The organism is Sorangium sp. So ce1504 (assembly GCF_051521635.1).
Taxonomy (GTDB): Bacteria; Myxococcota_A; Polyangia; order Polyangiales; family Polyangiaceae; genus Sorangium; species Sorangium cellulosum_B.
Genome location: NZ_CP150365.1, coordinates 7,920,099 through 7,977,769, shown reverse-complemented (window position 1 = coordinate 7,977,769; position 57,671 = coordinate 7,920,099). Strand labels below are relative to the sequence as shown.

The 57,671-nt window shown below is 70.1% G+C and carries 34 protein-coding genes (2 of these 34 cut by a window edge); 18 read left to right on the top strand and 16 right to left on the bottom strand.

Features of this window, described 5'->3' with window-relative positions:
• The 5 genes from WMF39_RS29910 to WMF39_RS29890 all read right to left on the bottom strand — a co-directional run.
• Positions 1 to 726: the start of an AAA family ATPase gene (locus tag WMF39_RS29910; protein ID WP_437739899.1), read on the bottom strand. Its footprint begins 5,316 nt before the window's first position; 726 of the gene's 6,042 nt are visible here — the first part of the coding sequence; the start codon lies at positions 724 to 726; the stop codon falls past the left edge of the window.
• Between the two features lie 214 nt (positions 727 to 940).
• Positions 941 to 6,967: an AAA family ATPase gene (locus tag WMF39_RS29905; RefSeq protein WP_437739898.1), complete on the bottom strand. Its 6,027-nt coding sequence runs from the start codon at positions 6,965 to 6,967 to the stop codon at positions 941 to 943.
• 146 nt (positions 6,968 to 7,113) lie between these two features.
• The gene (locus tag WMF39_RS29900; RefSeq protein WP_437739897.1) at positions 7,114 to 13,164 is read right to left on the bottom strand and encodes an AAA family ATPase; all 6,051 of its coding nucleotides are present in this window, start codon (positions 13,162 to 13,164) and stop codon (positions 7,114 to 7,116) included.
• A gap of 128 nt (positions 13,165 to 13,292) precedes the next feature.
• Positions 13,293 to 19,337 (bottom strand): AAA family ATPase, encoded by a 6,045-nt coding sequence (locus tag WMF39_RS29895; protein WP_437739896.1) that lies wholly within the window; start codon positions 19,335 to 19,337, stop codon positions 13,293 to 13,295.
• Positions 19,338 to 19,471: 134 nt separating this feature from the next.
• On the bottom strand, positions 19,472 to 20,557 hold the full coding sequence (locus tag WMF39_RS29890; RefSeq protein WP_437739895.1) for a P1 family peptidase: 1,086 nt from the start codon (positions 20,555 to 20,557) through the stop codon (positions 19,472 to 19,474).
• 451 nt (positions 20,558 to 21,008) lie between these two features.
• Here WMF39_RS29890 and WMF39_RS29885 point away from each other — a divergent pair, with 451 nt between their 5' ends.
• Both WMF39_RS29885 and WMF39_RS29880 read left to right on the top strand, forming a co-directional pair.
• Complete coding sequence (locus WMF39_RS29885) at positions 21,009 to 22,286, top strand: PAS domain-containing protein (RefSeq protein WP_437739894.1); 1,278 nt, start codon at positions 21,009 to 21,011, stop codon at positions 22,284 to 22,286.
• A 194-nt stretch (positions 22,287 to 22,480) separates the two neighbouring features.
• On the top strand, positions 22,481 to 23,476 hold the full coding sequence (locus WMF39_RS29880; protein WP_437739893.1) for a quinone oxidoreductase family protein: 996 nt from the start codon (positions 22,481 to 22,483) through the stop codon (positions 23,474 to 23,476).
• Positions 23,477 to 23,538: 62 nt separating this feature from the next.
• Here the strand turns inward: WMF39_RS29880 and WMF39_RS29875 are convergent, their stop codons facing one another.
• The 3 genes from WMF39_RS29875 to WMF39_RS29865 form a co-directional block, all read right to left on the bottom strand.
• Entirely contained in the window at positions 23,539 to 24,525 is a 987-nt protein-coding gene (locus tag WMF39_RS29875) for an HTTM domain-containing protein (RefSeq protein ID WP_437739892.1), read from the bottom strand.
• A gap of 4 nt (positions 24,526 to 24,529) precedes the next feature.
• Positions 24,530 to 25,318: a DUF5819 family protein gene (locus WMF39_RS29870; protein WP_437739891.1), complete on the bottom strand. Its 789-nt coding sequence runs from the start codon at positions 25,316 to 25,318 to the stop codon at positions 24,530 to 24,532.
• 233 nt (positions 25,319 to 25,551) lie between these two features.
• Positions 25,552 to 25,959 carry a hypothetical protein gene (locus WMF39_RS29865; RefSeq protein ID WP_437739890.1) on the bottom strand — a complete coding sequence of 136 codons (408 nt, stop codon included), beginning with the start codon at positions 25,957 to 25,959 and terminating at the stop codon, positions 25,552 to 25,554.
• A gap of 568 nt (positions 25,960 to 26,527) precedes the next feature.
• On the opposite strand from WMF39_RS29865, the gene WMF39_RS29860 reads away from it, so the two are divergent.
• Entirely contained in the window at positions 26,528 to 26,821 is a 294-nt protein-coding gene (locus tag WMF39_RS29860) for a hypothetical protein (RefSeq protein WP_437739889.1), read from the top strand.
• A 188-nt stretch (positions 26,822 to 27,009) separates the two neighbouring features.
• Here the strand turns inward: WMF39_RS29860 and WMF39_RS29855 are convergent, their stop codons facing one another.
• Together WMF39_RS29855 and WMF39_RS29850 are read right to left on the bottom strand one after the other, a co-directional pair.
• Positions 27,010 to 27,489, bottom strand: a complete 480-nt coding sequence (locus tag WMF39_RS29855) for a YbhB/YbcL family Raf kinase inhibitor-like protein (protein ID WP_437739888.1) — start codon at positions 27,487 to 27,489, stop codon at positions 27,010 to 27,012.
• A gap of 51 nt (positions 27,490 to 27,540) precedes the next feature.
• The gene (locus WMF39_RS29850) at positions 27,541 to 28,884 is read right to left on the bottom strand and encodes an erythromycin esterase family protein (RefSeq protein WP_437739887.1); all 1,344 of its coding nucleotides are present in this window, start codon (positions 28,882 to 28,884) and stop codon (positions 27,541 to 27,543) included.
• A 1,328-nt stretch (positions 28,885 to 30,212) separates the two neighbouring features.
• Here WMF39_RS29850 and WMF39_RS29845 point away from each other — a divergent pair.
• The 6 genes from WMF39_RS29845 to WMF39_RS29820 all read left to right on the top strand — a co-directional run bounded on the left by WMF39_RS29845 (position 30,213) and on the right by WMF39_RS29820 (position 35,544).
• Positions 30,213 to 31,301 carry a glucuronyl esterase domain-containing protein gene (locus tag WMF39_RS29845; RefSeq protein WP_437739886.1) on the top strand — a complete coding sequence of 363 codons (1,089 nt, stop codon included), beginning with the start codon at positions 30,213 to 30,215 and terminating at the stop codon, positions 31,299 to 31,301.
• Entirely contained in the window at positions 31,228 to 31,587 is a 360-nt protein-coding gene (locus WMF39_RS29840) for a glucuronyl esterase domain-containing protein (RefSeq protein ID WP_437739885.1), read from the top strand. Before WMF39_RS29845 ends, WMF39_RS29840 begins: the two co-directional genes overlap by 74 nt.
• A 256-nt stretch (positions 31,588 to 31,843) precedes the next feature.
• The gene (locus WMF39_RS29835; protein ID WP_437739884.1) at positions 31,844 to 32,650 is read left to right on the top strand and encodes a hypothetical protein; all 807 of its coding nucleotides are present in this window, start codon (positions 31,844 to 31,846) and stop codon (positions 32,648 to 32,650) included.
• 224 nt (positions 32,651 to 32,874) lie between these two features.
• On the top strand, positions 32,875 to 34,032 hold the full coding sequence (locus WMF39_RS29830) for a sensor histidine kinase (RefSeq protein WP_437739883.1): 1,158 nt from the start codon (positions 32,875 to 32,877) through the stop codon (positions 34,030 to 34,032).
• Positions 34,029 to 34,685: a response regulator gene (locus WMF39_RS29825; protein ID WP_437739882.1), complete on the top strand. Its 657-nt coding sequence runs from the start codon at positions 34,029 to 34,031 to the stop codon at positions 34,683 to 34,685. Before WMF39_RS29830 ends, WMF39_RS29825 begins: the two co-directional genes overlap by 4 nt.
• 130 nt (positions 34,686 to 34,815) lie before the next feature.
• Positions 34,816 to 35,544 (top strand): DUF2306 domain-containing protein, encoded by a 729-nt coding sequence (locus WMF39_RS29820; protein ID WP_437739881.1) that lies wholly within the window; start codon positions 34,816 to 34,818, stop codon positions 35,542 to 35,544.
• Here WMF39_RS29820 and xylA read toward each other — a convergent pair.
• Positions 35,525 to 36,856 carry a xylose isomerase gene (xylA, locus tag WMF39_RS29815; protein WP_437739880.1) on the bottom strand — a complete coding sequence of 444 codons (1,332 nt, stop codon included), beginning with the start codon at positions 36,854 to 36,856 and terminating at the stop codon, positions 35,525 to 35,527. The genes WMF39_RS29820 and xylA overlap by 20 nt on opposite strands.
• 1,016 nt (positions 36,857 to 37,872) lie before the next feature.
• Between xylA and WMF39_RS29810 the strand changes: the two genes are divergently transcribed.
• Both WMF39_RS29810 and WMF39_RS29805 read left to right on the top strand, forming a co-directional pair.
• Positions 37,873 to 39,402 (top strand): hypothetical protein, encoded by a 1,530-nt coding sequence (locus WMF39_RS29810; protein WP_437739879.1) that lies wholly within the window; start codon positions 37,873 to 37,875, stop codon positions 39,400 to 39,402.
• 176 nt (positions 39,403 to 39,578) lie between these two features.
• A complete protein-coding gene (locus WMF39_RS29805; RefSeq protein ID WP_437739878.1) occupies positions 39,579 to 42,002 on the top strand; it encodes a substrate-binding domain-containing protein in 2,424 nt (807 codons plus the stop codon).
• A gap of 191 nt (positions 42,003 to 42,193) precedes the next feature.
• Here the strand turns inward: WMF39_RS29805 and WMF39_RS29800 are convergent, their stop codons facing one another.
• Positions 42,194 to 42,637, bottom strand: a complete 444-nt coding sequence (locus tag WMF39_RS29800) for a DoxX family protein (protein WP_437739877.1) — start codon at positions 42,635 to 42,637, stop codon at positions 42,194 to 42,196.
• 172 nt (positions 42,638 to 42,809) lie between these two features.
• On the opposite strand from WMF39_RS29800, the gene WMF39_RS29795 reads away from it, so the two are divergent.
• Complete coding sequence (locus WMF39_RS29795; RefSeq protein ID WP_437739876.1) at positions 42,810 to 43,748, top strand: LysR family transcriptional regulator; 939 nt, start codon at positions 42,810 to 42,812, stop codon at positions 43,746 to 43,748.
• A gap of 195 nt (positions 43,749 to 43,943) precedes the next feature.
• Here WMF39_RS29795 and WMF39_RS29790 read toward each other — a convergent pair whose 3' ends face one another.
• On the bottom strand, positions 43,944 to 45,809 hold the full coding sequence (locus WMF39_RS29790; protein WP_437739875.1) for a vWA domain-containing protein: 1,866 nt from the start codon (positions 45,807 to 45,809) through the stop codon (positions 43,944 to 43,946).
• Positions 45,810 to 46,108: 299 nt separating this feature from the next.
• Here WMF39_RS29790 and WMF39_RS29785 point away from each other — a divergent pair, with 299 nt between their 5' ends.
• From WMF39_RS29785 to WMF39_RS29770, 4 genes are all read left to right on the top strand, one after another.
• The gene (locus WMF39_RS29785) at positions 46,109 to 47,344 is read left to right on the top strand and encodes a hypothetical protein (protein ID WP_437739874.1); all 1,236 of its coding nucleotides are present in this window, start codon (positions 46,109 to 46,111) and stop codon (positions 47,342 to 47,344) included.
• 83 nt (positions 47,345 to 47,427) lie between these two features.
• On the top strand, positions 47,428 to 49,122 hold the full coding sequence (locus WMF39_RS29780) for a DUF1592 domain-containing protein (RefSeq protein ID WP_437739873.1): 1,695 nt from the start codon (positions 47,428 to 47,430) through the stop codon (positions 49,120 to 49,122).
• Between the two features lie 189 nt (positions 49,123 to 49,311).
• Positions 49,312 to 51,006 carry a DUF1592 domain-containing protein gene (locus tag WMF39_RS29775; protein ID WP_437739872.1) on the top strand — a complete coding sequence of 565 codons (1,695 nt, stop codon included), beginning with the start codon at positions 49,312 to 49,314 and terminating at the stop codon, positions 51,004 to 51,006.
• A gap of 148 nt (positions 51,007 to 51,154) precedes the next feature.
• Positions 51,155 to 52,627, top strand: a complete 1,473-nt coding sequence (locus WMF39_RS29770) for a protein adenylyltransferase SelO (protein WP_437739871.1) — start codon at positions 51,155 to 51,157, stop codon at positions 52,625 to 52,627.
• Positions 52,628 to 53,968: 1,341 nt separating this feature from the next.
• Here the strand turns inward: WMF39_RS29770 and WMF39_RS29765 are convergent.
• Entirely contained in the window at positions 53,969 to 55,213 is a 1,245-nt protein-coding gene (locus tag WMF39_RS29765; RefSeq protein WP_437739870.1) for a hypothetical protein, read from the bottom strand.
• Positions 55,214 to 55,632: 419 nt separating this feature from the next.
• Between WMF39_RS29765 and WMF39_RS29760 the strand changes: the two genes are divergently transcribed.
• Together WMF39_RS29760 and WMF39_RS29755 are read left to right on the top strand one after the other, a co-directional pair.
• Entirely contained in the window at positions 55,633 to 56,478 is an 846-nt protein-coding gene (locus WMF39_RS29760; protein ID WP_437739869.1) for a helix-turn-helix domain-containing protein, read from the top strand.
• 209 nt (positions 56,479 to 56,687) lie between these two features.
• Positions 56,688 to 57,038 carry a DUF1428 domain-containing protein gene (locus tag WMF39_RS29755; protein WP_437739868.1) on the top strand — a complete coding sequence of 117 codons (351 nt, stop codon included), beginning with the start codon at positions 56,688 to 56,690 and terminating at the stop codon, positions 57,036 to 57,038.
• A 53-nt stretch (positions 57,039 to 57,091) separates the two neighbouring features.
• Here the strand turns inward: WMF39_RS29755 and WMF39_RS29750 are convergent, their stop codons facing one another.
• Together WMF39_RS29750 and WMF39_RS29745 are read right to left on the bottom strand one after the other, a co-directional pair.
• Entirely contained in the window at positions 57,092 to 57,589 is a 498-nt protein-coding gene (locus tag WMF39_RS29750; protein ID WP_437739867.1) for a hypothetical protein, read from the bottom strand.
• Positions 57,590 to 57,627: 38 nt separating this feature from the next.
• Positions 57,628 to 57,671, bottom strand: partial view of a hypothetical protein gene (locus tag WMF39_RS29745; RefSeq protein WP_437739866.1) — the 3' portion only. Its footprint extends 328 nt past the window's final position; only the last 44 of its 372 coding nucleotides appear in the window; its start codon lies beyond the right edge, outside the window — the gene reads right to left on this strand; it ends in the stop codon at positions 57,628 to 57,630.

Sequence of the window (57,671 nt, the reverse complement as noted above, 5' to 3'; positions counted from 1 at the left end):
CGAGGGGACGAGCGTGTGCGGCGGCTGCGGCGCCTGGGCGATGTGGCAATAGACCCACTCGACGGGATCGCTGGCCTGGAAGGGAAGGGTGCCAGTCAGAAGCTCGTAGAAGGTGACGCCGAGGGAGTACAGGTCGGTCCGCTCGTCGACCCAGCGGTTCATGCGGCCGGTCTGCTCCGGCGCCATGTAGGCGAGCGTGCCCTCGATGAGCCCGTCGTGCGCGAGCTCCTGGGCCTCGCGCGCTGAGAGGGAGGCGATGCCGAGATCGGTGATCTTCACCTCGCCGGTGTCGGGGTTGTAGAGCAGGTTCTGGGGCTTGATGTCCTTGTGGATGACGTGGTGTCGGTGGAGCTCTGCGAGCGCGCCGGCGAGGCGGAGGGCGAGGGGGAAGAAGCGCTTGATCGACATCGGGCGCATCGGGCGCATGGGCCCGTCGCCATCGAGCAGCTGGTCGAGCGAGCGGCCGCCGAAGTCCTCGAGGACCAGGGTCATCTGGTCGCGGAACGGCTCGATGCCGTGGGCCTTGATGACGACGGGTGAATCGAGCGTTCTGGCGACCTCGAGCTCGTGCTGGAGCCTGCCGAGGGCGCGGGGGCTGGCGTGATCGCGCCGCAGGACCTTGAGCACCACCGGCCGGCCGTCCTCCTCGCGCCGCGCGCGGTAGAGGATCGTGTCCGCACCTTGGTGCAGCACCTCCAGCACGCGGTAGCGTGGACTATCGGGCATAGGAAGAGCTTTGAAAACCGAGGCGCCAGCGGCGCGTTGCGGCTCAACTCGCTACACTGCCAAAAGCGGTGCGCCTCGTCACGAGCAAACGGCGCCGCGTTCTCGCGCCGGGTCGCCTGCAGCGATGCCGTCGTCCGTGCACGGCGATAGCGGGGACGGAAAGGGAGCTTCCGAGGCGCAGTCGGGTAGCGAGCACGCAGCGCGGAGCGCGCGCCTACGCCTGCGGGAGCAGGGCATCCTGGCCGTCCGTCTCTGCCTCCGCCGCATGCAAAGGCAGCTCGACGACGAACGTGGCGCCCGCGCCCGGCTTGCTCTCGACGCGGATGGTGCCGCCATGGGAGGTGACGATCCACCGAACGATGTAGAGGCCGAGTCCGAGACCGCCGAAGTTGCGGACGGAGACGGCGCGCTCGAAGCGCTCGAAGATCCTGGCCTGATCGGCCTCCGCGATGCCCATGCCGTGATCGCGGACGACGAGCCGCGCGCGATCGCCCTCGCCGCGCACGACGACGTGAATGGGGCCTCCTGCGCCGTACTTGATCGCGTTCGAGAGGAGGTTGATGAGGACCTGCTCCATGCGAGAAGCATCCCAGTCCCCGACCACGGGCCCTTCCATGTCGAGCTTGGTGGGGCAGCGGGCGTCGACGACCTGCTGCCTCATCCGCTCGACGACCTCGCGCGTCAGGGCCGCCAGATCGAGGGGGGCGCGCGCGAGGGTCAGCTGGCCGGCGTTGAGGCGGGTGACGTCGAGCAGCTCGTTGACCAGGTGGGCGAGGCGCGCGATCTGGCGGTTGAGGAGCTGGATCGCGGCGTCGATGCGCTCCGGAGAGATCTCCGCGCGCTGGAAGCGGGGCAGGAGCCGAGCGAGGAGGTGGGCCTGCATCTTCAGCGAGGTGAGCGGTGTCTTGAGCTCGTGCGAGGCGACGAGGAGGAACTCGTCGCGGCGCTCGATCGCCACCTGAGCGTCGGCGAACAGGCGGGTGTTGTCGAGCGCGAGCGCCGCGCGCAACCCGAGCTCCTCGGCGAGCCACAGGTCGGCGGGGCCGTAGCGGCGCCGTGGCGCGGTCGCCAGCAGGGTCATGACCCCGAAGCGCCGGTCGCGCGCGAGGAGCGGGACCCGGAGGAAGGAGTGAATGCCGAGCTGCTCGAGCAGAGGCGCGGCGCGGAGCTCCCCCACCTCGGGGCGGTCCGGCGAGCTCGCTGCCAGGGGCCGCAGCGCGTCCAGCACCGCGCCTGCGAGGTCGTCCGGCACGCCCGCGGTGACCGCGTGTCCCGGGTCGCCGTCAGCGGCGCCCACGTCGATGACGCACTGATCGGCCAGCTCGGGCACGGCGAGCTGCGCGACGCTGTCGAGGGTGGCGCCGTAGCCGAGGGCCATGAGCTTGCGGCTCGCGTCGGCGAGGAAGCGCTCGGCGAGCTCGGCGCGCTTGCGCTCGGTGATGTCGGTGGAGATGCCGCAGAGCACGCCGGGCATGACGTCCTCGCCGAGCGGGAACTTGATCGACAGGTGGGTGCGCAGCTCGCCGTCTATCAGCATCTCTTCCTCGAACTCCATCGGCACGCCCGCCTCGAGCACCTTGCGGTCGTGGTCGCTGGTGCACTCGACGAACGCAGCAGGCAAGAGCTCGGCGCCCGTCTTGCCGATGAGCTGCTCGGCCTTCATGCCGAGGTTGCGGCCCGCCTGCCGGTTGACGAGCAGGTGGCGGCCGTCGCGATCCTTGAGGTAGATGGCAGCGGCGGAGTTGTCGACGATGGCCTGCAGCGTGGCCTGGCTCTCGCGGAGCTCGCGCTCCGCCCGGCGCCGCTCGGCGTTCTCCTGCTCGATGTCGGTATAGAGCATGGCGTTCTCGAGCGAGATGGCCGACTGCGAGGCGAGCAGCTCGAGCACGGTGAGCCGCCCTGGGGTGAACGCGCCGGTGACGAGCCTGTTCTCCAGGTAGAGCAGGCCGAGCAGCCGGGCCCTGTGCACGATCGGGAGGCAAAGCACCGAGCGCGGCCTCTTGCGCGCGAAATACGTGTCCTCCGAGAACGGGTGTCTGCCCGAGGCGTCGGCGAGCAGCACGCGCTCGTGGCTGCGGCGAACGTAATTGAGGATGGACTGCGGCAGCGCGGCGGTCGCCGCCTCGCCCGCCTCGAGCCGCCGAGCCGCGCCGCCGGACGCGGCGATCGCCGCCGCGGTCGACACGCGATCCTGCCGGACCAGGAGTACATAGCCCTCCTCGGCGCCGGCGTGTTCGATCACGATGCGCAAGAGCGTCTCGAGGAGGCGCGGGAGCTGGAGCTCTCCGGAGATGCTCTGAGAGGCCTTGACGACGGAGAGGACGTCGAACTGCTCGGCCCGGACGGCGAAGGTGACGGTGGGCGCGATCGGCTTGCGCGGGGCGAGGTGGGGATAGCGCTGGTCGAGCTGATCCACCTTGGCGTGGGCCCCCCAGCGGAAATAGGCGGCGCGGGCCTTCTCCAGGTAAGCGTCGGCGGGCGTGGCGAGGCCACGCGCGTGGTAGAACTGGGCTGCGAGCTCGCAGGCGATGGCCTCGTGCTGGACGAAGCCGCCCTCTTGCGCCGACGAGATGGCCTGCTCGTACAGCCGGATGGCCTCCGGCTCGCGCCCCCGGAGCCGGGCGATCTCGGCGCGGACCAGCGTGTGTTTGTGGAGGAAGTTGTCGGGGCCGTTCCTGGCCCACTCGCCGAGCCGCCGCTCGCAGTCGAGCAGCTGCTCGGGGAGCTCCTCCTGCGGGGAATCCCGCTCCGCGTGCTGTGCGTGCGGTGCGTTGACGCGCGCCGCGATCGCGAGCCCGGAATAATAGAAGTTCTCGACGATGAGGGCGGTCGGCACGACCCCGTATCCATGCTCGATCATCGCGCGGGCCGCCGTCTCGATCGCCTCTCCGGGAGAGCCAAGCACGAAGAGCACCTGGGCCTTCATTTCGTGATAGAAGCTTTGAACGTTTTGCAGGTCCCCCTCGCCGAGCTGCGCCTCGAAGGCCGGCGGATCCAGCTCGGATCCATCGAGCATCGCGTAGCGGACCGGCCTCCCTCGCAGCGTCTGGACCATGCCGTGCGCGCCGAGGAGGACGCCATGGGCGAACGGGTGACCGGCGCTGCGCACGAAGCCGAGGCGCTCCTCGACCTCGTGAAGCACGTCCTCCAGCGGCTCGCCGGAGAGCAGCCGGAACAGCGCGTCCCACATGCAGTTGAAGCACGCGTGGTTCAGATCGCCCGACTCGACCGCGGCGCTGAAGCCGGCGCGCGAGTACGGATATGTCTCTCGGTAGTGGCGTGTCCAGAAGACGACATGCTGTCCGAAGATCGTGAACGCCATCGATTTCGTCGTGAGGAGGCCGCTCCTCTCCGCGACGTCGCAGCCGAGCTTGCCGAAGCGATAGGCCTCCTGGTATCGCCCGAACTTCGGGCCGAGCACCCTCGCGAAGGAAGCGTACGCGTGAGAGGAGCTCTCGGCGTTGCCGTGGCGCAGGCTGAGCTGGACCATGCGCAGGACGATGAGAAAGGGAAGGCTCGGATTCACGAAGGCCGCGGGGATGCCGGCGCCCAGCAGCACGCGCATCGTGGCCTTGATCTCCGGGTGCGTCATGGGGGGCAGGTGGATGAGGCCCTCGATCGCCCGGTCGCCCAGGGCCTGCCAGACGCTCTTCGTCTCCTCTTCGAGCTGTGCGTCGGTGGGGAGGAAGGGAATATCGATGTCGTAGGTGCGGAGCCACGCGAGCCCGATCTCCGCCGCGCGCGCGTATTGCCCGCGGGTGACCTTCAGCGTGATGACGAGCTCGACGACGGCGGCCGTCTCGCCCCTGGTCCTCGCGCGATCCTCGAGCTCTTCGAGGAGCCGCTCGGCGTCGTCGATGGCGCCGGTGATGTAGGCGACGTGCGCGCGCTCGAAGGTGAGGCCGTAGGTCAGCTCGTGCTGCGTCTCCCAGGAGTCCGGCGAGAGCAAGGAGAGGCCCGCGACGAAGAGCGCGGCGGCGGCCTCGTAGGCCGCTGCGGCCTTGGCCTTCCTGCCGGCGCGGAGGTTCAGCGCGGCAACCTCGTCGCGCTCGGCCCGGGAACGGAGGAGCGCGGCGCCGCGGTTGAGGTGGCCGACGACCTCGAAGAGCGCCTCGTCACCCTCCTCTGGGCGCCCCCCGCTCCTGAGGAGCTGGCCAATCCGGAGATGCACCTCGGCCAGCTGCTCTGCCGGGATGAGCGAATACGCGGCTTGCTGCACCCGGTCATGGAGGAAGTGATAGGCGCTGTCCCGGCGGAGCAGCAGCCCCTCCCGCACGGCCTCCTCGAGCGCGTCGCGGAGCTCCGCCGGGCCACGGTGCGCGAGCAGCGCGAGGGTGTCGAGGTCCACGCTGCCGCCGAGGCACGCGGCGAGCTTGAGCGCGTCGCGCGCAGGGGCCGAGAGCCGCTTGAGCTTGCCGGCCATCAGCTCGACGACGTTGTCGGTGAAGCCCTTGTCGCGGATGGCGGCGATGTCCCACCGCCACATGCGCTGCTCTGCGTCGACGGCGATGAGCCGCTCTTCGTGCAGGGCGATGAGGAACTGGAGCACGAAGAACGGGTTGCCGCCGGTCTTCTCGTAGACGAGCTGCGAGAGCGGCTCGACCTCTGCTTCGGGCGCGTGGACCGCCTCGGCGACGAGCGCGCCGACGTGGGCGGCGGAGAGCGGCTCGAGGACGAGCTCGGAGACGGCGGCGCCGCGCTTCCGCGCCTCGGCCAGCGTGAGCCGCAGCGGGTGCGCTGGGCCTACTTCATTGTCCCGGTAGGCGCCGATCAGCAGGAGGTGCGCGCCGCCGGCATGGGTGGCGAGGTGATCGAGCAAGAGGAGGCTGGCCGCGTCCGCCCACTGGAGATCATCGAGGAAGAGCGCCATGGGGTGCTCCTTCCGGGCGCACGCGGCGACGAAGCGCTGGAGCGCCGCGTGCAGCCGAGCCTGGGCCTCGGCGGGCGGGAGCTCGGGCACGGGCGGCTGCGGGCCGAGGAGCCGCTCGATCTCGGGGAGCACGTCGGCGAGCAGCCTGCCGTCCTGGTCGAGGGCCTCCCGGAGGCGCTCTCTCCAGCGCTCGACCTGCTCCTCGCTCGCGCTGAGGATCTCCTGGAACAGCGCCCGGAACGCCTGAAGGAAAGCACGGTAGGGGACATCCCTCGCGGTCTGATCGAACTTGCCGGAGAGGAAGAAGCCGCGCTCGCGAACGACGGGCCTGTGCAGCTCGGCGACGAGCGACGACTTGCCGATACCCGAGTACCCGCACACGAGCACGAGCTCAGGCCGACCCTGCGCCACCACCCGCTCGAACGCGGCGAGCAGCGCCTCGATCTCGCGCTCGCGGCCGTAGAGCCGCTGCGGGACGCGGAACCGGTCGGAGAGATCGCGCTCACCGAGCGCGAAGGGCTGAATGTCGCCGCTCGCCCGCCACCTCGCGAGGCACGCGTCGAGGTCGTGGCGCAGGCCGAGCGCGCTCTGGTAGCGCTCCTCGGCGGCCTTGGAGAGCAGCTTGAGCACGACGTCGGACAGGACCGGCGGAATCGAGGGGACGAGCGCGTGGGGCGGGACCGGGCTCTGTGCGATATGGCAATAGACCCACGCGACGGGATCGCTGGCCTGGAAGGGCAGGGTGCCAGTCAGCATCTCGTAGAAGGTGACGCCGAGGGAGTACAGGTCGGTCCGCTCGTCGATCCGGCGGTTCATCCGGCCCGTTTGCTCCGGCGCCATGTAGGCCAGCGTCCCCTCGATGAGGCTGTTGTGGACGAGATGCTGGGATTCGCGGGGGGAGAGGGAGGCGATGCCGAGATCGGTGATCTTCACCTCGCCGGTGTCGGGGTTGTAGAGGAGGTTCTGTGGCTTGATGTCCTTGTGGATGACGTGCCGCCGGTGCAGCTCGGTCAGCGCGGCTGTCAGGCGGACGGCGAGGGGCAGGAAGCGCTCGATCGACATCGGGCGCATCGGCCCGTCGCCATCGAGCAGCCGGTCGAGCGAGCGGCCGCCGAAATCCTCCAGGACCAGCGCGGCCTGGTCGCCGAGCGATTCGATCGCATAGGGCCTGACGATGACCGCCGTATCGAGCGCTCTGGCGACCTCGTGCTCGTGCTGGAGCCTGCCGAGGGCGTGAGGGCTCGCGTGGTCGCGCCGCAGGACCTTGAGCACCACCGGTCGGCCGTCCTCCTCGCGCCGCGCGCGGTAGAGGATGGTATCCGCACCCTGGTGCAGCACCTCCAGCACGCGGTAACGTGGACTATGGGGCATAGGAGGATCTTTGAACCCGGGGCGTCAGCGGCGTGCTGCGGTTCAATTCGGTACACTGCCAAAAGCACTGCGACCCGTCACGAGCAAACGGCGGCGCGTCAGCGCCGGCTGAGGCAGCAGTCGGGTAGTGAGCAGGCTTCGCGCGCCTACGCCTGCGGGAGGAAGGTGCCCTGGACGTCCGTCTCCGTGTCCGGCGAGCGCAAAGGCAGCTCGACGATGAACGTGGCGCCCGCGCCCGGCGCGCTCTCGACGCGGATGGTGCCGCCGTGGGAGGTGACGATCCATCGAACGATGTAGAGGCCGAGGCCGAGGCCGCCGAAGTTGCGGACGGAGACGGCGCGCTCGAAGCGCTCGAAGATCCTGGCCTGGTCGGCCTCCGCGATGCCCATGCCGTGATCGCGGACGACGAGCCGCGCGCGGTCTTCCAGGCTGCGCACGACGACGTGAATGGGGCCTCCCGCGCCATATTTGAGCGCGTTGGACAGGAGGTTGATGAGGATCTGCTCCATGCGGAAAGCGTCCCAGTCCCCGATCACGGGCCCTTCCAGCTCGAGCTGGGTGCGGCAGCGGGCGTCGGTGAGCTGCTGGTGCATCCGCTCGACGACATCGCGCGCCAGGGCCGCCAGATCGACGGGTGCGCGAGAGAGGGTCAGCTGGCCGGCGTTGAGGCGGGTGACGTCGAGCAGCTCGTTGACCAGGTGGGCGAGGCGCGCGATCTGTCGGTTGAGGAGCTGGATCGCGGCGTCGATGCGCTCCGGAGCGACCTCACCGCGCTGGAGGCGAGGCAGGAGCCGGGCGAGGAGGTGGGCTTGCATCGTGAGCGAGGTGAGCGGTGTCTTGAGCTCGTGCGAGGCGACGAGGAGGAACTCGTCGCGGCGCTCGATCGCCTCCTGGGCCTCGGCGAACAGGCGGCTGTTGTCGAGGGCGAGCGCGGCGCGGCTCGCCAGCTCCTGGGCCAGCCACAGGTCGGCGGGGCCGTAACGGCGCCGCGGCGCGGCCGCCAGCAGGGTCATGACCCCGAAGCGCCGGTCGCGCGCGAGCAGCGGGACGCGGAGGAAGGAGTGAACGCCGAGCGGATCGAGGAGGGGCGCCGCGCGGATGTCGCCCTCCTCGGCGTGATCCAGAGAGCTCGCCGCCAGGGGCCGCAGGGCGTCCATCACCGCGCCTGCGAGCTCGGCCGGCACGCCCGCGGTGACCGCGGTGACCGTCCGCCCCGGGGCGTCCTGGGCGAGGTCCACGTCGATGACGCACCGGTCGGCGAGCTCGGGCACGGCGAGCTGCGCGATGCTGTCGAGGGTGGCGCCGTAACCGAGGGCCATCAGCCTGCGGCTCGCGTCGGCCAGGAAGCGCTCGGCGAGCTCGGCGCGCTTGCGCTCTGTGATGTCGGTGGAGATGCCGCAAACCACGCCGGGCATGACGCTCTCGCCGAGCGGGAACTTGAGGGACAGGTAGGTGCGCAGCTGGCCGTCTATCAGCACCTCCTCCTCGAACTCCATCGGCTCGCCCGAGTCGAGCACCCGCCGGTCGTGTTCGTCGATGGTCGCGGTGGCGGCGGCAGGCAAGAGCTCGGCGCTCGTCTTTCCGAGGATCTGCTCTGTCGGGATGCCGAGGCCGCGGCTCACCTGCCGGTTGACGAGCAGGTGGCGGCCGTCGCGATCCTTGAGGTAGATGGCAGCGGCGGAGTTGTCGACGATGGCCTGCAGCGTGGCCTGGCTCTCGCGGAGCTCGCGCTCCGCCCGGCGCCGCTCGGCGTTCTCCTGCTCGATGTCGGTATAGAGCATGGCGTTCTCGAGCGAGATGGCCGACTGCGAGGCGAGCAGCTCGAGCACGGTGAGCCGCCCTGGGGTGAACGAGCCGGTGACGAGGTTGTTCTCCAGGTAGAGCAGGCCGAGCAGCCGCGTTTGCCGCACGATCGGGAGGCACAGCACCGACCTCGGCCTCTTGCGGCCGAAATACTCGTCTTCCGAGAACGGGTGCCGCCCGGAAGCGTCGTCGAGCAGCACGCGCTCGTGGCTGCGGAGGACATAGTTGAGAATGGATTGCGGCAGCGCCGCCAGGGCCTCGCCCGCGTCGAGCAGCCGCGCGGCGCTCCCCGACGCGGTGATCGCCGCCGCGGTCGACACGCGATCTTCCCGGACCAGGAGCGCAACCCCCTCTCCGGCGCCCGCGTGCTCGATCACGATGCGCAGCAGCGTCTCGAGCAGGCGAGGGAGCTTGAGCTCTCCGGAGATGCTCTGAGAGGCCTTGACGACGGACAGGACGTCGAACTGCTCGGCCCGGACGGCGAAGGTGACGGTGGGGGCGATCGGCTTTCGCTCGACGAGGAAGGGATAACGCTGGTCGAGCTGCTCCACCTTGGCGTGGGCGCCCCAGCGGAAGTAGGCGGCGCGCGCCCGCTGCAGGTGGGCGACGGCGGGCGTGGACAGGCCGCGATCGAGGTAGAAGCGGGCGGCGAGCTCGCTGGCGATGGCCTCGTGCTGGACGAAGCCGCCCTCTTGCGCCGACGAGATGGCTTGCTCGTAGAGCCGGATGGCCTCGGGCTCGCGCCCGAGGAGCCGGGCGATCTCGGCGCGGACCAGCGTGTGTTTGTGGAGGTAGTTGTCGGGGCAGCTCGCGGCCCACACGCCGAGCTGCCGCTCGCACGCGAGGAGCCCTTCGGGGGGCTCCCGCTCTGGGGAGGTCGCCGCGTCGCGCGCCTCGTGTGCGTCGTCGAACACCGCGGCGAGCGCGAGCGCGTGAACATAGAAGGTCTCGGGGATCTCGGCGCACGCGTCCATCCTCCAGTCGTAATCGACGACGACACGGGTCGACGCCGCGAGCGCCTCCCTGGGAGAGCCGAGGAGGAACAGCGCCTGCGCCTTCAGGCTGTAGTACAAGCTATGAGCCCCGTACGAGGATCCCGGAGGAAGCCGCGCCTCGAAGGCCTCCCGATCCAGCTCGGAGCCATCCAGCATCGCGTAATGGACCGGCCTCCCGCGCAGCGTCTGGATGAGGTACCGGACGCTGAGGAGGATGCCATGGATGAACGCGTAGCCGGCCTTGCGCACGAAGCCGAGGCGCTCCTCGGTCAGGTGGAGGACGTCCTCCAGCGGCTCCCCGCAGAGCAGGGGGAACACCGACGCCCAGACGCAATGGTAACATGCGTTGTTCAAATCGCCGCACTCCACGGCGGCGTTGAAGCCGAGGCGATTGTAGGGGTAGGTCTCCCTGTAATGGCGCGTCCAGAAGACGGTCAGCTGCCCGAACAGGAAGAACACGGTGGGCTTCGTGGCGACGTGCTCGCTCCTCTCCGCGAGGTCGTAGCCGAGCTTGCCGAACAGGTAAGCCTCCTTGTATCTCCCGAACCGCGGGCCGAGCACCCGCGCGAAGGCGGTGTACGCATGGGCGGAGCTCTCGGCGTTGCCATGCAGGAGGCTGAGCGTGACCATGCGCTCGAGGACCAGGTGATGCAGGTTCTGGTCCACGAAATACGCAGCGACGGACACACTCTTCAAGATGCTCATCGCGATCTTGATCTCCGGGTGCGTCATGGGGGGCAGGTGGATGAGGCCCTCGATCGCCCGGTCGCCCAGGGCCTTCCAGACGCTCTCGGTCTCTTCGTCGATGCGGGCGTCGGTGAGGTGGGTTGGCAGATGGATGTCGTAAGAGCGCAAAAAGGAGAGACCGAGCTCCACGGCGCGGGCGCTCTGCCCGCGGGTCACGTGCAAGGCGACGGCGAGCTCGACGACGGCGGCCCTCTCGATCTTGGTCATCGAGCGATCCGTGAGCTCCTCGAGCAGCTGCTCGGCTTCATCGAAGTTGCCGAGGATGTACGCGCAGCGCGCTCGCTCGAAGCTCAGGGCGTGGGTCAGCGCGTATTGCGTCTCCCAGCGTTCCTGGGGCTCGTCCGCGAGGAGGGCCATGCCGGCGGCGAAGAGGGCGGCGGCAGACTGGTAGGCGGCGGCGGCCTGGGCCTTCCTGCCGGCGCGGAGGTTGAGGGCGGCGAGCTCGTCGCGCTCGGCCCGGGAACGGAGGAGCGCGGCGCCGCGGTTGAGGTGGCCCACGATCTCGAACAGCGTGTCCTCGCGCTCGTCCGGCCTCCGCCCCTTCAAGAGCAGCTGACCGATGCAGAGGTGCACCTCGGCGAGCTGTCCGGGCGGGATGAGCGAATAAGCGGCTTGCTGCACCCGGTCATGGAGGAAGCGATAGGCGCTGTCCCGGCGGAGCAGCAGCCCCTCCCGCACGGCCTCCTCGAGCGCCTCGCGGAGCTCCTCCGCCGGACGGCGCGCGACGACCGCGAGGGTGTCGAGGGGCAGGCTGCCGCCGAGGCAGGCGGCGAGCTTGAGCGCGTCGCGCGTCGGGACGGAGAGCCGATTGAGCTTGCCCACCATCAGCTCGACGACGTTGTCGGTGAAGCCCTTGTCGCGAATGGGGGCGATGTCCCACCGCCATGCGCCCTCGTCCGCATCGAAGGTGATGAGCCGCTCTTCGTGCAGGGTGAGGAGGAACTGGAGCACGAAGAACGGGTTGCCGCCGGTCTTCTCGTAAACCAGCCGTGAGAGCGGCTCGACCTGCGCTTCGGGGGTGCGGACCGTCTCGGCGACGAGCGCCCCGACGTGGGCGGCGGAGAGCGGCTCGAGGACGATGTCGGAGGCGGCGGCGCCGCGCTTTCGGACCTCGGCGAGGGTGAGCCGGAGCGGGTGCGCGGGGCCGACCTCGTTGTCGCGATAAGCGCCGATCAGCAGGAGGTGCGCGTCGCCGGCGAGGGTGGCGAGGTGCTCGAGGAGCAGGAGGCTGCCGGCGTCGGCCCATTGCAGGTCGTCGAGGAAGAGGGCGACGGGGTGCTCTTTCCGGGCGCACGCGGCGACGAAGCGCTGGAGCGTGGCGAGCAGCCGGCTCTGGGCTTCGGCGGGCGGGAGCTCGGGCACGGGCGGCTGCGGGCCGAGGAGGCGCTCGATCTCCGGGAGCACGTCGGTGAGCAGCCTGCCGTTCTGGCCGACGGCCTCGCGGAGGCGCTCTCTCCAGCGCTCGACCTGCTGCTCGCTCGCGCCGAGGATCTCCTGCACGAGGTCCCGGAAGGCTTGAAGGAGGGGGCGGTAGGGGACGTCGCGCTTGAGCTGATCGAACTTGCCGGAGAGGAAGAAGCCGCGCTCGCGCACGACGGGCCCGTGCAGCTCGGCGACGAGCGAGGACTTGCCGATGCCCGAATAGCCCGAGACGAGCACGAGCTCTGGCCGGCCGCTCGCGACCACGCGCTCGAACGCGGCGCGCAGCGTCGCGATCTCGCGCTCGCGGCCGTAGAGCCGCTGCGGGATCTGGAACCGATCGGAGACGTCGCGCCGTCCGAGCGGGAATGGCTCGATGGCGCCGCTCTGGCGCAGCTGGGAAAAGCACGTGTCGAGGTCGTGGCGCAGGCCGAGAGCGCTCTGGTAACGCTCCTCGGCGGCCTTGGAGAGCAGCTTGAGGACGACGGCGGAGAGCTGGGGTGGAATCGAGGGGACGAGCGTGTGGGGCGGCTGCGGCGCCTGAGCGATGTGGCAATAGACCCACGCGACGGGGTCGCTGGCGTGGAAGGGCAGGGTGCCAGTCAGCATCTCGTAGAAGGTGACGCCGAGGGAGTACAGATCGGTCCGCTCGTCGACGCGGCGGTTCATGCGGCCGGTCTGCTCCGGCGCCATGTAGGCGAGCGTGCCCTCGATGAGCCCGTCGTGCGCGAGCTCCTGGGCCCCGCGGGGGGAGAGGGAGGCGATGCCGAGATCGGTGATCTTCACCTCGCCGGTGTCGGGGTTGTAGAGGAGGTTCTGGGGCTTGATGTCCTTGTGGATGACGTGGTGTCGGTGGAGCTCTGCGAGCGCGGCGGCGAGGCGGAGGGCGAGGGGGAAGAAGCGCTCGATCGACATCGGGCGCATCGGGCGCATGAGCCCGTCGCCATCGAGCAGCCGGTCGAGCGAGCGGCCGCCGAAGTCCTCGAGGACCAGCGTCACCTGATCGCGGAACGGCTCGATCCCGTAGGCCCTGGCGATGACCGGCGAAGCGAGCGCTCTGGCGACCTCGAGCTCGTGCTGGAGCCTGCGGAGGGCGCGGGGGCTGGCGTGGTCGCGCCGCAGGACCTTGAGCACCACCGGCCGGCCGTCCTCCTCGCGCCGCGCGCGGTAGAGGATCGTGTCCGCACCCTGGTGCAGCACCTCCAGCACGCGGTAACGTGGACTATGGGGCATAGGAGAATCTTTGAAAGCCGGGGCGCCGGCGGCGTGTCGCCAGTCAACCCGGTACATTGCCAAAAGCGCTGCAACCCGTCACGAGCAAACGGCGCGGAGCAGCGCCGGCTTCGGCTCCCGGTGAACGCTCATGCCGGCGGGAGAAAGGTGCCCTGGCCTTCCGTCTCCGCCTCCGGCGGGTGCAAAGGCAGCTCGACGATGAACGTGGCGCCCGCGCCCGGCTTGCTCTCGACGCGGATGGTGCCGCCGTGGGAGGTGACGATCCATCGAACGATGTAGAGGCCGAGGCCGAGGCCGCCGAAGTTGCGGACGGAGACGGCGCGCTCGAAGCGCTCGAAGATCCTGGCCTGGTCGGCCTCCGCGATGCCCATGCCATGATCGCGGACGACGAGCACGGCGCGAGCGCCCTCGCGGCGCGCGATGACGTGAATGAGGCCTCCCGCGCCGTATTTGAGCGCGTTGGACAGGAGGTTGATGAGGACCTGCTCCATGCGAGACGGATCCCAGTGCCCCATCACGGGCTCGTCCAGCTCGAGCTGGGTGCGGCAGCGGGCGTCGGTGAGCTGCTGGTGCATCCGCTCGACGACCTCGCGCGCCAGGGCCGCCAGATCGACGGGCGCGCGAGAGAGGGTCAGCTGGCCGGCGTTGAGGCGGGTGACGTCGAGCAGCTCGTTGACCAGGTGGGCGAGGCGCGCGATCTGTCGGTTGAGGAGCTGGATCGCGGCGTCGATGCGCTCCGGAGCGACCTCACCGCGCTGGAGGCGAGGCAGGAGCCGGGCGAGGAGGTGGGCTTGCATCGTGAGCGAGGTGAGCGGTGTCTTGAGCTCGTGCGAGGCGACGAGGAGGAACTCGTCGCGGCGCTCGATCGCCTCCTGGGCCTCGGCGAACAGGCGGCTGTTGTCGAGGGCGAGCGCGGCGCGGCTCGCCAGCTCCTGGGCCAGCCACAGGTCGGCGGGGCCGTAACGGTGCCGCGGCGCGGCCGCCAGCAGGGTCATGACCCCGAAGCGCCGGTCGCGCGCGAGGAGCGGGACGCGGAGGAAGGAGTGAACGCCGAGCGGATCGAGGAGGGGCGCGGCGTGGACGTCACCCACCTCGGGCCGGTCCGGCGACGTCGCTGCCAGAGACCGCAGCGCGTCCGTCACCGCGCCTGCGAGCTCGGCCGGCATCCCCGCGGTGACCGCCCGCCCCGGGGCGTCCTGGGCGAGGTCCACGTCGATGACGCACCGGTCGGCCAGCGCCGGCAACGCGAGCTGCGCGACGCTCTCGAGGGTGGCGCCGTAGCCGAGGGCCATGAGCTTGCGGCTCGCGTCGGCGAGGAAGCGCTCGGCGAGCTCGGCGCGCTTGCGCTCGGTGATGTCGGTGGAGATGCCGCAGAGAACGCCGGGCATGACGCTCTCGCCGAGCGGGAACTTGAGGGACAGGTAGATGCGCGGCTCGCCCTCTTTCGTCGTCACCTCCTCCTCGAACTCCAGCGGCTCGCCCGCGTCGAGCACCCGCCGGTCGTTGTCTCGGAGGACCTCGACGTCCGCGCCACGATAGACCTCGGCGTCGGTCTTTCCGAGGAGCTCATGGCTCGGCACGCCGGCGACGCTCCCTGCGTGGCGGTTGGCGAGCAAATACCGGCCTTCGCGATCCTTGAGGAAGATGGCCGCGGCGGAGTTGTCGACGATGGCCTGCAGCGTCACCTGGTTGGTCTTCAGCGCCTGCTCCGCCCGCCGCCGCTCGGCGTTCTCCTGCTCGATATCGGCATAGAGCATGGCGTTCTCGAGCGAGATGGCCGACTGCGAGGTGAGCAGCTCGAGCACGGTGAGCCGCCCGGGGGTGAACGCCCCGGCCACGAGCCCGTTCTCCAGGTAGAGCACGCCGAGCAGCCGGGCCTGCCGCATGATCGGGAGGCACAGCACCGATCTCGGCCTCTTGCGGCCGAAATACTCGTCTTCCGAGAACGGGTGCCTGGCCGTCGCGTCGTCGAGCAGCACGCGCTCGTGGCTGCGGAGGACATAGTTGAGAATGGATTGCGGCAGCGCCGCCAGGGCCTCGCCCGCGTCGAGCAGCCGCGCCGCGCCCCTGGACGTCGCGATCGCCGCCGCCGTCGACAGGCGCTCCTCCCGGACCAGGAGCACGACCCCCTCTCCGGCGCCCGCGTGCTCGACCACGATGCGCAGGAGCATCTCGAGCAGGCGCGGGAGCTTGAGCTCGCCCGAGATGCTCTGAGAGGCCTTGACGATGGAGAGGACGTCGAACTGCTCGGCCCGGACGGCGAAGGTGACGGTGGGGGCGATCGGCTTGCGCTCGACGAGGAAGGGATACCGCTGGTCGAGCTGCTCGACCTTGGCGTGGGCGCCCCAGCGGAAGTAGGCGGCGCGGGCGTCCCGCAGGTAGGCGTCGGCGGGCGTGGACAGGCCGCGATCGCGGTAGAACCGGGCGGCGAGCTCGCTGGCGATGGCCTCGTGCTGGACGAAGCCGTTCTCCCGCGCCGAGGAGATGGCCTGCTCGTAGAGCCGGATGGCCTCGGGCTCATGCCCGCGGAGCCGGGCGATCTCGGCGCGGACCAGGGCGTGTTTGTGGAGGAAGTTCTCGGGGCAGCTCGCGGCCCACGCGCCGAGCTGCCGCTCGCTGTCGAGGAGGCCCTCGGGGAGCTCCTGCGCCGGCGACCGCCGCGCTTCGTGCGGCTTGGGCGGCTCGGGCGCGCCACCGTCGGCGAGGGCCGCGAGCGCGAGCGCGTGAACATAGAAGTTCTCGGCGATGAGCGCGTAGGGCTCTCTCCTGAAGGGGTGGTCGACGATCACGCGCGTCGCCGCGGTGAGCGCCTCTCCGTAAGAGCCGAGCACGAAGAGGGTGCGCGCCTTCATGCTGTAATGGAGGCCGCGGGCGCCCCGCATATCCCCCTCGTCGAGCCGCGCCTCGAAGGCCGGCGGATCCAGCTCCGAGCCGTCGAGCGTGGAGAAGCGGACCGGCCTCCCGCGCAGCGTCTGGATGACGGCGTGGGCGCTGGCCAGGACGCCGTAGACGAACGCGTAACCGGCCTTGCGCACGAAGCGGCTGCGCTCCTCGACCTCGTGGAGGACGTCCTCCAGCGGCTCGCCGGCGAGCAGCGGGAACAGCGGAGCCCAGACGCAGTTGAAGCACGCCATGCGCATATCGCCGGACTCGACCGCGGCGCTGAACCCGGCGCGCGTGTAGGGGTACGTCTCCCGGTAGTGGCGTGTCCAGAAGACGACTTGCTGTCCGAAGATGGTGAATACCAGCGACTTCACGGTGAGGAGTTCGCTCCTGTCCGCGAGGTCATAGCCGAGCTTTCCGAACTTGTAGGCCTCGCGGTATCGCCCGAACCGCGGGCCGAACATCCGCGCGAAGGCCGCGTACGCGTGGGCGGAGCTGTCCGCGTTGCCGTAGCGCAGGCTGAGCTTCACCTGGCGCAGGACGATGAGGTAGTGCAGGTCGTGGTCCACGAAGATCGCGGGGCCGGCAACGCTTTGCAGCACGGCCATGACGACCTTGCACTCCGGATGCTCCATGGGGGGCAGGCGGATGAGGTCCTCGATCGCCCGGTCGCCCAGGGCGTGCCAGAGGCTCTCGGTCTCCTCCCTGACCTGTGCGTCGGTGGGGTGGAGCGGAAGATCGATATCCCGGGCGCGGAGCCACGCGAGCGCGAGGTCGACGGCGTGGTCGGACCGCCCTCGGGTCTGGTAGAAGCTTACGGCAAGCTCGACGACCGCGGCGCGATCGAGCTCGGTCCTCGTGCGCTCCAGGAGCTCCTCGAGCAGCCGCTCGGCCTCCTCGATGTTGCCGGTGGCGTAGGCGGCGTGCGCGCGCTCGAGGCTCAGGGGATAGGCCAGATCGTACCGAGTCTCCCAGCGCTCGCGGGGATCTCGCGCGAGGAGGGAGAGGCCCGCGGCGAAGAGGGCGGCGGCAGACTGGTAGGCGGCGGCGGCCTGGGCCTTCCTGCCGGCGCGGAGGTTGAGGGCGGCGAGCTCGTCGCGCTCGGCCTGGGAACGGAGGAGCGCGGCGCCGCGGTTGAGGTGGCTCACGATCTCGAAGAGCGCGTCCTCGCGCTCGGCGCGCTGCGCCTTCAAGAGCAGCTGACCGATGCAGAGGTGCACCTCGGCGAGCTGTCCGGGCGGGATGAGCGAATAAGCGGCTTGCTGCACCCGGTCATGGAGGAAGCGATAGGCGCTGTCCCGGCGGAGCAGCAGCCCCTCCCGCACGGCGTCCTCGAGCGCCGTGCGCAGGGCCTCCGCCGGCCTTCGCGCGACGATCGTGAGGGTGTCGAGGTCCACGTTGCCGCCGAGGCACGCGGCGAGCTTGAGGGCGTCGCGCGTCGGGACCGAGAGCCGCTCCAGCTTGCCGGCCATCAGCTCGACGACGTTGTCGGTGAAGCCCTTGTCGCGGATGGCGGCGATATCCCACCGCCATGCGCCCTCGTCGGTGTCGAAGGTGATGAGCCCCTCGTCGTGCAGGGCGAGGAGGAACTGGAGAACGAAGAAGGGGTTGCCGCCGGTCTTCTCGTAAACCAGCCGCGAGAGCGGCTCGACCCGCGCTTCGGGTGCGTGGACCGTCTCGGCGACGAGCGCCCCGACGTGGGCGGCGGAGAGCGGCGTGAGGACGAGCTCGGAGACGGCGGCGCCGCGCTTTCGGATCTCGGCGAGGGTGAGCCGGAGCGGGTGCGCGGGGCCGACCTCGTTGTCGCGATAAGCGCCTATCAGCAGGAGGTGCGCGTCGCCGGCGAGGGTGGCGAGGTGCTCGAGGAGCAGGAGGCTGCCGGCGTCGGCCCATTGCAGATCGTCGAGGAAGAGGGCGACGGGGTGCTCCTTCCGGGCGCACGCGGCGACGAAGCGCTGGAGCGTGGCGAGCAGCCGGCTCTGGGCCTCGGCGGGCGGGAGCTCGGGCGCGGGCGGCTGCGGGCCGAGCAGCAGGGCGAGCTCGGGGAGCATGTCGGCGAGCAGACCGCCGTCCTGGCCGAGAGCCTCACGGAGGCGCTGCTTCCAGCGCTCGACCTGCTGCTCGCTCGCGCCGAGGATCTCCTGCACGAGCCCCCGGAAGGCCTGAAGGAAGGCGCGGTAGGGGACGTCGCGCTTGAGCTGATCGAACTTGCCGGAGAGGAAGGAGCCGCGCTCGCGCACGACGGGCCCGTGCAGCTCGGCGACGAGCGATGACTTGCCGATGCCCGAATAGCCCGAGACGAGCACGAGCTCTGGCCGGCCGTTCGCGACCACGCGCTCGAACGCGGCGCGCAGCGTCTCGATCCCGCGCTCGCGGCCGTAGAGCCGCTGCGGGATCTGGAACCGATCGGAGACGTCGCGCCGTCCGAGCGGGAATGGCTCGATGGCGCCGCTCTGGCGCAGCTGGGAAAAGCACGTGTCGAGGTCGTGGCGCAGGCCGAGCGCGCTCTGGTAACGCTCCTCGGCGGCCTTGGAGAGCAGCTTGAGGACGACGGCGGAGAGCTGGGGTGGAATCGAGGGGACGAGCGTGTGCGGCGGCTGCGGCGCCTGGGCGATGTGGCAATAGACCCACGCGACGGGGTCGCTGGCGTGGAAGGGCAGGGTGCCAGTCAGCATCTCGTAGAAGGTGACGCCGAGGGAGTACAGATCGGTCCGCTCGTCGACGCGGCGGTTCATGCGGCCGGTCTGCTCCGGCGCCATGTAGGCGAGCGTGCCCTCGATGAGCCCGTCGTGCGCGAGCTCCTGGGCCCCGCGGGGGGAGAGGGAGGCGATGCCGAGATCGGTGATCTTCACCTCGCCGGTGTCGGGGTTGTAGAGGAGGTTCTGGGGCTTGATGTCCTTGTGGATGACGTGGTGTCGGTGGAGCTCTGAGAGCGCGGCGGCGAGGCGGAGGGCGAGGGGGAAGAAGCGCTCGCTCGACATCGGGCGCATGGGCCCGTCGCCATCGAGCAGCCGGTCGAGCGAGCGGCCGCCGAAGTCCTCGAGGACCAGGGTCACCTGATCGCGGAACGGCTCGATACCGTAGGCCTTGACGACCGCGGGCGACTTCAGCGCCCTGGCGACCTCGAGCTCGTGCTGGAGCCTGCGGAGGGCGCGGGGGCTGGCGTGGTCGCGCCGCAGGACCTTGAGCACCACCGGCTGGCCGTCCTCCTCGCGCCGCGCGCGGTAGAGGATCGTGTCCGCACCTTGATGCAGCACCCCCAGCACGCGGTAACGTGGACTGTCGGTCATAGAGGGAGGGTGTCCAAAGCCGGATCGGTCTCCGAGGCGCCCGGTCGATTCGTGATGTTGCCAAAAGCACCTCGCTGCGCCACGGGAAACGGCGGCGAGCTCTCGCGCCGGCCCGCCCGCGGCGGTCTCTTGCGTCATGCAGGGCGGGAGCGGCCGGACGGCCGCTGGACGCCGTGCCTCGACAGCACGTCACGGACGCGATCCAGCGGAATGGCGTCCACGGTGCGACCGCTCCCCGTGGTGGTCTCGGCCGTGAAGAGCGAGTTGTAGATGGCCTCCTCCGTCGCCTCGATCACGGCCTGAAAGAGGGCGGACGTCTCCTGGTTCGAGAGCTCGGTGGTCGCGAGCCGCTTCGCGCCGGAGCGGCGCCGCACCGAGGCGCTCGTCGAGAAGGCGATCGCGTAGTCGCCGGAGCCGTTCGCGCCGGAGGATCCGGTGCGCGCGAGGCCCAGGATCGCGCGGGCAGCGAGCCGCCCGAGGTTGCGATCCGACAGCGGCGCGTCCGTCGCGACGAGGATGAGGATGGATCCGTCCCCCGCCGCCGCCTCGACCTGCGACCGGAAAGCGTACCGGCCGAGCTCCTCGCCGACGGGCGCCCCCATCACCTGCAGCACGCCGCCGAAGTTCGACTGGACGAGCACGCCGACGCAGGCCCCGCCGAGCGACGCCGGCAGCACCCGCGAGGCGGTGCCGATCCCCCCCTTCCATCCGAACGCGACGGTGCCCGTGCCCGCGCCGACGCACCCCTCCTGCGTGGGCCCCTCCCGCGCCGAGCCCAGCGCCGCGCGCACGTGCTCGGCGGTGATCGGACGGAGCCGGACCGCGTTGAGCACGCCGTCGTTGGTCTCGCCGACGACCGGGTTGAGCGAGCGCACCTCCTCCATGCCCGGCTGAGCCAGCATCCATTCGACGAGCGCGTCGGCGGCCCGGAACGCGCAAAGCGTGGTCGTGAGGAGAATGGGAGTCTCCAGCTCACCCAGCTCGCGGACCTGGGTCGCGCCGACGAGCTTGCCAAACCCGTTGCCCACGTGGATCGCCGCGGGGACGCGATCGAGGTAGAGGTTCCCCCCGTGGGGGAATACGGCGGTGACGCCGGTGCGGATCGCGTCTCCCTCGATCACCGTGGCGTGCCCGACGCGCACGCCGCCCACGTCGGTGATCGCGTTCAGCGGGCCCGGATCGAAGATGCCAGGCGCGACGCCGAGATCACGCGCGCGCACGGCGTCTCCCGCGCGCTTCGTGGATCCGGGCGCGAAGGGCGCGCTGCCCGCCTCGTCCGGGCAGCGAGCGATCGGGCAGCGACAGGATGAGGCGGCCAGGCGCGACGTGCGGCCCGGTGGCGCGACAGGGCCGAGAGAGGGTTTCAGCATCCACGGGGAGCGGCGCTATCAACCTCCGTGCCAGGCGCGTCGGATGCCGCCCGATCAGGCCGTGTCCTTGTCGGTGCGCCGCGAGCGGCCCGAGCAGCGGTGCGCGCCGAGGTCGCGCGCCTGAGCAGGGTTTGACCAACTCGCGATGAGCGACGGCGCTACCCACATGAGATTGTTAGATGTATTACATAACGGCGAGCGCGTGGCGATTCTCGGAGAGCGCGTTGAAAGGTTAGGATATTCGACGGGTCGTCCGGCCCGGAGAACGCTGGGCCGCTCGTGTCGCGTGGAAGGATCCCGAATGACCCTAGATCTCGATGGGCCCGGCCCACACGTCGGCGCCGGCCCCCTGCCGCACGTCGGCGTCGACCCCCTGCCGCTCCTCTGCGCGCTCCCGGTAGCCGCCGCTGTCTTCGATGCAATGGGAGCGCTCCGGTGCGCCAATCCCCGCCTGGAGCAGATCCTCGCGGAGGGCGCGTTCCCCGCCTGGCCGGTGTCCCTCGCGCACACGCCAGCCGTCCTGCCCGCGTCGCCCGAGGGGCTCGCCGGCGAGGCGCAGCAGGTGCTCGCAGGCATCCACGCCGTGCTCGAGGGCGAGCGCGAGCAGGCCGGCATCGCGCTCCGGGGCGGCGCGCCCGGCGCGCCGTCCTGCGAGATCTCGGTCACGCAGCTTCGCGTCGATGGCGCGCGCGGCGCGCTCGTCTGCGTCCACAACCAGGCTGCGCCGCGCAGCGAGCCAGGGACGGTGCCTATCGAGAGCTTCCTCGACACCATCATCGAGCACGTGCCGGTCTCGGTCTTCATCAAGGAGGTGACGGAATTCCGCGTCGTCCGGATGAACGGCCACTACGAAAAGGTCTTCGGCGCCCCGCGGAGCGGCGTCCTCGGCAAGAACGTCTTCGACCTCTTCCCGCATCGACTGGAGGAGGCCAAGTGGCTCGATCGCATGGATCGGGACGTGATCGAGAAGGGCGAGATCGTGGACGTGCCCGAGGCGCGCATCGCCACGCCGGCCGGGGAGCAGTGGCTTCACATGGTGAAGGTACCGCTCAGAGACGAGCACGGCGTCTGCCGCTATCTCCTGGTCATGATCGAGGACATCACGGAGAAGAAGCGCGCCGACGAGGCGGTGCAGAAAGAGCTCGCGTGGTTCGCGACGCAGCGGAAGCTCCTCGATGTCATCCAGGAGCTGTCCACGCCGGTCATCCCGGTCCACGAAGGCATCCTCGTGGTGCCCCTCGTGGGGACCATCGACTCCGCCCGCGGCGCCCAGCTCCTGGAGACGCTGCTCCAGGGCATCGAGCGCCACAGGGCCGAGACGGTGCTCATCGACATCACGGGCGTGCCGGTCCTCGACGCCGATGTGGCTGCCCGCCTCCTCCAGGCCACGCGGGCCGCCGCGCTCCTTGGCGCCACCTGTGTCCTCGTCGGGGCGTCACCCGACGTCGCCCGGACGCTGGTCGCGCAGGGGATCGATCTGGGCAACCTGCTGACGCAGCGCGATCTCCAGGCCGGCATCCGTCATGCTCTCGCCCGTCAGGGCAAGGCGATCGTCGAGCAGCGGCGCGAGCGGCGCTGATCTCACACCTTGGCTCGCCCGGTGCCAAGCTCCAGCCACAGAAGCGCGACGAGGAAGCTGGGCGACCGCGGTCGATCAAACCCCCTGGAGGGCGGCGTCAGATCGCGACGAACCGGTCGGGACAGGGCCGCCGCCGGCGGACACACTGCGCCTGAGCCGCCGCACGCCGGCGTCGCTCGAGAGGACAGAAACGCATGAAGGCAATCGGAATCCATCACCATGGCGACGCCTCGCAGCTCGTGCCGCTGGAGCTGCCCGAGCCAGCGCCCGGACCCCACCAGGTGAGCGTGCGCGTGATCGCGTCGTCGGTCAACCCGGCGGACATCCGGGCGCGCTCGGCGGCGCCCGGGCCGCGCCGCATCGAGCGGCAGTTTCCGCTGGTGCTCGGCTACGACGTCTCCGGGATCGTCGACGCGGTCGGCCCTGGCGTCGACGATCTCGCTGTCGGAGACGAGGTGTTCGGCTCACCCAGCCTGTTCGGGCAGGGCGCGAACGCGGAGCGGGTGGTGGCCGACAGCCGCACCCTCGCGCGCAAGCCGGCGGCCCTCTCCCATGAGCAGGCTGCATGCCTGTCGCTCGCGGGCGTCACGGCCTGGGAATGCCTCTCGCGCGCGCGGCCCGCGCCCGGCGCCGCGGTGCTGGTCACCGCGGGCGCAGGCGGCGTGGGCCATCTGCAGCTGCAGCTCTCGCGTCACCTCGGGTTACGGGTGGTGGCGACCGCCAGCCGACCCGAGTCGACGGCGCTCTGCCGCGACCTCGGCGCGGCGGTCGTGCTCGATCACACGACGCAGGACGTGGGCCAGGCGTGCCGGGACCTGACCGGCGGGGCGGGCGTCGCGGTGGCCTTCGACAACGCCGGTGGCCGCGCACTGGATCAGGCGCTCGACGCCGTGGCGCCGATGGGCACCGTGGTGAGCATCGTGCCGACGCCCGCGCCGGTCGCGGACCGGCTGTTCATGAAGGCGGCGTCGCTCCTCTATCACGTGATGGGGGCCGCCACGATCTGGCGGCTCGACCCGCACGCGCAGGGCCGCGCGCTCGCCGCGGTGGCGGAGCTGGCGGCGCAAGGCCACGTCAGGCCCATCGTCAGCGCGAGCTACCCGGTGCGCGAGCTCTCGCAGGCGCACCGCGCCATCGAGTCGGGCCGCACGATCGGGAAGATCGCGATCCGCGTGGCGGAAGGCTGGTGAGGCTGGGCGGGGATCGCTGGGAGGCCGGCGTGGCGCGGGCGCTCGAGCGCGCCTGCGCCGCGCTACTTCGTCTGGATCCGGCGCGCGGGAAGAAGGCGCCGGAGCGAGGGCGCCTCGAAGGACACGAGCCGCCTGGCGAACGCGCCGATCGCCCGGTATTCCGCGTCCGCGATGAGCGCCAGCTCGACGCTGATCATGAATACTGCGAACGTGCCGAGCCCCATCATGACGGCGATGCCGGCGTGGAACAGGAACGCCGCGGCGAGCGAGAGCCTGCGTGTGTGCCGGTTCAGGGCGAACAGGAACGGGAAGCTGAGCTGGAACCCGACCGTCACGTAGGTCAGCGCCGTCACCACCGCCACGCTGCGGGAGAGGCTGTCGCTGTGGCCGGGCCACGTGAACTCGCCGACGCGGGTGATGTAATAAAGGGCCGTCCCGTTCTGCCACAGCTCCCCCTGCACCTTGTAGAGCCCCGCGACCCCGTAGACCAGGCACACCTGGACGGCGCAGGCGAGGATCGCCGCGTTGTGGAGCATCCCCTTGATCCGCTGGAGCTCCCCGCCGCGCTCCCGCTGCGCGCGGAGGCGATCGGCGTCGAGCGAGAAGTACGCGCCGAGCTCGGCGAAGATGCCGTACAGCAGCGCGAGCCGGACGAGGTTGTCGCCGCCGTCGAGCAGGACGGGGTTCCGCTGATGCAACGACCAGAGCCCGACATACGTGAGCAGCGACATGAGCCGCGTGCGGAAGCCGATCACCCACAGCGCCGCGAACAGCATGGCGAGGTGGAAGACGACCTCGAAGTAGAGCGGCGACCTGCTGAACAGGTAGATCGAGAACGCGCCGGTGCTGTGGGCCTCCTCGAGCGACCGCGCGAAGGGCCACACCCCCTCGGGGCCGTAGAGGTAATGGCGCTGGAAGTAGTTGGCCAGGTAGAGGTGGAGGATGGTCAGTCCGGCGACGATCCGGAAGAGGCTGGCCCCGATGAGACAGCGCTCGCGGCTCGTGAGCTCCACGATGCGGTGCCAGCGTGCGTTCAGCTTGCTCAGCATGGCGTCACCTCTCCTCCGCGGCCGCCGCCCGGAGGGCCACGGGCGTCTCGGGTCTGTCCTCGGTCGTCGCGTCCAGCGGCGCCACCGGTCGATGGGGAGCCCAGTCGAAATCATAGTACGTCATTTCACCCTTCGAGTCGGGCAGGTCGCGCCGGGAGAAGCGCGGGAATTTCAGCACCGCCAGGCGCAACCGCACCGCCGCGGTGCGGCTCGGGCCGTACAGGCTGTCACAGTGCGCGGAGCCGGCCCGCTCCAGGACGGTCTTGCCGAGCTGAACGCCGGCGTCCTGCTCCTTCTTCACCTCGTCCCTGAGCATGTCGGCCACCTGCGCATCGGGCGCCTCGGCGCCGCCTCCGCCCGCCTGCGCGCGTGTGCGCTGCTGATCGAGCTTCTTCGCCATCTGCAGCGACGTCGGATCGACGGTGTAGATCATGCGCGCCGCGCCCGTCACCGATCGTCCGAGGCGCGTCGCGGGGCCGAGTCGGTTCTCCAGGTGGGATTCCCAGTAGGGGGTCGTGATATCGGTCCACCCGGTCTCGGTCGTGCTCCCGTCCGGCTCGTGCAAGCGGCAGGCGACCATCACGAGCCGCGTGTCGGTGATGGGATCGGGGGCGAAGAGGTGCCAGTTCTGCTCGAAGAACGGGTTCATGTACCCGCTGATGAGCCGCGCGAAGCGGAGCTGGAGCGGGTTCTGCGGCGTCAGGTAAGCGAGTGTCATCGCGAAATGAAAGCAGAGCGCCGCGGCGAGCAGCGCGGGCGCGGACGTCGAGAGCACACGGAGTAAACGGCGCATGGTTTCGTCCATCCCGGGTTCGGGGTCGTCGGAGAGGAGGCCGCGCGCCGCCGGAGCGCCGCGCGCGGCCCGTGGATGCTCCGGCCCCAGCGGGCCGGCCGGGGCCGCTTGTGGCCGCCGGGGTGCGGAGTGGGGCGGAGCCCCGAGGAAACCAGCCAGGTCCGCCCGCGCGAAGCCGCCGCGAAGCGGCGCAGAGGTCCGGCCATTCCTGGCCGGACCTCTGGCCGGTGGAACTAGTTGTCGAAGAGGATGTCGGCTTGACCGGACGCCGGCGCGTCGTTCAGCGCGATCCTCCTCCAGCCTCCGTGGCCACGGCCGTGGCCACGGCCGTGGAAGCCCCCTGCGTTGGCCGTCGCGACACCGACGTTGCCGTACCCGCCTGCCTGGGCGACCGACGACTGGGCGACGGACCCCGAGGTCCCGATGGCGATGCCCGCGAGGCCAATGTTCGTCGAGGTGGCCACGTTGGCCCCAGGGTACCCGTAATACTGCGCCACCTTCTCGGGCGTCCCGGCGCTCGCCTCGGGGTGAAGGGCAGAGCGACCCTTCAGGCTCGAGGTGGCGGGCGTCGCCGCCTGCGCCATCGCCACGCCGACGAACAACGACATACCAGCGACCGCGGTGATGATCTTTCGTGTCATGTTCTTCCTCTTTCGTTCGATCTCGTGATGGTTGATGGTCAGAGAGGCCAGACATGCCAGCTGCGTTTGCCGACCGCGCGGAGCCCCTGCGTTCGAGCAGCTCCACCGGACTCGGAGCATCCAGCCAGCTCGCGGGTCATGTGCCCCTGTGTGCTGCCTGACCAAAGAGCACTCGTCGTGCCAGCCGCGCTCTCCGCTGGCCAGCGCGCGCTGCGCCTCTCGCCGCGCCAATGTACAGGCCGCGGCCGCTCGGCGGCGGTATCCGCCCGCGGTCGGCTTGCGTGTTCGAGCAAACCATCGCGCGCAACCCTTTGCTCGGATTGTCGCGTTCGAAACCGCGCTCTCGCCGAGCGTGGTGAGGATGCGGCGTGACAGGCGAGCTCAACCCGCGCGGCCGGGCTGGCTGCGCCGTTTGAACATCGCGGACACACGCGGGGCAGCGCTCCCGTACCTGCCGCGGCGCCGCGAGCTCGGCCGCCGGCCGCGCCATTCGGCACGCCGCGTGCCTCGGCCCCTGCCAATCAATGATGCCCGATCATGGAAGCATCGCTGACCAGGAGGAGTGAAGATGAGCGGTACGCTGTTATCGGTGTTCGTGTTGTCGATGCTGCCCGCTTCCGCGGCGCTCTGGAGGAGCGCGGCCGCGGAGGCCGTGGACGGCAGAGCAGGGGCGTCGGTCGACGCCAATGAGCTTGATCCTTGGCAGGCCAGCGACGCTGAGGTCGCGGCGGGCGGCGAGGATGACTCCATTGCCTCGTGCGTCGCCACCTGCCCGAAGGGCGATAAGGTCGTCACGTGTCCTGAGGGAGTGTGTCAGTGCCACTGTGACGATGGCGGTCGCCCGGTCTGCAAGTGCGAATGAGCGCACGCCGAAGGCGCGTCCATGGCGCATAGCGAGGTGTAGATTCGTGTGATACGGGCTCATCCGCCAGGCAGGCGAGCGAGGCCTACAAAAGTACGCCGCAGCGAGCCGAACGACGCGGATGAGCCCGCAGCGCGCGAAGGCTCGCGCGAGGTCGAGCGCGAGGAGCGGCCGATGGCGCTCGGCTCCTACGAGCCGCCCCTCTTCTGGTACGTCCCGACAAGCTCGACACGCGCGAGGACGTGCCCCTCCATCGCCTTCTCGAGCTCCACCTTCGTGAGCCCGCCTCGCGGGGGCAGCACCGTGTCGAGCGCATACAGCTTGAAGAAGTAACGGTGCTTGCCGATGGGCGGGCACGGGCCGCCGTAGCCGGCGCGCTTCCAGTCGTTCCTTCCCTCGAGCGTGCCCGCCGGCAGATCGGCCTTGCGCGCGCCCTCGGGCAGGCCGCCGGCGTCGGGCGGGATGTTGTAGAGCACCCAGTGGACCCACGTCGTCTTGGGGGCGCGTGGATCGGGCGCGTCCGGGTCGTCGACGATGAGCGCAAGGCTCCTCGTGCCGCCGGGGATACCCGACCAGGAGAGCGCGGGCGGCACGTCCTTCCCCTCGCAGGTATGCACGATCGGGATCACGTCGCCATGGTGGAAATCGGGAGATTGTAACGAGAGCATCGGCTCACCTCGCCCAGCGCGCTTTGCACTGCGCGCGCCATGCAGCCGGCGTCACACGCCGGAGGGGTAGGTCTCCGGCGGCTCCTTCTCGGCCCGCGGCGCGATGTGCAGGGGCCGGACGGCCTGTGACTCGTCGACGAAGACGAGCGCGTCGTAGCGGCGCGGCAGCACCGTCGGCACGTAGTTCCCGTACCCGTCGTACTCGGGGTGGTAGACGACGCCGACGGCGCGGTGGCCGCGCCAGGCCAGCGACTCCTCCGGCAGCCGCCCCGGCTCGAAGATCAGCAGCTGATCCCGGCCGCCCGCCTCGTGCAGCAGGTCCTCCCAGCTCTCGGGCCGCCCGACCGGCAAGCGCATCACCTCCATCGGCGCGTCCCACGCCCGGGCGGCGATCACCGTGCCGCGGTGGGCGCCGAAGGCGACGAGCGCGACGCGCTCCTCCCCGTGGCGCTCGCGGGCGAGCTGGCCGAGGTTCACCTCGCCCCGCTCCGCCATGTCGGTGAAGCGCGCGTCGCCGATGTGCGTGTTGTGCGCCCAGACGATCGCGCGGCCGCGCGGGCCGTGCTGCTCGAGCAGCCGATCGAGCGTCTCGGCCATGTGCCGATCGCGGACGTTCCACGACGCCGCGTCGCTGCGCACCATCGCCCGGTAGTAGGCCTCGGCGTTCTTGACCACGAGCGCGTTCTGCTCGGCGACGAAGTGCCCGTCGCGCCCGTCGGCGCCGAACTCCGGCGTTCTCTTGCGCACCTCGGCGAGCAGCTTGACGGCCTCAGCCTGGCACGACTCCGGCACGAGCACCGTCGCCCGGGCGTACTCCTGGGCATCGTCGGCATACGGCTCGAAGCAGCGCAGCGCGCGCCGTGCGGCCGGCAGCGCGTCGGGGGCGGCCCCCTCCAGGTAGCGCATGACCTCGCGGAGCGAGTCCCAGAGGCTGTAGACGTCGAGCCCGTAGAAGCCGACCCGCTGCTCCTCGGGCCGACCCTCGTTGTGCCTGCGCAGCCACTCGACGAGGTCGGCGACCTCCTCGTTGGCCCACATCCAGGTCGGCCAGCGATCGAAGGCGCGCAGCACCGCGCGGGCGCTGCTCCCCGCGTCCGCGTAGCCCTTCACATAGCGGTTGACGCGGTAGCAATCGGGCCAGTCGCCCTCGACGGCGATGAAGGAGGCCCCCGCTTCGACGATCAGCCGCCTGGAGAGCGCTGCGCGCCACGTGTAGAACTCGCGCGTCCCGTGCGTCGCCTCGCCCAGGAGCGCGCAGCGCGCGCCGCCGATGCGCTCGATCAAGGGGTCGAGATCGGCCGTGGAGCGCAGCGGCCGAGCCAGCGCGCGGAGCGCGGCCAGGAGGTCGGGCGTCGCGCGCGTCCCCGGCTCGATGAGGCGTTGTAGTCGAGCCATGATGAGATCCTCCTGGGGCGCGGCGGCGGAACGGCAAGCTCGCGCGGGGTAAGGGCGAGCGTGCAGGCCGCCTGGCGGCGGAAGAAGGGCCGCCCGGCGCCGCTGAGCCCGTGCCTCCGCGGGCGCATCGCCGCCGGAGTGCGGTTCGTCCTCCGACGAGGAGCAGACGACCAGACTCCACGTGAACGCGACGCGACGAACAAAGTCTCGCCAACAGGCGTCGCTTCTCGGATGTCCCTCAGGTGCGAGCTTTCGCGAGGTGTTCCCGGAGACGATCCGGAGGGGTCGCCTCGACTACAAGCTTGTTGAACATTTGCATCCTTGCCAAACGCTGCGCGCTCCGGTCGTACGATTCCCAGCGATAAGCGTGATCGAACTGCCCTCCGCTGGGAATGGGCATCTGGTGATGTCGTTCCGGCCAACCGTCTCCAAATCTCTCCCCCCGACGGCCCTCCTCCCCTGTTCGTCGCGCGCGGCCCCAGCGACAGCCCCGAGACCGCCGGCTCCGAGGCTCTTCCCTCCGGACCCGGCTGGACCGGAGGCGTCGTCCGGGGAGAAGTTCTCCTCATCGAACGACGTCCGCCCACCGCAGGCGACTGCAGAGGACCCGGGGAGGAAGCGAAGAGCTCGCGCTCGAGCGGAGCGCATCGCCAGATCCGGGACTTGCTCCCAGGCCCCGGGAGCGCCGCTCTCATAGCTCAGTTTACGGGTCCTCGGCCTGGCGGCGAACGAATCGCACCGCGCCCTGAAATCTCTCGTTCACGTCCCATTGGCATACTCACAGCGCAAATTCGCACGCGTCGCGAAAACAGCGTCACCAACGCGAAAAACGCACAAACTTCACACTCGTCTGCTATAAGTACGGCGGCTTTTCGCGTGTCGGGTACCACCTGTCATGTACCCGTGTCGCACGCCGCCACTGCCCTCGAAACATGGAGGCCTTCATGTCTGTCCGTTCTCGTGCCTCGCGCAAATTAACCGCTCTCGCGATCCCCGTCCTCGCCCTCTTGAACTTCCCTGGCTGCGCTACAGAAGTAGGATCCGGCGGTGCCGGGGGAGATGCTTCGGGCTCAGGCGGCGGGACCCCGAGCGGGAGCGGGGGAGTCACCTCGGGTGCAGGCCCCGCGACCAGCGGTGCTTCCACGAGCAGCGGAGGCGCCGGTACGGGCGGCGGTGCCGCGACGAGCGGAGCCGGCACGGGCGGCTCCCCGACCGGCGGGGCCAGCACGACCAGCGGGACTGGCGAGGCTAGCGCGACCAGCGGGACTGGCGGCGGCCAATTCACGTGTGTCCTGCCAACTTTGCCCGAGCCGAGCGGTCTGACCGAGGTGAACGAGAAGCTCCCGGATCCGTTCACGTTCTTCAACGGAACGAAGGTCACGACCAAGGAGCAGTGGGAGTGCCGCCGCAAGGAAATCCTGGCCATGGCAGCCAAGTACCTTTACGGCCCGGTCCCCGGCGAGCCGGATGAGGTGACCGGAACCGTATCCGGAGGTACCGTTTCGATCACCGCCAAGGTGGGTGGAAAATCAGAGACCTTCTCGGCGAGCATCAGCGGATCCGGTAGTGTGATCGCTCTCAAGTTGTCGGGTGGGATTTTCCCGTCGGGCAGCAAGACGCTGTCGTTTGGAAGCGGCTTTGAAGGCAAGATTAGAAATCTTTTCGGCTTGTCCGAGGTCAACACCAACATCGCCAACGGGTGGATGATTGACCGGGTGATGGACGTGCTGGAGAAGAACCCGGGCAGCGGGCACGATCCCACGAAGGTGATGGTGTCGGGGTGCTCCGGGTGTGGAAAAGGCGCTTACCTGGCGGGTGTCTTCAGTCGCGCGCCGGTGGTTGTCATCGTGGAGTCGGGCGGCGGTGGTGTAGCCAACTTGCGCCAGGCGGAGTGGTTCAGGCACGGTGAAGGTGGTTCTGTCTGGCAGTGCAAGGATGCCAAGCCTCAGAGCATCGACAACCTCGAGGACAGCGGTATCTGCGGACCCTGGGTGACGAGCGCGGCCCGCTGGCTCCGGAACGACCCCTCGAAGGTATACAACCTCCCCTTCGATACGCACATGCTCCTGGCGACCATCGCTCCACGGCACCTGGTGCACTTCACGAATGCCAATGGCAGGGACTCATGGTGTCACCTGGGTGGGACCTGCGAAGCGCTCTCCGCATGGGCGGCAAAGCCGGTGTGGAAAGCGCTCGGTGTTCCAGAGCGCATGGGTTTTACGATGTACAGCGCAAACCACTGCGGCGCCTCGGGCACTCAGACCGCCCTCGCAGGCGAGATGTTCAAGCGAGCGTTCGAAGGCAATACCAGCGCAAACACGGACGTGATGAGCATCCTGGACAATGGCGTTCAGCAGCCGGTCAGCGAATGGAAGAGCATGTGGATTGACTGGGATATGGATACAGTGCTGCAGTAGTGATGCCCTTGGGGGGCATGACCGCCATTCTGGCCTTGCCCCCCTTCGGCGTGATTGCCGGGCGGCGATCGTTCGCCGTCCAGGGCCGGCTCGCTCGCCGGTGACGAGCAGACGATCAGACGCCCGAGCCTCCAAGTTCCATGGGAACGCGGAGAGTGGCGCGCTGACCGCCTGGGCCTGGGGCGCGAGCCGCATCCTCGATGCCCTCGAGACCACGCCCGGCCCCCTCCCACCATCGGTCACTCCACCATCGGTCACCAACGTAAACGTAAACGTTCGGATGTAGGAGAAGGCGGCGCGAGGCTTTGACGCCTCTGCGGGCGCACGGTCCAATCAGCGGACCGGCTGAGAAAAGCGGAGACCCAGATCGTTGCAGGTCGCCGTCGCCTCGAGCGCCGTTGCGGGCTTGACGCTCCTGGAACGTTTCGATTTCCTCCTCTCTCATGAGCGGTGTGAATTCAGTTGCCGGAATTGCCGGAGAAGGCGCAAGAATCCGACGGTCGGCTCCATCGTGGCTCGACCGGCTGACGTCGATGGCCGCGGTGTCGTTGCTCGTCGCGTGCGGTTCGGGCGATGGGAACAGCGCCAGCACCGGCGACACGGTCACGGGGGGCTCGGGCGGCGCAACGAGCGGGACCTCTCACGGTCCGTCGGGAGGTCTGGGCGGGGGCAGCGACGGCGGCGGGGCGGGGGAGGGCGGCTCGGGCGGAGACACGGACCCTGGCGCAACGTCGGGCGCCTCTGCTGGGGGCGCAGGTGCGGCCGGAGAGGGCGGCGCTGGAGATTGCGAGAGCGGCCCGGAGGCGCTCGAAGGCAGCGTCCATCAAGGCGATCTGCTCATCGCGTCGGACGCGGACGCCCTCGCAGCGCGCGCTTACTCCACGATCGACGGCACGATCTCGGTCAGCCCCGACTTCGCCGGAACGCTCGACTTGCCCAGCTTGCTCGAAGTCGGCGGTATCCAGGCCGAGGGCGGTGCCTCGAGCGGGGAGCTGGTCGCGGCGCAGATCAAGGCGATCCGCATGCCGAACCTGGTGCGTGTCCGCGGTACGTTGTGGATCTATCTGGCGTTCGAGCTGCTGGAAGCCGACTTTCGCAAGCTCGAGACCGTCGACGAGCGGTTCTGGATCCATCGAAACACGGAGCTCGCGGCGCTGCGGCTCGATGCCTTGCGCAGCGTGGGCGAGGACGTACAGATCACCGACAACTTCAAGCTCCAGGCATGCGCCCTCGAGAGGATCGAAGCCAACCTGCGCGCGGCCGGCACCACCAGCATGAACATCTCCGGAGGCGTCCAGGAGACCGGCTGTGAATGCAGGCTCGTCTGCGGACAGGGGCTCTGCTTGTAACGAGCGCCGGTCCGTGGCCGAGTCGAGGACGTGAGCCATCGGACAGGGGGGCTCCCTGCCGGCAGCTTCGGGGCGTCGATCCGCGCGGCGCAGCGGACCATCGCGAGAGCGCCCCCATCGAGGCCTCGTGCACGGCGTCCATCCGGTCTATGCTGCGACCAGCACGCCAGGTCGTCGTGCTGGTTCGCTCGAGCGATGGGTGTGGAGTCAATCCGGCTCTTCTCATGAGGCAGGTGCGCGCGTTCTTTCGATCCGTGTGGTCCGAGCCACGAGCACCGCACCCCCCTCGACGCGTCCGGATGGATTGGGTGCTCCTGGCCGCGTTCGCCGCGCTCGGCTCGCTCGAGGTCGCGATCCGGCGCGACCTGCCGTGGCGGATCGCTTCGCTGGTCCTTTGCATCGGGCTCTTGCCGACGCTGCTCTGGCGGAGGACCAGGCCGCTGCGGATGGTCGTGATCGCGTTCGGCCTCCTCATCGCGATACAGCTCGCCGTGATGGCGACCGGCAGCGCATCGCCAGGGCTCTACGCGATGGTCTACATGGTGCTGCTGCCCTATTCGTTGTTCCGGTGGGGTACGGGGCGTGAAGCGATGATCGGGCTGCCGATCATGGTGACCTCGGCGGCGGTCGACATGATCCGTTCTCATGCCAGGACCGGCGATGTCATCGGGGGCTACGCCGTCCTGCTCTCCACGATGGCGCTCGGCGCGGCGGTGCGCTACCGGGATCGCGTGCGCCTGCGAGAGCTCGATGAAGCCAAGCTGGCCGAGCGAGAGCGGATCGCCCGCGACCTGCACGACACCGTCGCCCACCATGTATCGGCGATCGCGATCCGCGCGCAGGCTGGCCTGGTCGCCGCGTCGGCTCGCCCCGAGGCTCCCGTCGACGCGCTCCGCGTGATCGCGGACGAGGCGTCTCGCGCCCTCGGCGAGATGCGCACGATGGTCCGGCTCCTGCGCCGCGGCGAGTCGGCCGAGCTCGCGCCGAGCCCGCGGGTCGCCGACCTCGGACAGCTCGCAGGCCCATCCGCCACAGGGGCTTCCGTCGAGGTGAAGTTGACCGGGAGCTTCGATGACTTGCCATCGTCGGTCTCCGCCGCGATCTTTCGCCTCGCGCAGGAGGCGATCACCAACGCTCGCCGACACGCTCGCCACGCGACCCGGATCGACGTGGAGGTCACGGCCGACGACACGTCCGTACGTTTGCGGGTCACCGACGACGGCCAGGGGACCCACGCTGGCCATTCCACGTCGGCGGGATACGGGTTGGTCGGCATGATCGAACGAGCGACGCTGCTCGGCGGCACGTGCCATGCGGGCCCGGGCCCACGGCGCGGCTGGACGGTGACGGCCGTGCTGCCTCGGAATGGACGGACAACATGAGCATTCGCGTCATCGTCGCCGACGATCAAGAGATCGTCCGCACCGGGCTCAGCATCATCCTCGACGCCCAGCCTGACATCGAGGTCGTGGGCGTCGCCGGCGACGGACACAAGGCCGTGGAGCTGGCGCTCGCCCTCCGTCCCGACGTGTGCCTGTTCGACATCCGCATGCCAGGAATCGACGGCATCGAAGCTACCCGACGGCTCGCCGGCCCGGCCGTCGACCGTCCCCTGGCGGTCGTGGTGATCACCACCTTCGATCATGACGACTACGTGGTTGGCGCCCTCAAGGCCGGCGCCCGCGGCTTCTTGCTGAAGGACGCCGGTCCCGAGCTGCTCGCGCAGGCCATCCGCGCCGCCGCGAGCGGCGACGCCTTGATCGCGCCACGTGTCACCGCCCGCCTGCTCTCCTCGTTCGCCGCCTCTCGCCCCCAGCTGCCACGAGCACAGCCCGCGGAGGCCCTCACCGCCCGCGAGGAGGAGGTCCTCCTCATCGTGGCCCGCGGTCGAACCAACGCCGAGATCGCCGACGAGCTCCACATCAGCCTGAGCACCGTCAAGGCCCACATCGCCAGCCTCATGACCAAGCTCGGCGCGCGCAACCGGGTCGAGATCGCCATCTGGGCCTACGAGACCGGTCGCGTCCGCGACTGACCCGTCGGCCCGGGGCCAGGTGGCGGTGCACCTGGCCGAAAGTACGATCGCCCCATCGGGCAATCGGCCGACCCAGATCCGACTTTTGCGCCAATTGCGACGCAACCAGGGCCGTCCCTAGCTTGGCGGCATGACGAACGAGAGCACCACGACCCCCTCGGCGAAGCGAGACTGGCTCGTACCCGCGCTTCTGCTCGGCCTCAGCGCGGTCCCCGTGGTGGCCGGCGCCTTCCGCCTGGCCGAGCTGAGCGTCGGCGCCAAGGTCACCCCGGACAACGCCCGCTTCTTCGCTGCGCCCGTGCCCATCGTGCTGCATATCTTCAGTGTCAGCGTATTCTCGATCCTGGGTGCGTTCCAGTTCTCCTCGGGCTTTCGCCGCCGGAAGCCTCGCTGGCATCGCGCGGCGGGGTGGGCCGTGGCCCCGTCAGGGCTCGTCGCTGCCGCCTCGGGTCTGTGGATGCAGGCGTCTTACGAGCTCCCCAAGGGGGACGGCGACGCCCTCGCCGTTCTCCGGGTGCTGTTCGGCTCTGCCATGTTCATGTCGCTCGTGCTCGGCCTTGTCGCCATCTCGCGGCGCGACTTCGTCCGTCACGGCGCCTTCATGCTGCGCGGCTACGCGATCGGCCTGGGCGCGGGGACTCAGGTGCTGACCCACATGCCGTGGGTGCTGCTCGTCGGCGTGCCGGGCGAGGGCGTCAGAGCGCTCCTGATGGGCGCCGGCTGGGTGATCAACGTCGCCGTCGCGGAGTGGATCATCCGCAGGAGAGCTACATCTCTTCGGAAAGAAAAACAGCCGGGCGCGCAACGGCGCCCGGCTGTCGTTCCCTCGATCGCTCGGCTTATCGGATCCAGCGATTGATGATGTTTTCGTACAGCTCCTGCTGACCGCTCGTGAGCTTGACCTCACCGCCAGCGTTGCCGATCTCGGCCAGCTGCTCCAGCGTCAGCTTGCCCTGCTCGAAATCGGCGCCCTTGCCGCCGTCGAAGGACGCATAACGCGCCTTGCGCATCGCCTCGAGCGGCGACTTGCGGATCAGGTCGTCGGCGATGAGGAGCGAGCGGGCGAACACATCCATGCCGCCGATGTGCCCGTGGAAGGTGTCGATGAGATCGCTCGAGTTGCGGCGGCGCTTGGCGTCGAAGTTGACGCCGCCGCCCTGGAACCCACCGCTGCGGAGCAGGATGAGCATCATCTCGACCGTCTCGTTGATGTTGTAGGGGAACTGATCGGTGTCCCACGCGTTCTGATAGTCGCCCCGGTTGGCGTCGATGCTGCCGAGCATGCCGTTGTCCGCGGCCACCTGCATCTCGTGGTCCATGGTGTGGCCGGCGAGCGTCGCGTGGTTCGTCTCGAGGTTGAGCTTGAAGTCCTTGTCCAGGCCGTGCTGGCGCAGGAACCCGATCACGGTCTCGGCGTCGAAGTCGTACTGGTGCTTGGAGGGCTCCATGGGCTTGGGCTCGATGAAGAAGACGCCCTTGAAGCCGCGCGAGCGCGCGTAGTCGCGGGCGATGGTCAAGAAGCGAGCGAAGTGCGCCTTCTCGCGCTTCATGTCCGTGTTCAGCAGGCTCATGTACCCTTCGCGGCCGCCCCAGAACACGTAGTTCTCACCGTTCAACGCGATGGTCGCGTCGAGGGCGTCCTTGAGCTGGGCGCCGGCGTAGGCCAGCACGGAGAAATCCGGGTTCGTGGAGGCGCCGTTCATGTAACGCGGGTTGGAGAACAGGTTCGCCGTGCCCCACAGCAGCTTGACGCCCGACTGCGTCTGCTTCTGCTTGGCGTACTCGACGATGCTCTGGAGGCGACGCGACGTCTCGGCGCGGTTCTCGCCCTCCTCCACGAGGTCGATGTCGTGGAAACAGTAGTGCGTCGCGCCCAGCTTGGTGATGAACTCGAAGTTCGCGTCCATCTTCATGCGAGCACGGGCCAGCGCGTCCTTGCCCTCGTCCCAGGGGAAGTTGATCGTCCCCGGACCGAACGGATCGTGCCCGCGCCCGCAGAACGTGTGCCAGTAACACACGGCAAACTTGAAGTGATCCTTCATGGCCTTGCCGGCGACGACGCGGTTGGCGTCGTACCACTTGAAGGCGAGGGGGTTGTCGGACTCAGGCCCCTCGAAAGGGATCTTGCCAACACCCGGGAAGTACTCTCTGTCTCCAGTGACAACGGTCATAAACGGATCTCCAGCTCGTGGTTTGCGTGTGCCTTAGTTCAGAGGGCGCCTTCGACAACGGTGTCCGCGGGGTAAGCCCCAGGGCTCTGGTCTCCAGGCCAGGGTGGAGGCGGTATCTCCACGCCCGCGCTGGGCTTCCAGGCATGTTGCGTTTGTTGTGGCTCCAGCGCTCCTCAAGTCAGGTGAACCACCGGCGCGCATCAATTGCGCGCGTGGCGGAATCGGCGGGCTAGCAATAACATGGTGCCGGGTCGGAGGCTAGGGTGGGCCTCCGGCGCCTCGCACCGTTGACTCTGGCTAGCTGTGCCGCGTCAACCTCCCCGCACGGACGAGCCGCGAGACCATACCGAGGTTGGCTTCGCTGCCCTCGCTGGATCCGTCAAGGCGCTCGTGCTGCCGCCCCCTGCGATGCCGGCCGTGTTGAGCGAGCCGGTCCACGGCGGCGGTATCTTACAGCGACATGGCATTCAAGCGCCCGGCGGCGGAACTTCCACGTGGGTGGCGCCCGAGAGGGGCCAAGCCCTGCGCGTCCGTCGCTTCGCTGAGGCAAGGACTCGCCCGCATCGTTTGCCGCCAGCCGCGTTCGCACGGACGCTTCGCTCACCTACCAGGTCAGCGTGTGCGTGTCAACGCTCGTCAGGACCCGCGTGACGGAGGGCGGTCGGTGGTCTGGAGCGGGCGAGACTGCGGCCATCGCGGCGGATCGCGAGCGACGGTCGGCGCCGCAAGCGCGTCGCCCAGGGGCGCCTCGGGTGGCGCAGGAGGCCTCGCCGAGCCGCCGGGCCCCCTCACCGGGGGCCTGCGGGAGGAGCCGGGGACTGCTCGCGCGGCGGTGGGTGAGGGGATGTCCGCCATCGATGGCTGTTCTGGTCCAGGGTGCTGGCGTGGTGTCCTGGCCGGCGAGATCTCCGCACAGGACGCTGAGCGCCACGGCGCGTTCCTCAGGCGCCGCGCGGAGATTCTGCCCCATGAGAGGCCGGCTCGCGCGGTAGCGTGACGAGATGTCGAGACGAACCATGCGAGTCATCTGGCCTTTGGTTCTTATCACCTTGCCCCCGGGCTGCGCTGGCGAGTCGGGCGGTGAGGTGTCGAGCAGCGGGGGAGGAGCGTCGAGCGGGAGCGGGGGAGGAGCGTCGAGCGGGAGCGGGGGAGGAGCGTCGAGCGCGAGCGGCGGCGGGGCATCGAGCGGGAGCGGGGGAGGAGCGTCGAGCGCGAGCGGCGGCGGGGCGTCGAGCGCGAGCGGCGGCGGGGCGTCGAGCGGGAGCGGCGGAGGTGCGGGCGGGGATCCGGGCCCAGGCGCGTGCGGCGTCACCCGGGACCGCATTCGCATCACCCAGGTCGACGTCGGGGGCCGCGTGATCAACAACGAGGATGAGGCCGCGCTGAAGCCGCTCGTCATCTCGCCGATACCGTCCGGCGGGTCGCGCCTGGCATGGATGAGCGACGACGGACAGGTCCACGTCCTCCAGCTCGACGCCGATGACAAGGCCGTGGGGCGCTCGTTCGGCTTGCCGGCGAACGACTTCGCCGACCTCTACGCCGACGACGACGGCGGCGTGCTGCTGCTCACCCGCGATGCGGAGGGCGGCGGAACGCTGAATTGCGGCACGCCCTCGAACCTGTGCGGTACGCCGCCGTCCCCTCCGGTCGCCTGTCACGACATGTACATGGTCCGCTTCGACGGCGAGCGCGCGACCTGGGCGACGAAGCTCACGAGCTCGAGCGCCGCGCTGCCGCCCTACTCGACCGGCCCCACCGGGCCCGAGGTGTACATGATCTGGTGGTACGCGCACCACGGCCGCATCGCCTTCGACGGCTCGCGCTATGCGGGCTATTTCGGCGCCGCGATCAGCGTCTCGCAAGGCGGGTGCATCAACATCCACCAGGGCGATCGCATGAAGGTCGTCGACGCGAACGGCGCGCTGCAGAGGGACGGCTTCGACTGGGGCTGCAGCCACAGCGGTTACGAGCGCATCCTCTGGGACGACAGCGCCCGGAAGTTCGTGACGGTGTGCAAGACCGACAACAACAACCGCATCGCGCTCGCGCCGAATTACAAGACCATCTATCCGGTCGATCTCGCCTACTCGAACCTTGGGAACCTCGTCACGGCGGCCGGCGGCGGCTACTGGCTCACGGCGAGCAATATCCGCTCGGGCCAGCCGGCGGGCGCGAACGGGCTCGCGGACGTCCGGCTGCTCCACTTCACCGACGGCGCCGCGGACAAGGACCTCACGATCGCCAGCGACGCGGGCATGAACCACCGCGCTCCGCACCTGGCCGCCTACGGCCGCTCCCGCATGCTCGCGGCCTGGGAGACCACGATGAGGGCCGGCGATATCGCCCGCAACGACGCGGCGCGCGCGCTGTACGTACAGACGCGCGATCGCGCCACCGGCGAGGCCGAGGGCGAGCCGCTGGAGGTCGACGTGCTCGGCAATCGTTACCAGGACTTCGTCGCGTTTCCCGACGGGAGCGTGGCCTTCGCCGCGCCCGGCAGCTCGAACACAACGATCCAGGTGCTGCGCATCCTGCCCTGCGAGTAGCGCGCGCCGCGCGGACGACTCGTCACCTCCCCGGCGACCTCGGCCGTCGACGGCGGCCCGCGAGCCGGCCCACACACCTGGGGAGATGGGCAAATCGACCTTGACAGAACTGTGGCTCATCGCGCCTTCTGGGCCACCGCGTCGCGCGTCGTGACGGCGGATCGAGCGGGACCCGTATGCGCCATGGGGTGGATCTCTTCGCGACATTGCAGCAGATCGTGCGACGGGCCATGGCGATCGCGCCGCGGGCGCCGCGCGGCAGCCTGCTCCTCTGCGAAGGGAACCGCCTCGTTTACAGGGCGCTCGAAGGGTTCGACGCGTTCGCTCGGCAAGGGGTGAATCTCCCGACGGACGCGGGCCTCGCCACCGGAGGCGGCCCGCGCGCGGCGCCCGAGGCGGCGAGCGGGATGTGCGTTGTCAGTGCACATGCGTGGTATGAAGCGCACCTGCCTCTCGCGATCGCGGCAGAGGGCGCGGTGCCCGCCGGCGCGGGGGTGCTTGTCGCGCCCGTCGTCGTCCGGGGAGCGCCGGCAGGCTACCTCGCGCTGGAGCAGGCGACCCTCGAGCCTCCGCAGGGCGAGCGCCGCGCGATGCTCGAGGTGTTCCTGGACGCCGCCGGGGCCGCGCTGGAGCGGCACAGGCTCTATGACGAGAAGGCGAGATTGGCCCAGGAGATTCGCCTGCTCGAGCAGGTCCTGAACGCGGTGGGCACCACGGTGGAGCCGGACCACCTGCTGGACACGCTCGCTCACGGCATCAAGAGCGTGCAGATCGACCAGCAATGGGCCTCGGTGGAGCTGTGGCTCGTCGAGGACGCCGGCGGCGGAGAGGGCGCCGTGGCCGCTTCGGGCGAGCTTTCCGCCCGCGTGTTCCGGGCCGGGCGGTCGGCCCCCATGACGTACTTCCACACCCTGCGCGACGGCGCGGTCGACGCCGCGCGCGGCCTCGGCATCTCCGTGGATTTCCGCCTCGGGCCCCCCGGCGGCCCGGGGGGCCAGCGCGAGATCCTCGAGGACGGCATCCGGCGGGGTGTGGACGGCATCATCATCGCGCCGGGCGCCCCCGAGGAGGCGGAGGAGGGGTTCCGGCGCGCGGCGGAGGCGGGGATCCCGGTGATCGTCGTCGACACGCCGCCGGTGCCGGGCAGCCGGGCCCCACTTTATATCGGCACGGACAACGTGGCGGCGGGCAGGCTGGCGGGCGAGGTGATGCGGCGGCTGCTGCCGAGCGGCGGGGTCGTGGCGCCGCAGCGGCCCACGAAGGACGCGATCAACACGCGCGAGCGCATCGAGGGGTTTTGCGCGGCGATGGAAGGGGCCGAGTTCACCGTGCTGCCCCCCCACGAGGACAGCGAGCACGATCAGGAGCTCGGGACGGAGCTCGCGCGGGCGGCCCTCCAGCGGCGGCCGGACATCGCCGGCGCCTTCGGGGTGGCGGTCGGAGGCGGGCCGGCATGGGGCCGCGCCGCGAGGGAGATCGGCAGGGGCGGAGAGATCAAGATCGTCGCGTTCGATCTCTTCTCCGCGACGGTCGCGCTGCTCCGCCGGGGCGCGATCCACGCGACGATCGTGCAGCGCGAGTACGACATGGGGTATCGCGCCGCCGAGATCGTCCACTGGATGATCACCCGGGGCGTCGAGCCGACACTCGCGGAGCTGCCGGCCTCGCGCATCATCCACACCGGCGTCGATTGCGTCACCCTCGAGCACACGCCGTGGTCCACGACGCTCAGCGATCACCTCGCGCTCGACGCGGCCCGCCGCGTCGCGAGCCGGCGCGTCGAGGGCAACGCCGCCGGCCGGCCGATCGAGGTGCTGTTGATCGGCGTGGCGGCGCGCAGGGAGCCCGTCGTCGAGGAGCGCGTGTCCTTCTCGCCGCGCTCGCTGGTCGGCCGTGTGCTCGACGCCGGCCGCCCGCTCGTGATCGATCCGGCCGGGCACGGCGGGCGCGAGGACGCCTCGCTCCTCCGCAGGCACGCCGGCGCGCGGACGCTCGTCGGGGTGCCGCTGCGGGCGCGGGGCAGCGTTGTCGGCGTCCTCGTCCTGAGCAGCGAGCGTGAGGACGCCTGCGGGAGCGACGACGTGCCGTTCCTCGAGCGTGTGGCCGGCACCGCGGCCGTGGCCATCGAGAACGCCCGGCTGTTCAGCCGGATCTCCGAGCGGACCACCGCGCTGGAGCGGTCGAACCAGCTCCAGGAGTCGATGCTCCGGACGATCCATGAGCTGTCGAGCCCCGTGGTGCCGATCGCCGATGGAATCCTGGTCATGCCCGTGGTGGGCACGATGGATGCCCAGCGCTCGAGCCGCTTCATCGAATCGCTGCTGAAGGAGATCCACGAGCACGACGCGCAGGTGGTGCTGATCGACGTGACGGGGATGGCGGTGGTCGACGCCACGGCGGCGAACCAGCTCGTCCGGGCGGCGCAGGCGGCCGCGCTGCTCGGCGCGGAGGCGGTGCTCGTCGGCGTGACCGCGGGAGCGGCGCAGATGATGGTCGCCCAGGGCCTGGACGTCGGCGCGATGGTCACGCACGTCGACCTGGCGCGCGGCTTCCGGTACGCCCTGGCGAAGACCGGCGGCCGCATCCTGTATCAGCGCTGACGGCGACGGCCGCCGCTCGGGTCAGCGCGCTGAAGCATCCCCTCGAATTCTCCGGAAACTTCACAGGGAGACGGGGAGGCGGGGAGGGAAATTTTCAAAATACTCCCTGTCTCCGAGCCTCCCTGTTCAATTTCTCCGCTGAAAATGGCTGCAAAATAACGGGATTCCTCAGGTCAGCGCGAACGGGCGGCTCAAGCCGCGCTCTCGACAGGCCGGAGCTTGCTCTGCTCCGCGCCGGCGCTCGCGTCGACGCGCGCGGCGAGCATCGGGCGGAACGCGGCGCGGTACGCGAAGGCGAGGTAGAGCTCGAGGGCGAGGATGAGCCATGACACCGGGTTCCCCGGCGCGAGGAAGGTGTGGAAGGCGACGATGTTCACGATGATGGGCGCGAGGAGCGCGAGCGCGAGGGGCACGTAGCGGTTCGAGAGCAACAGCGCGCCAGCGACGACCTCGGTCCCCTTGATGAGCGGGAACATGTACCCCGTCGCCGCGAGCGCGCCCGCGAAGCTGGCCGCGGCCTCCGGAGCCGGGGGCTGCGGCAGGAACTGCAAGAAGCCGTTGAGCCCGAACACGAAGAACACGAGCCCTTGCAGGATGCGGGCGGCGGTGGGGGCGAAACGCTTGACGTTGTTCATGGTGAGCCTCGCTGAGGTGTGGCGGGCTCTCCCGATCGGAGCGCCCACGCCTTTCCTGATGCGCCCTCGCGACGCCCGGTGCTATCGTGCAACGGCTCAACTCAACGTTGCGCTGGCGCAACCTGGCGAGAGCCCCCCGATCGGCGCCGTTTACCCCTCGTGAGGTCCTACCATGCCCAGCCCCCGCGCGGCAGCCCGAGCGCGCCCTGCCCGGGCGCCCCAGCTCGATGAGATCGCCGCGTTCGCCAGGGTGGCGGAGCTGGGCTCGTTCACCGCCGCGGCGGAGCAGCTCGGCGTCCCGAAGTCGACGGTGAGCCGCGCGGTGACGCGGCTCGAGGACGGCCTCCAGGTGCGTCTCCTCCAGCGGTCGCCGCGCGCCGTGGCGCTGACCGAGGCGGGCCGTCGCTTCTTCGGCGACGTGGCGCCGCACATCGCCGGTCTCCGCGACGCGGCGCAGGCGCTGGACGCCTATCAAGGGCAGCCCCAGGGCACGATACGGCTGAGCGCTCCCCCGGATGGTGGGGAGTCTTTCCTCGGAGAGATGCTCGTCGAGTTCGGGGCGCGTTACCCGCTGCTGTCGCTCGAGGTCGACATGTCCACGCGCCGGGTGGACCTCTTGCGCGAGGGCTTCGACGTGGCGCTCCGGGCGACGGGCGAGCTCCCGGACTCCTCGCTTGTCGTGCGCAAGCTGCTCGACTCCTACGTGCAGCTCTTCGCTGCTCCGGCGTACCTCGCGCGCCGCGGCCTGCCCCGCGCGTTCGACGAGCTCGTCGACCACGAGCGGGTGATGTTCCTCCCCAACAGCCGGCGCAGCCAGCAGCCCGTCGACGGCCCCCGCGCGGTGCGCGACGCGATGGCGACCGGGCGCATCGCGACCGACGATTTCCAGCTCATCCGCTCGGTGCTCCGGGCGGGGGGCGGTATCGGGCCGCTCCCGCGCGTCCTCGCCGCGCCCGACCTGGCGAGCGGGCGCCTCGTCCACGTGCTGCCGGAGTGGTCGCAGCGCGCAGGGACGCTGTACCTCGTCTATCCGAGCGCGCGGCACGTGCCGCGGAACGTGGCGGTGTTCCGCGACTTCGTCCTTGCCTGGGTGAAGCGGCTCGCGTGTTAGAGCGGCGGTCACCCGCTTCGGATACGGGCCCATCTCGACGTTTTCGGTGCTCAGCGCACAGGAGTGCGCTTCCGCGCCGAAAACGCCGATCTGGACCCGTCTCCTGTGCGGGTGACCGCCGCTCTGCGACGCTCGTACCAGGCTCAGCTGAAAACCGCTCTGCGACGCTCGTACTCGGCTCAGCTGAAAACCGCTCTATGGCTGGTTGTCGATCATCTTCTGGAGGGTCGCCGCGATCTCGAGGAGATCGGCGTCCGCGCCGGTCGTGTTCGCGGCGAGGACGGTCTCCCGGGCGGCCGAGAGCGCGCTCGCGCGCTCTCCGGGGCCGAGCTCGACGAGCTGCTTGAGGGCCTCGGCATACGCGATGATCGCCGCCGCCTTCGTGAGGTTGCCGTCGTCGATCCCGAGCCCTCCGAGCGTGGTTTGCTGCACGGCCTCCCTGGCCTCGCCGGTCGTCGCGTCGCGCCAGGTGACGCGGACCCGATACGGGTCGTTCGCGCTCGGCAGCGACGGGTCGCACGGGCGGAGGATCTGATACAGCATCATCGAGTCGCTCGGGGCGAGGTGCTGCGTGCGCACCTTGGCCGGATCAGGCGAGTACTCTTCTCCATAGAACTTCTGGATGCCGAAGTACGGCGGGAGCGTCAGCTCGATCCTCACGTCGCGCGCGGCGACGAGGACCGTCTCGGCGAACCGGTCGACGAAGACGCGCCTCGCCTCGTCGGCGCTGTCGAGATAGACATACGCGCCGCGGCCGGCGTCGGTGACCACGTCCATGAGCGTGTCGTTCACGCCGTCGCCGACGCCGACGCCGACGAGGTAGACGCCTTCTCCGTCCGCGTCCTCGGCGTTCTCTCCGATGAGCTCCTCCTCGGTCACCCCGACGTTGGCCTGTCCATCGCTGATCAGCACGACGCGGTTGATGCCGCCCGCGGTCCTGTGCGTGTTGGCGAGCGCGTACCCCGCGGCGAGGCCGCTGTACAGGTCGGTGCCTCCGTCGGCCTCGATCGCGCTCGCGACCCCGAGCAGCACGGGGTCGTCGGGGCCCGAGACGACGTGGCCTTCGAGCACGGGGCTCTGCCCCGTATTCCACGTGACCGCGTTCACGACGTCGCCCTCGATGAGCGTCGACGCGATGGCCCGGACAGCAGCCCTCTCGAGCTCGATCGGCTCTCCCGACATCGAGCCCGACGTGTCGAGCACGAGCGTGATCGTCATGGGCTCTCGCTCGGCGGGCGCCCGGCTCGACTGCACCGCGATCTGGAGCGCCAGATCGCCCGTGAGCACGCAGGAGCCGAGCTGCGATACGATCGAGAGCTCTCCCGGCTCGGCCGGGGCGAACGAGTACCGGTAGTAGTTGAGGAACTCGTGCGTGCGGATGACATAGGGGTCGACCAGCGGCGCGCCGCGCTCGATCTGGCGGCGGACGATGACCGGAGATGCCATCGAGTTGGAGTCGTCGGACGAGAGGTACAGCGTGAGCGGCGTGGAGAGGTTGACCCCCGCGCACGAGCCGCCGCTGGCCTGCGGCGTGAGCCGGGGCCCGGCGTTCCGCGAGCTGCCGGCCCCGCCGCCCGTCGTTGTGCTGCCGCCGGTCGTCGCGCCGCCGGCCGAGCCGCTGCCGCCGGCCGAGCCGCTGCCGCCGGCCGAGCCGCTGCTGCCGCCTCCGTCGCCGCATCCGCCGGCGCCGTCGCCGCCACCGCCGCCGGGCCCGCCTTCGGCGCATCCGCCCCCGGAGCCGCCGCTGCCGTCGCCGGAACCCCCGCTGCCCCCGGTGCCTCCTTCGCCCACGGGCGGCTCACCCGGCGGCTCTGCGTTGGGGTCCGTGGAGCCGCCGCTCGAGCTCGAGCCCACGCCCGTGCCCGTGCCCGCGCCCACGCCCGCCACCGGGTCGCGGCCGGAGCCGTCCCCCTCGCGGGTCGCGCCGCCGCCGCAGATCGCCGCCGGCGCCTCGCCCAGCTGGAGCGGCTCGTGCGGCGGCGCGTCGCTCGACGAGGAGCAGGCGATCGACAACGAGGCGGGGATGATGAGAGCGAGCGCTGTACGCTGAAACTGTGCCATGAACACCTCCACGGGCCGTGCGCTCTCGCACGGGCGGTGCCAGGGAAATCATCAATTATTCCGCCGATAGATGCCTCGTGTGCGCCACGGCGATCGGCTCATGTTGGCCTGAATCGTTTCGAGGTGTGCCAATGTGCGATGGGGCGCGTCCGCGGCGCGCCGGCGATGGGAGTGCGCCGAGCGCCCTCACGGCTCTGGGCCGCGCGGAGGGGCCAAACGGCCCGGGATCGAGCCCGAGAAGCGCACGGCGATGACCGCAATGCCGCCGCGGACGATGGCTCGGTGTACCCTCCCGCGCCGTGCGTGCGTTCGAGAGTGCCGTGCTCCACCCGCGCTGGCTCGCAGCCGTCGTCGTGCTCGCCGGCGCCCTGACCGGGGGTGACGCCTGGGCGGAGGTCCAGCGCCTGCGCATCGCGTACGAGGCGCACGACGGCTGTCCCGGCGCCGGGGCGTTCCTGCGCGAGGTGACCGCGCGCACGGACCTCGCCCGCGCCGCCGCGGCGGACGAAGCGGCGCTCGACGTGCGCGTGCGCATCACCTCGAGCGCGGGCAGGAGCCGCGGCCGGATCACGCTCGGCAAAGGCGAGGACGCGCGCGTCCGCGAGGTCGACGGCGCGACGTGCGGCGAGGTCGTCGCGGCCCTGGCGCTCATCACGGCCCTCCGGGTCGACCCCACCGCGTCTCTCGATCCGCAACCGCCGGCCGTCGGGTTGCGCTCGTCCGAGGCCCCGGAGGCTGGCGGGGCTCGGGATGCCGGCGGGGCGCCAGCGCCGGCCGTGGATCCCGTCGCGGCCCCGCCACCCGCCGCGGATCCCGCCGCTCCTGCGCAGCCGGCCGGGGCCGCGCAATCCGCCGAGGCCGGCGTCCCTGGCGGCGCAGCGCCGGGCGCGGGGAGCTCGCCGCAGCCGCCCGCCGCCTCGCCGGCCCCACAGGCGCCGGCCGCGCGCCCCTTGCCGATCCGCCCGCCGTCGCCTGTCGCGGGGGCCCCGCGGCCGCAACGGCCCGTGGAGCGCCCGTGGACGCTCGGCCTCCAGGGAAGCGCGGCGTCCGGGGTCGCCCCCGAGGCGCTGCTCGGCGGGGGGCCCTTCGTCGAGCTGCGCGCCGATCTGGGCCTCGGCGTGGCGTTCCGCGTCGCCGCCGAGGTGGCCGCCACCGGCGCGGTCGACGCCGGGCCGGGCGGCGCCCTCTTCGTGCGCGGGATCGGCCGCGTCGACGCCTGCGCGGATCTCTTCCGCCCTACACGCCGGCTCTCGCTCGGGCCCTGCGTGGGCGCGGAGGGCGGCTTCCTTCACGGCACCGGGCTGGTCGGCGAGGCGATCTCCGACGTGGAGGAGGGCACCGTCCCGTGGGCCAGCCTCGGGCTCCTCGCGCGCGTGACCGCCTCGCTCGGGGCCCTCGTGCGGATCGACGCGCAAGGTGGACCGGAGTTTCCGCTGGTGCGGCGATCGTTCATGTTCGAGCACCCCGCGCAGCTCATCCACGAGGTGCCCGCGGTCACGTGGACGCTCCGCGTCGGCGCCGGCCTATCGCTCTGATCACCGGCCGCAGGGAGCGACGCGCGACGAAATTGGGATCCCGGGGGAGAGCCTCGGAGATTGCTACGGCGGGAGGCTCTGTCATGAGACCTTTGAAAGCCGTACCTTCACTCGGCTTCTTCTCGGTGCTCTCGCTCCTCGTCGCCGGGTGCGAGATCACGATCGTGGGTGACGACACCGGCGGTGGCGGTGGAGACGGCGGCGGCGTTGGCCACGGCACCACGGTCAGCGTCGGGGAGGGCCCAGGCAGCGGCGGGGGGGATCCCTGTTTCCCCGGCGTCCCGGCGACGTCCCAGATCCCGCGCCTTCTCAACCGGGAATATGACGCGGCGGTGCGCGATCTGCTCGGCGTGACGGCGCTGGCGAGCGCCGGCAACGGCCCGCCGTCGACGCTGCTCGCCCCCGACTTCGAGGGGGACATGACAGATGTCGCATGGAACGCCTATCTCGCGGTCGCCGAGCAGATCGCCGCCGAGGTGATCGCCGGGCCGAACAGGTCCAGGTTCGTCAGCTGCGATCCGGCGGCGTCCGGGTGCCTCGAAGAGACGATCATCGACTTCGGTCGCAAGGCCTTCCGTCGTCCTCTGCTCGAAGAAGAGGTGCAGAGCTTCCTGCGGCTCACCGCGGTGGAGCCCCAGGGCACGCCCGACGAGATCGCCGAGGCCATCCTCTTCACCTTCCTCGCCTCGCCCTCGTTCCTCCTGCGCCCCGAGCTGGCGGAGGAGCCAGAGGGAAGCGCCGTCAAGCTCTCCAGCCACGAAGTGGCGGCGAGGCTCTCGTTCCTGCTCTGGGACTCCGTTCCAGATGACATCCTGAACGCCGCGGCCGACGCTGGCCAGCTCGCCACCAGGGAGCAGCTCCTGGCGCAGGCGCAGCGGATGATCCAGGACCGCGAGAAGACGGCGCCGGTCGTCGTCGCCTTCCATCGTGATTATGCGGAGATTCGCCAGGGCTCGCACTGGGGAGTCCACGATCACGACACGACCGTGTACCCCGAGTTTTCCCCGGACGCGGTCGCTCCCATGATGGCGGAGATGGACGCCCTCTTCGAGGAGGTGGCATTCGAAGGGGGGTCCTTCGAGGACCTCTTCCTGAGCAACGTCGCCTTCGTCAACGAGGACACCGCGGCGCTCTATGGGCTCGATCCAGCGAATTTCGGCGCGGAGCTGACGCGGGTGGAGCTCGACCCGACCGAGCGGCCGGGGTTCTTGACCCGCGTCGGGTTCTTGAGCTCCTACTCGTCCTACGCCGCCACGAGCCCGATCCTCCGGGGCGCGTTCATCTCGAGGCTGCTCGGGATCAGCCTGGTGCCCCCGCTTGCCGTGGAGCCTTTGCCCCCTCCGGGCGAAACCACCACGCAACGCCAGCGCGTCGAGGCGCTGACCTCCCCGGCGATGTGCGCCGGGTGCCACGGCCCTTACATCAATCCGCCGGGCTTCGTGCTCGAGAGGTACGACGCCGTCGGCAAGGTGCAGACCACCGATCCGCTCGGCGGCCCCATCGATGGAACCGCCGACGTCCACTTCGGCATGGACATCACCGAGACGATCGAGACACCGATCGAGCTGATGAACGAGCTCGCCGCTGCCCGGGCGGCCAAGCACCACTATGCGGAGCGGTGGGTCACCTTCGCCACCGGGCGGCAGCCGAACCCGAACGACGTCTGCGACGTCGATGAGCTCGACGCCAAGCTGTCTGCCGACGGTTACACAATTCTCGACCTGCTCGCCGATCTTACCCAGACAGATTCGTTCCGTCTGCGCGTCCGCGGAAACTGAGGAGGGAATACGCCACGACGCCGGGCGGCGGCGGCGGGGCGCGGCGCTCGGCGTGACGCGGCGCTCCCTCGAAGCGCGCCCGAGCAGGCCCCACGCTGGCCGCATCGAAGCGGGCGCCGGGCCGACGTGCGCGACGAAATTGTGATCGCGGGGAAGCCCCCCGGGGATTGTACGCCGGGAGGCTTTGTCATGAGGCTCTGGCGCGCCGTATCCTCGCTCTGCTGCTTCGCGGCGCTCTCGCTCGTCGCCCCCGGGTGCGGGATCACGATCCTGGGCAAGGGCACCGACCGCGACGATCAGAGCGGCGGCAGCAGCGGCGCCACCGCCGGCGTCGGGGGGGGATCAGGCGTCGGAGGGGGGGATTCCTGCGTGCCCGGCATCCCGGCGACGTCCCAGATCCCGCGCCTGCTCAACCGGCAGTACGACGCGGTGGTGCGGGATCTGCTCGGCGTGACGATGCTGGAGAGCGCCGGCAACCTCCCGCCGTCTTCGCTCCTCGTCCCCGACTTCGACGGGGACATGACAGAGCCCGCATGGAACGGCTATCTCGCGGCCGCCGAGCACCTCGCCGCCGAGGTGATGGGCGGGCCGAACAAACCGAGGTTCCTCGCCTGCGATCCGGCGGCGTCCGAGTGCCTGGAAGAGACGATTACCACCTTTGGTCGCAAGGCTTTCCGCCGTCCTCTGCTCGAAGAAGAGGTGCAGAGCTTCCTGCGGCTCACCGCGGTGGAGCCCCAGGGCACGCCCGAAGAGATCGCCGAGGCCATTCTCTTTGCCTTCCTCGCTTCGCCCTCGTTCATCATGCGCCCTGAGCTGGCGCAGGAGCCCGAAGGAAGCGCGATCAAGCTCTCCAGCCACGAGGTGGCGGCGAGGCTCTCGGTCCTGCTCTGGGATTCCATTCCAGATGACATCCTGGACGCCGCGGCCGACGCTGGCCAGCTCGCCACCAAGGAGCAGATCCTGGCGCAGGCGCAGCGGATGATCCAGGACCGCGAAAAGACGGCGCCGGTCGTGGCCCGGTTCCATCGTGCTTATGCGGACATTCGCCCGGGGTCGCGCTGGGGAGCGGTCGAGCACGACACGACCCGCTTCCCCGACCACTCCCCGGAAGTGGTGGCTCCGATGATGGCAGAGATGGATGCCCTCTTCGAGGAGGTGGCGTTCGAGGGGGGGTCGTTCAAGGACCTCTTCCTGAGCAACGTCGGTTACGTCAATCAGGACACCGCTGCGCTCTATGGGCTCGATGCGGCGGATTACGGCGCGGATCTGACGCGGGTGGAGCTCGATCCGAACGAGCGGCCTGGGTTCTTGACCCGCGTCGGGTTCTTGAGCTCCTACTCGCGTTATGGCGCCACGAGCCCGATCCTTCGGGGCGCGTTCGTCGCCAACAGGCTGCTCGGGATCGACCTGGCACCCGTGCCCAGCGCGAGCGAGACGCCGTGGCCTCCGGGCCCGTTCTCCACGGAGCGTGAGGCCATCGAGTCCATGACCTCCCCGGCGGGGTGCGCCGGATGCCACGGCACGTACATCAACCCGCCGGGCTTCGTGCTCGAGAGGTACGACGCCGTCGGCAAGGTGCAGACCATCGATCCGCTCGGCGGCGCCATCGACGGGACCGCTGACGTCACCTTTGGCGCCGACAACGTCAAGACGATCACGTCACCCATCGAGCTGATGAACGAGCTCGCCGCTGATCCGGCCGCCATGCGCCATTATGCCGAGCGGTGGGTCGCCTTTGCCACTGGACGGGAGCCAAACGGGAGCGACAAGTGTGACGTTCACGGGCTCAGCGTCAACCTGCTTGTCGACGGCTATACCATCCTCGATCTGCTCGCCGATCTCACCCAGACGGACTCTTTCCGCCTGCGCGTCATCGGGAACTGAGGAGGGAATACGGCAGGGCGAGGAGCCTGTTCGCTCGCCTTCGCGCGAACAGCCGAGCGTCGCTCGCTCCCGCGGCGCCGTGGCGTGGCCCGGCGGCGGGCTCTTCCGGCGGCTTGAGCGGCGGCACCTCCGCGCGTAAGGTTCGCCGATGAAGCTCCCGTTCGACAACACCTACGCCCGCCTTCCCGACCGCTTCCACGCGCGCGTCTCCCCCGCGCGGGTCCGCGCGCCGCGCGTCGTGAAGGTGAACCGCGCGCTCGCGGAGGTGCTCGGGCTCGACGCGGAGCAGCTCGCCTCGGCGGAGGGGGCGGAGGTGCTCGCGGGCAACGCGCTGGCCGAGGGCGCGGAGCCGATCGCGCTCGCGTACGCGGGGCACCAGTTCGGCAGCTTCGTCAGCCAGCTCGGGGACGGGCGGGCCATCCTGCTCGGCGAGGTCGTGGGCAGGGACGGCAAGCGGCGCGACCTCCAGCTCAAGGGCGCGGGGCGGACGCCGTTCTCGCGGGGCGGAGACGGGCGCGCGGCGCTCGGGCCGGTGCTGCGCGAGTACGTCGTGAGCGAGGCCATGGCGGCGCTCGGCGTGCCGACGACGCGCGCGCTCGCCGCGGTCACGACGGGCGAGCCGGTCTATCGCGAGGAGGTGCTCCCCGGCGCGGTGCTCACGCGCGTGGCCGCGAGCCACATCCGCGTGGGCACGTTCCAGTTCTTCGCCGCGCGGGACGACCGCGAGGCGCTGGCCACGCTCGCCTCGTATGCGCTCTCCCGGCATTACCCCGAGGCGGTGGGCAGCGGCAACGACGCGCTGGCGCTGCTCGAGCGCGTCGTCGACGCGCAGGCGTCCCTTGTCGCGCGCTGGCTCGGCGTCGGCTTCGTGCACGGCGTGATGAACACCGACAACACGTCGATCTCCGGGGAGACCATCGATTACGGGCCGTGCGCGTTCCTCGACGAGTATGATCCCGCGAAGAAGTTCAGCTCGATCGATCGGGGCGGCCGTTACGCCTTCGGGAACCAGCCGCGCATCGCGCAGTGGAACATGGCGCGGCTCGCCGAGGCGCTCCTGCCGCTCCTGGCCGAGGGCGAGGAGGAGGCCGTCCGTCTGGCGACCGAGCGCGTGGAGCGCTTCTCCGCGCTCTTCGTCGCGGCCCACGCGCGCGTCCTGCGGGCCAAGCTGGGGCTCGCGCGCGAGGAGGAGGGAGATCTCGCGCTCGCCGCGGATCTGCTGGAGCGGCTCGCGTCGAACGGCGTCGATTACACGGTCTTCTTTCGCCGGCTGTGCGCTTCAGCGGCCGATCCAGCGGCCGACGCGCAGGTGGCCGCCCTGTTCGCGGAGCCCGGCGCCTTCCGCGACTGGGCCGAGTCGTGGCGCCGGCGGCTCGCCCGGGAGGAGGCCACGTCGGAGGCGCGCGCGAGCGCGATGCGGCTCGTCAACCCGGCGTTCATCCCGCGCAATCACCGGATCGAGGCGCTCATCCAGGCGGCCGTTCTGCGTGACGACTTCGAGCCGTTCGAGACGCTGGTGCGGGTGCTCGAGCGACCGTACGACGATCAGCCGGAGAGCGCGCATCTGAGCGAGCCCCCGCAGCTGGACGAGCGCGTGCAATACACGTTCTGCGGGACCTGACCATTCTCGAACAGCGAGGCATCTCAGGGAGTCGTCCATAACGGTCGGGCACCAACGTAAACGTGAACGTGAACGTGAACGTGAACGTTCGGATATGGGAGAACGCGGCGGGAAGCTTGGTTAACGCGTAGGAGGGCTGGTGGACGGTTCGACGGGGTGATAAACTACCGTTTCTTCGAGCGTTCGGGCGGCAACCACCCTCCAGGAACCGGCCACCATGAGTCAGAGAAAAGGCAAGCCGCGCCCCGCGTCAGGAAAGAAGGCCCGTCGAGACGCCCGCAAGGACGCCGCGGGCCGCGTGCATCTCACGGTCCTTCGCGACCCCGCGAGCGGGCATGAGCGCGTGGCGCTCAGGAGCCCGGTGTTCCGGGAGGCGTGGCAGAACGACATCGCGGCGGCCGCGGCGAACACGGCTTATTCCGCCCTGCGCGGGGAGCCGAGCGTGGATGGCGCGGTCGAGCTAGCGCGGGACGCGATGGCGGCCACGTCGCGGCGTTGCCGTCGGCCAGCTCCGGGAGCCACATCGTGGCGGTGTTGTTATGTTCCAGATCAAAGAACCCAGACGGAAGCAGCAAGGGCGTCTTTTGCGACCGACACGCGACGTTCGGTGGCTGCCCTGCTCCCCGCGCACCACATCCTCTCATGTCGAGAGGATGTGGTGCAATGATGTGTCGGTGAGGGCTCTCATTTTTTTCTGTGATTGACGCTCTAATTTTTCATCAAAGGCATGCGAGAACATTTTGATGTTCACCCAAGTGCGCTTTTCGTCAAAGGCATGATGGAACCCATGGATGTTCACCCATGCGCGCCCGCAGCCTCTCGCGCGAGCTCCGCGAGCAGGCCGCCGCCCACCGGCCGTGGCCGCGGTTCGCAGCGGCCAGAACGGAAGGCCGGCGACGACTCGGCATGTCCAGCCTGGTGACGGTGGAGCTGTCGCGCTGTACGTCCGCGCCGCCACGCGCGATGACGCGGCGTGGGGCGCGTGCTGCTCTATTGCCGCGCTGCCCCTGAACGGAGCCGCCCTGCGTCATTCACCCCGTGCGGGCTCCAGGGCACGGCCACGAACGTCTGATGAGACGCGGTGAGCTTGGCGGGGAGGAGCCCCGCCCGAAGGACGCGATCGTCGATCGTCCGTGGACCTCGCGATCGCCGGAGGGCCGTTGAACGGCGCGAGGTCTCGGTGGTCGTGATCAGGGCGCCGGCGGCGTCGAACGCGTGGAGGTCGAGCGCCGTGCCCTGTGTGCCCGCTCGTGGGGCTTCCGCTCAACGCGGGCTCTGTTTTCCGTGCGGGCCGCGGGGCCGAGGGAGGCCCCCGGCCCGCACGGTGGAGGGGGCCTCCGCTCAGAGGAGCTTGAGATAGGCGACCATGTCCGCCTCCTCCTCGGCGGTCAGGGTCGAGCGCCCCCCGAGGATCGGGGCGGCCAGGATCGGCGCGGCCTCGAAGGCCAGCTTGTAGTGGTGGACGAGATCCTCCAGCGTAGGGGCCGAGTTGTCGTGGAAATAGGGCGCTGTCTCGTTGATGCCCCAGAGGGAGGTCGTCTTGCCGTCCCCCAGGACGTCCAGGGTGCCAAGGACGAGAGCGGAGCCCGGATCGGCGGCCAGCATCGAGAGGACGCCGTTCTCGAGCCTCGGCTGGTAGACGGCGATGAGCGGGAAGTACAGGTCCGGATCGGAGCAGAGGAGGCCGCTCCCGTCCGACGGGCACGCCATGGCGTAGCGACGCATCGGGTTCGGCGTCGGCCGCACCTCCGAGGTGCCGAGGACCTCGCCCGAGAAGCCGGTCAGCACGCCGGTGATCCTGGTGAACGCCCCGAAGGGGAACTGCTCGCTGCTCGTGTTCAGCATGGGCCCGCTGTGGCACTGGCCGCAGACTCCGTTCGGGAGAAAGTGCTTGCGCCCGCGCTTCTCGGACCGCGTGTGGCCGCGAGGCAGCTCGGGCTCAGGCCCGCCGTGCGCATAACGGCGCAGCTCTCGCGAGCTGAACAGCGTCCGCTCGTAGTCGGCGATCTTCTCGAGCTGCCGCCGCGTGGGCGTGACCGTCGGCTCGAAGTGCGCCAGGATCGCGTTCGCGGCCTGCGTCTCGAGGTCGGGCTCACGGGCATCGAACGTGATGAGCGGATCGAGCGCGGGCGAGTTCTTGACGGAGGGGACGCCTCGGAAGACGGTCACGCTCGTTGCCGCGGGGTCGTCGTAGATCCAGACGTTCGGGGGCAGCGGGAACTCGAAGCGGATCGTGGCCTCGTTGAGGAGCCGCGTGTAGCTGTCGCCGACGCCGTCGTCGCTGTCGATCGGGCGGAAGAGGGGATCGTTCGGGTTGGCCGCGTACCGCGCCTGCACGTCCGCCGGGGAGATCGTGCCGGTCTCCTCGCTGTGGCAGGTCACGCAGCGGCGCCCGTTGCCGCCGAAGGTCGCTCTCTCGAAGAGCTGCTCGCCGCTCTGGACCCGGTGCGCCTGGGCGGCGACCGCGACGAGCTCGCCTGTGTCCCACTCCTCCTGCCCCGCGCAACCCGCGGCCCCCAGCAGCGGGATAAGGAGGAAGAGACAGGCCATGAACACGCCTTGATGGGAATTGAACATGTGATTCATAAACCCTCCCTGATAGTGAGTCTGACAGGGGAGCGTCGCCCGGAGCGAACACGGTGTCGTGATCGCGCCGGTCGAGGGACGCGCGCCCAATCCGAGCGCGCAGCCATCATGTTTGATCTAGATCACGGTGATTCGGGCGTCCGCGCGAGGTTGCGGCGCGCCGCGAAGAGGACCCCCAGGTGACCTCGCAGTTTTCAGAACAAACGAATCGGTCCCCAGCTGTCAAGGGAGCTCAGCCGTGCTCGATCCGATTGCCATGGTGTGCGTGTTCGTGGGGTTCAGGTCGCCGATGCGCGCTGGGTGCCGCCGCTGTGTGACACCGCGTCGCCTGCCGGACCGAGGGAGCCTCGAGGGCCTGGCCTGGCCAGGCCGGTCCGGAAGCCTGCCCCATCAACGCGTGTTACCCTGCGACGGTGGTCATGGAGTCGCAGCTTACAATCGACGCCCTCGAGACCGGCGCGATCCACGTACATGCCTGCCGCGCGCCGGAGATCTGCTCGATACAGCGCGCCGCCGTGCACACCTATTCGGTCCTCGCCTTTCACCTCGGCGGCCGGATGCGGGTGGAGCACCGCGGCGAGCTGGAGCTCACGGCTGGCCAGGTCCACCTCATCCCGGCCGGTGATGCCCACCGGTGGCTCACGGCGAGCAAGGTGGATCTGCGCGGCGTGGCCTTCTGTCGCTCGTGCCTCCCTCAGGATCGTTTTCAGGAGCTGCTCGCCCCGCTCGACCGCGTCCGGCGCGGGGCTTTCCCGGTCGTCGAGCTGCCGACCAGCAGGCAGCCCCACGTGCTCGGCCTGCTCGAGGAGCTCGAGCGCGAGCTGTCGCGGTCCTCGGGCATGCTGCCCGTCGTGGCCGAGAGCCTGCTCGGGCTCCTGCTCGCCGAGATCGTGCGCGCCGCCCCGCGCGACGCAGCTCCCCCCGAGGCCCCCTCGATCGTGGCCGAGGCGCTCGCCGTGATCGAGGCGCGCTGTCTGGGACCGCTGACCCTCGGTGAGGTGGCCCGCGCGGTGCACCGATCCCCCGCCTACGTCACGACCGCGGTGAAGCGGTCGACGGGCCGCTCCGTGGTGGCGTGGATCCTCGAAGGCCGCCTCGCCGAGGCGCGGCGTCGCCTGCGCGACACGGACGAGCTCGTCGAGATCATCGCCGAGCGGGTCGGTTATGCCGACGCCAGCCAGTTCAGCCGCCTCTTCCGCCGCCGCCACGGCGTGGCCCCGGCCGCGTGGCGCGCCCGCGAGCGCGCGCTGCCTCGCCCTGGGTGAACGTCCGGCAGGCCCGTCGCGCCGAGCGCGCTTTCCGGCCGGATCGAGCGCCGTGAGCCATCGCGCGCGGCCGCCAGGCGGCCTTGCAGCGAAGTTGCCTTCGTCGAGCGCGTGGGGCATCACCCCGACCCCCGAGCTGGTCGGCACGCCGCCGCGCGGGTCGCGGCGGTGGTCCGTCTGGAACGGGGCCGAACGAGAGGAGAACAACGATGAGCTACGTCGACGGTTTCGTTGTGCCCGTGCCCGCGGGCAAGAAGCAGGCTTATCGCGATCTGGCCGAGAAGGCCGCGGCGGTGTTCAAGAAGCACGGGGCGATTCACGTCGTCGAGTGCTGGGGCGATGACGTGCCCGACGGCAAGATCACCGACTTCAAGGGCGCGGTGAAGGCGGAGGAAGGCGAGGTCGTCGTCTTCTCGTGGATCGTCTGGCCCTCGAAGGAGGTGCGGGACGAGGGCAACAAGAAGGTAATGGAGGACCCGCTCATGAAGATGGACGAGGATGCGCCCTTCGACGCAAAGCGGATGATCTACGGCGGGTTCGACGTCCTCGTCGACGTCTGACCGGCAGGCTGCGGTCCTCGAGCCCGGCCCCGGTCAGGCGGGCCCCGGGCCGGTCACGGCGGGGCGGCGTCGATGGGGTAGGTATCGATGACCGCATCCCAGAGGTCAACGTGATGGACGAGGCTCACGGCAAAGTGCGCCTCGTCCAGCTCCACGAGGATGGGGTCGGACTCGTCCCAGCTCGCACCGGCGAGGACTGCGGCCACGCAGCCGGCAGCAAGCTCCTTGCGGCCTCCGTCCTTGAGCGCAGAGACCCTGGCGCGAGCCCAGCCGGTACGAGCATCGAGCAGCAGAGCGACAGTCGCGGACGGGAATGCGCGCTCGAGGTGGGGGAGCGCTCGAGAGGCGGCTGACGGATCACCTCCAGGGGTGGCGATCAGGACGAAGAGCTCCGAGGTACGGGGGTCGCCCTGGAGCGCGGCGCTGTAGCGAAAGAACTGAGGGCGGTGCTCGACACCAGGGACCGGCAGCATGACGAAGCGGCTCGGCGTGACCTCACCCGCCCCAGGATGTCCGGGCGGAACGAGGAACCCGTCCTCGATAGGCTTCACCTCAGCCGACACGGCGTGCTGGCGCGCCGCGCGCGCCGTCATCCGGGGCCCCGCAGCGCCTCGACAAGCGCCTCGACCAGCG

Coding starts and splice junctions, on each gene's coding strand:
- xylA (WP_437739880.1), bottom strand. CDS start 36,856: ATGACCGTTGTCACTGGAGACAGAGAGTACTTCCCGGGTGTTGGCAAG.
- WMF39_RS29840 (WP_437739885.1), top strand. CDS start 31,228: ATGGCGTTCAGCAGCCGGTCAGCGAATGGAAGAGCATGTGGATTGACT.
- WMF39_RS29780 (WP_437739873.1), top strand. CDS start 47,428: ATGAGACCTTTGAAAGCCGTACCTTCACTCGGCTTCTTCTCGGTGCTC.
- WMF39_RS29905 (WP_437739898.1), bottom strand. CDS start 6,967: ATGCCCCATAGTCCACGTTACCGCGTGCTGGAGGTGCTGCACCAGGGT.
- WMF39_RS29870 (WP_437739891.1), bottom strand. CDS start 25,318: ATGCGCCGTTTACTCCGTGTGCTCTCGACGTCCGCGCCCGCGCTGCTC.
- WMF39_RS29900 (WP_437739897.1), bottom strand. CDS start 13,164: ATGCCCCATAGTCCACGTTACCGCGTGCTGGAGGTGCTGCACCAGGGT.
- WMF39_RS29760 (WP_437739869.1), top strand. CDS start 55,633: ATGGAGTCGCAGCTTACAATCGACGCCCTCGAGACCGGCGCGATCCAC.
- WMF39_RS29830 (WP_437739883.1), top strand. CDS start 32,875: ATGAGGCAGGTGCGCGCGTTCTTTCGATCCGTGTGGTCCGAGCCACGA.
- WMF39_RS29895 (WP_437739896.1), bottom strand. CDS start 19,337: ATGACCGACAGTCCACGTTACCGCGTGCTGGGGGTGCTGCATCAAGGT.
- WMF39_RS29850 (WP_437739887.1), bottom strand. CDS start 28,884: ATGGCTCGACTACAACGCCTCATCGAGCCGGGGACGCGCGCGACGCCC.
- WMF39_RS29810 (WP_437739879.1), top strand. CDS start 37,873: ATGCGAGTCATCTGGCCTTTGGTTCTTATCACCTTGCCCCCGGGCTGC.
- WMF39_RS29805 (WP_437739878.1), top strand. CDS start 39,579: ATGCGCCATGGGGTGGATCTCTTCGCGACATTGCAGCAGATCGTGCGA.
- WMF39_RS29800 (WP_437739877.1), bottom strand. CDS start 42,637: ATGAACAACGTCAAGCGTTTCGCCCCCACCGCCGCCCGCATCCTGCAA.
- WMF39_RS29875 (WP_437739892.1), bottom strand. CDS start 24,525: ATGCTGAGCAAGCTGAACGCACGCTGGCACCGCATCGTGGAGCTCACG.
- WMF39_RS29880 (WP_437739893.1), top strand. CDS start 22,481: ATGAAGGCAATCGGAATCCATCACCATGGCGACGCCTCGCAGCTCGTG.
- WMF39_RS29855 (WP_437739888.1), bottom strand. CDS start 27,489: ATGCTCTCGTTACAATCTCCCGATTTCCACCATGGCGACGTGATCCCG.
- WMF39_RS29775 (WP_437739872.1), top strand. CDS start 49,312: ATGAGGCTCTGGCGCGCCGTATCCTCGCTCTGCTGCTTCGCGGCGCTC.
- WMF39_RS29765 (WP_437739870.1), bottom strand. CDS start 55,213: ATGAATCACATGTTCAATTCCCATCAAGGCGTGTTCATGGCCTGTCTC.
- WMF39_RS29865 (WP_437739890.1), bottom strand. CDS start 25,959: ATGACACGAAAGATCATCACCGCGGTCGCTGGTATGTCGTTGTTCGTC.
- WMF39_RS29770 (WP_437739871.1), top strand. CDS start 51,155: ATGAAGCTCCCGTTCGACAACACCTACGCCCGCCTTCCCGACCGCTTC.
- WMF39_RS29795 (WP_437739876.1), top strand. CDS start 42,810: ATGCCCAGCCCCCGCGCGGCAGCCCGAGCGCGCCCTGCCCGGGCGCCC.
- WMF39_RS29860 (WP_437739889.1), top strand. CDS start 26,528: ATGAGCGGTACGCTGTTATCGGTGTTCGTGTTGTCGATGCTGCCCGCT.
- WMF39_RS29825 (WP_437739882.1), top strand. CDS start 34,029: ATGAGCATTCGCGTCATCGTCGCCGACGATCAAGAGATCGTCCGCACC.
- WMF39_RS29885 (WP_437739894.1), top strand. CDS start 21,009: ATGACCCTAGATCTCGATGGGCCCGGCCCACACGTCGGCGCCGGCCCC.
- WMF39_RS29755 (WP_437739868.1), top strand. CDS start 56,688: ATGAGCTACGTCGACGGTTTCGTTGTGCCCGTGCCCGCGGGCAAGAAG.
- WMF39_RS29790 (WP_437739875.1), bottom strand. CDS start 45,809: ATGGCACAGTTTCAGCGTACAGCGCTCGCTCTCATCATCCCCGCCTCG.
- WMF39_RS29820 (WP_437739881.1), top strand. CDS start 34,816: ATGACGAACGAGAGCACCACGACCCCCTCGGCGAAGCGAGACTGGCTC.